The following is a 56,484-nucleotide window of genomic DNA, read 5'->3' on the forward strand; positions in this document are numbered from 1 at the left end:
CGGCCCGGTGCCGTCCGGCCATCTTTCCCGACCTCGGCAGTATCGACGTTCCCTTGGCCGCCCACCGCCACGTCCCTGGTGACACCCCCGCCCCCGCCCCGCCCCCGCGCCCCGCCCCCGCCCCCGCCCCGCGCCCCCGCGCCCCGCCCCGCGCCCCGCGATCTTGCAGTTTCTGTGGCGACATAACCGGTGTAAAGGCGCGAATCGCCGACCGAAAGTGCAAGATCGCGGGGGTGAAGCCGGGGGTCAGGGCGGGGGTCAGGGCGGGGGTGAAGCCGGGGGTGAAGCCGGGGGTCAGGGCGCGGGTCAGGGCGCGGGTCAGGGCGCGGGTCAGGGCGCGGGTCAGGGCGCGGGTCAGGGCGCGGGTCAGGGCGCGGGTCAGGGCGCGGGGCAGGGCCAGGGGAGGGTCAGCTCGCCCTGGCGCCAGCGCTTCGGCGTGGACAGGACGGGCCAGCCGTCAGCCTTGAGCTGGGTCACCGCCCGTACCCAGCGTTGGCGGGGACCGAACGTGGCGTAGGGGGCGGCGGTCCGCCAGGCGTCCTCCAACGCCTGGATCAGGTCGTACACCGCCTCGCCGGGGACGTTGCGGTGGATCAGCGCCTTCGGCAGCCGCTCGGCCAGCTCGGCGGGGCTCTCCAGCGTGGTCAGCTTCGCGGCCAGGGTCAACGTGCGAGGGCCGTCCGCGTCGACGAGCAGCCAGCTCGCCAGGCGGCCCAGCTCGTCACAGGTGCCCTCGACGAGCGCCCCACCCGGGGCGAGCGCGGCGGTCATGGTGCGCCAGGCGTCGGTCACCTGGCTCTCGTCGTACTGTCGCAGGACGTTGAACGCGCGGACCAGCACCGGCCGGAGCCCGGCCAACTCGAAGCCACCTCGGGCGAAGGTCAGGCCGGGCGGGTCGGCGGCCGGCGTCGCGGCGGCCACCCGCGCCGGGTCGATCTCCAGCCCGACGAGGCGTACGTCTGGACGGACCCCCGCCGCCAGCCGGGCCCGCAACTCGACGGCGGTGACCGGCGTGGCGCCGTAGCCGAGGTCCACCACCAGCGGGTCGTCAGCACCCCGCAGCCGGTCGGCGCAGGTTTCCACGATCCAGTTGTCCACCCGGCGGAGTCGGTTCGGGTTGGTCGTGCCCCGGGTGACCACGCCGAGCGGTCGGCGTCGTGGAGCCCCGCTCATGGGTCCTGTGCCCGGCTCAGGAGACCCGGTGGACCTTGTGTTGCGCCGCCTGCGCCCGTGGCCGGACCACCAACCTGTCGATGTTGACGTGCTCGGGCCGGGTGGCGCACCAGGCGATGCAGTCCGCCACGTCCTCGGCGACCAGCGGGTCGGGCACGCCGGCGTAGACGGCGGCAGCCCGTTCGGCGTCCCCCTCGAAGCGGACCAGCCCGAACTCCTCGGTCTTCACCATCCCGGGGTCGATCTCGATCACCCGCAGCGGTCGGCCGCACAGCTCCAGCCGGAGCGTGCCGGCGATGGCCGTCTGGGCGTGCTTCGCCGCCGTGTAGCCGCCGCCGCCCTCGTAGACGGTCAGCCCGGCCGTGGAGGAGACCACCACTATTGTCCCGGAGCCGGACGCCTCCAGCGCCGGCAGCAGCGCCTGGGTGACCCGCAGCGTGCCGAGCACGTTCACGTCGTACATCCACTGCCAGTCGTCGAGCGAGCCGGACTCGACCGGGTCCAGACCGCGCGCGCCGCCGGCGTTGTTGACCAGCAGGGTGACCGGCCCGGGTGCCCGCGCGGCGGCCTCGGCGAGCCCGGCCACCGACTCGTCCGAGGTGACGTCGCAGGTCACCGCAGTGGCCTGCCCGCCCGCGGCGGCGATCTCGGCGACGAGACCGGCGAGGCGGTCGGCGCGACGGGCGGCGGCGAGCACGTGGAAGCCCTCGGCGGCGAGCCGGCGGGCGGTGGCCGCGCCGATCCCGCTGGACGCTCCGGTGACGATGGCGACAGAGGTCATCGGGTCATTGTCACCCGGGCCGTACCGCCGATCCCGACCGGGCGTGTGGCCCGCATCGGTGGGCGTCGGTGATGAGGTCCGTCACGCCGGGCGGCCGCGCCGGCGCATTTCCGTAGCCCGATGGGGAAGATGACATCCGGCGTACAGGTTGACCGAGAAGCGCCGGTCGTGCGTGACGGCATTAACCGTGGCAGAAGGAGCGGACGTGGCGGAACTGCACACCGGCGTTGGTCGTCAGCGAGGTGCCCGTCCGTGGCCTCGTCCCCGTCGCATCGCCACCCTCTCCGTACACACATCCCCCCTGCACCAGCCCGGAACGGGCGACGCCGGGGGGATGAACGTATACATCCTGGAGGTCGCCCGGCGGCTCGCCGAGGCCGACGTCGAGGTGGAGATCTTCACCCGGGCCACCTCGGGCGACCTTCCCCCGGTGGTCGAGATGGCCCCCGGCGTGCAGGTCCGCCACATCACGTCTGGCCCGCTCGAAGGGCTGACCAAGGAGGAGCTGCCCGGTCAGCTCTGCGCCTTCACGGCGGGAGTGCTGCGGGCCGAGGCGTCCCGGCCGCCCGGCCACTACGACCTGATCCACTCCCACTACTGGCTCTCGGGCCAGGTCGGCTGGCTGGCCAAGGAGCGGTGGGGAGTGCCGCTCGTGCACACCGCGCACACCCTCGCGAAGGTCAAGAACGCTCAGCTCGCCGCCGACGACCGACCGGAACCGAAGGCCCGGGTGATCGGCGAGGAGCAGGTGGTCGCCGAGGCGGACCAGATGGTCGCCAACACCCGCGTGGAGGCCCGCGACCTCGTCGAGCGGTACGACGCCGACCCCGCCAACGTCACCGTCGTGCAGCCGGGTGTCGACCTGGCCCGGTTCCGGCCCGCGCCGGGCGACCGCTTCCTGGCGGCCCGCGCTGCCCGCCGTCGGCTGGGGCTGCCTGTCGACGGGTACGTGGTGGCCTTCGTCGGCCGGATCCAGCCGCTCAAGGCACCGGACGTGCTGATCCGCGCCGTCGCCGCGTTGCGCGAGCGTGACCCGGCCCTGGCCGACGAGGTGACCGTGGTGATCTGCGGCGGGCCCAGCGGTAGCGGCCTGGACCGGCCGACCGCCCTGATCGAGCTGGCCGCGACGCTCGGTGTCACCGACCGGGTCGTCTTCCTGCCGCCGCGTACCGGGGACGACCTGCCGGCCCTGTACCGGGCCGCCGACCTGGTCGCGGTGCCGTCGCACAACGAATCCTTCGGGCTCGTGGCCCTCGAGGCTCAGGCCTGCGGTACGCCGGTGCTGGCCGCCGCCGTCGGCGGCCTGGTCACCGCCGTACGGGACCAGGTCAGCGGGGTGCTGATCGACGGGCACGACCCGGTGGACTGGGCCCGCGCGCTGAGTCGCCTGCTGCCGGACGCCGCCCTGCGGGCCACGCTGTCCAGGGGCGCCGCGCAGCACGCTCGGCACTTCTCCTGGGACCGTACGGTGTCGGGTCTGCTCGACGTCTACGGCGAGGCGATCGCCGCGCGTCGGGCCCGGCTCGCCGCCGACCTGGCCTGCGACCCGGCGCTCTCCTGCTCCTGGTGACGCCTGGGGCTCGCCGGCGCTGTGGGTGCACCGGGTCGGTCGTAGAGTGGGTCCGGTGAGCCCGAAGAGCGATCTTGCGACCCTCATCGAGTCGGTCTGTGCCGAACGTGACCTGGCCTGGGAGTCGACCGGTCCCGGCTCGTACGCGGTCACCCTGCCGGGCACCCACAAGCTCAAGACGATCTGCAACCTGATCGTCGGCGAGCACGCGCTGCGGATCGAGGCGTTCGTCATGCGCCAGCCTGACGAGCGGCGCGAGGAGCTGTGGACCTGGCTGCTGCAGCGCAACGCGCGGATGTACGGCGTCTCCTTCTCCATCGACGCCGTCGGCGACGTCTACCTCACGGGGCGGGTCAACCCGGCCGGCGTGGACGCCGACGAACTGGACCGGCTGCTCGGTTCGGTGCTCACCTACTCCGACGAGTCCTTCGACACGATGCTGGAGATCGGCTTCGGCAGCTCGATCCGGCGCGAGTACGAGTGGCGCGTCAAGCGCGGCGAGTCGACCGCGAACCTCGCCGCCTTCTCCCACCTCTTCGAGCCCTCCGGCCCAGGCCCCACCCGCGACCCCGCCTGACACACCGCGCTCCCGATGAGGGCTTGACCAGACGGGCTTCCGGGCCCGAGGTGGTGGGGCCGCGCGCCGCTGTCCGGCCGCGACCTCAGCCGCCTGTCTCCTTTGCTCTGCTTCAACCCAGGCAACAGTCGAGGGCTCCGAGCGTCGCCTGGGTTGAAGCAGAGCAAAGGGCGATTGGGGTACGGGCGCCCCCGCTCCGACCCCTGGCGGTCACGGCGGGCCGCGACGCGCGGGGGTTCGGACTGCTCCTGACGGGTATGCCGCGGCGCGCGGTGCGGCACAGGGACCCCCGCGCGCCGAGGACGGAGTGTCGAGGAGCGGAGCGTCCCATGGCTCAGCGGAACAGCTCAGGTCGCGGCGGGACTGCGACCAGGACCAGACGACAAGCCGGCAACCAGAGCCCGGCCACTCCCGGGGTCTCCGAGTCGGAGATTTCGCGGATGCGAGTGGAGGACATCCGGGGGCAGCTGCGTAAGCGCGGGGTCTCCGGGATCTCCGCGTTGCGCAAGCCCGACCTGGTGAAACAGTTGGTGCGCTCGTTGCGTTCCGACGCCGGTGGCGCGGGTCGGCGCAGCACCGGACCGGCCGGCCGGGCCACCGGCAGCAGGGCGTCGGCCGGTCGGGCCGCCGCGACGAAGAAGTCGGCGGCGAGGGCCGTGCCGAGCCGCGCCAAGGCCGCGCCAGCGAACAAGAGCGCCCCCGCGAAGAAGACGGCCGCCGCGAAGAAGACGGCCGCCGCGAAGAAGACGACTGCCGCGAAGAAGACGGCTGCGGCCAAGAGGACGACGGCCGCGAAGAGGACGGCGGCCGCGAAGTCGACGGCGGCACGCAGGACCTCCGCGACGGCCCGTACCGCGCCCGCGCGGAAGGCGCCCGCGAAGAAGGCGTCGTCCCGGCCGGCCGCCAAGCGGACCGCGTCGGCGACGCAGGCCACGACGAAGCGCGCGGCTCCCGCGAAGCGGACGGCCAGGAGCACCGCCGCCCGGGCCACGGCCAAGAGGGCTCCCGCCAAGCGGACCCCGGCGACGAGCACGGCGTCGGCGGGCGCTGGGATGGCGGCCGGTGGGATCCGGACCGGGCGGGGCAGCGGTCGGTCGGTCCGCAGCTCGCAGGTGATCGCGTCGATCGCCGACCGGCCCGAGCGGCCGGGGCGGAGCCTGATCACCGCCAACCACGAGGTCATCCAGCGGTGGGCGCGAGAGCGTGGCGCGAAGCCGGCGACCATCGCGGGTACCGAGCGGGACGGTCGGGCGGGAGTGTTGACCTTCAACATCCCCGGATACCGGGAAAGCAGCCGGATTCGTGAGATCACCTGGGATGAGTGGTTCCACACCTTTGATCTGCGCCGGCTCAATCTGATCTATCAGGAGCAGATGCGGGACGGCCGGCCGAGCAACTTCTTCCGGACGGAGTCACCCGATCGTGAGGACGGCTGAGGTGTTTGCGGGAATGCCCGACGGGTACCCGGCTGTTGCCAGAGACCGGGGTCAGAGCTGGGCATACTCGCCAGTTGTGACGGGCGAGACAGCCCATCTGGGTTGAATCCAGAATCTGGCCGAACTAGCTTTATTGCACCGCGCCACGTTTGGAAACGTTCGGGGGAGCGGCGGATCGATCAGATCCGCGCACCAGGCGAGGCGCGAGGGGACGGGTGGACCAACCGTTGGGGGACGGTGCCCACCTGTTTGGACCGGCGGCGTGAGCGGGCGATGCTTACGGGGGTGAGTGTTGCCCGCCGCCGCCGGCCCCACCGGCGAGCGCCCACCAGTGACCTTCGGGACATGGTGGGCGCTTTGCCGTCGGACGGTCAGCTTGTCGGGATACGTTCTGCCGGCTCCCGCTCGGCGGCCCGGCGCAGCGCGTCGACGTGCCGCTCGCGGGACGGACCGGCCAGCAGGTGACCGACGGCGGCCAGCAGGCCCAGCCCGCCCACGATCAGCCAGTGCCGGTCGCCGAGGTACTGCAGACTGACCCCGCCGAGCATCGGTGCGACGAAGGCCGCGGCCGGGAACGTCAGGTAGAAGACCGACTGGTACCGCGCGCGTAGGTCCGGCGGCGCGAGATCAGCGTTGATCTGCGCGTTCGGCGGGGCGGCGAGCATCGAGCCGACCGTCCAGACCACCGCCGCGCCCAGGTAGACCGCCAGGTGGTCGGCGACCGCGAGCACTCCGAACCCGACCGCCAGCAGGGCGGTGGAGGCGGCCAGTACGACGGCCTTGCGGCGTCCGTCGATCAGGCGGGGCACGAACAGTTGCCCTACCACGATCAGCGCGCCACCGAGGGCCACGACCATGCCGTACGCCGACGGTCCCAGTCCGTCCGCGCGCATCGCCAGGGGCATGATCGTCGAGGTCTGCAGGGTGAGTACGGCCAGCACGAAGGTGAGCCCGACGAAGACCAGGAAGATCCGGTCGGTGAGGACCGTGAGCAGCCCGGGCCGGCGGGGCCGGACTGCCGTCGGATGCCCGGCCGGCGAGACAGGGGTGGCCGGTCGCAGGGTCTCCGGAACCTTCCAGCCGATGACGACGGCAGCCGTGAACGTGGCGCCCGCGTCGACCAGGAAGAGTGCGGTGAAGCTCGCCTCGGCTACCAGCCCGGCGAGCAGCGAGGCGACCGCCATCCCGAGGTTCAACGCCCAGAACTCCAGGTTGAACGCGCGTGAGCGTCGGTCCTCGGGTACCGCGTCGACGATCGCCGCCACGAAGGCCGGGCCGGGCATGGAGTGTGCGACGCCGACCAGCGCGGCGAGCGCCGCGATCAGCAGGAGGGGCCGGCTGAAGGCCAGCGCGACCATCAGGGTGGCGGTGGCCAGGTGGGCGGCGAGCAGGGTCGACCGGCGACCCCACCGGTCGGCCAGTACGCCGCCGCACAGCACGCCGGCCGCCCCGCCGGCCCCGTACGCCCCGACGACGACGCCGGCCACCGCCGCGCTGGCACCTCGGGCGTCGGTGAGGTAGAGCGAGAGGAAGAGCATGGCGAACGCGCCCGCGCGGTTGATCAGCAGGCCGGCCCAGAGGTACCAGAAGGTGGCGGGGAGTCCACCGGCGGTGTCGTGCCACCAGCGCCGCAGGCCGTGCATGCGATCTCCCGACAGTTCAGTTTGTTAACCGTTTCCTCGAACGGTAGTCGGGCCGCGAACCGGGGGTCGTACCGGACTCAGGCCGCCGCCTCGGCGGGCTGCGGCGCGCGAGCACCGACCGGCGTCGCGACCTCGGCGGCGTGCCGCAGCGCGACGGCACGTCGCTCCCGGGCGGGGCCTGAGGCCAGGTGGGCGACCGCGGTCAGCACACCGATCGCGGCGCAGCCGAGCCACAGCGCGGCGTTTCCGACATGCTCACGCACCAGACCGCCCAGGATCGGCGCGCTCGCGCCGGCGATCTGCCAGGAGAGCCCGAACACGCCCTGGTAGCGCCCGCGCAGCTCGGCCGGGGAGAGTTCGGCGATCAGCGTGGAGTTCGACGGCGAGTTCAGCATCTCGCCGACCGTCCAGATCAGCACCGTCAGCCCGTAGAACCAGGCGGTGCCGGCGAACGCGGTAAGCCCGAACCCGACACCCATCACCACGGCGGCGAGGGCGAGCACCTGCGAGCGGTTGCGCCCCCGGATCAGCCGGGGCACGAAGAGTTGGCCGACGACGATGAGCAAGCCGTTGAGCGCGATGACCGAGCCGTAGGTGGCCGGGCTGAGGCCCGAGTCGCCCATGGCGATCGGCAGCATCGAGATGTGCTGGAGGAAGACCATCGCGGCGAACAGGTTCAGCGCCACGAAGCCGAGGTAGATCCGGTCGCTGAGGATCGTGCGCAGGGCGCCACGCGGAGCCGTGGTCGCCGCGACCGTGAATCCGCCGTGGCGCGTCTCCGGCACCCGGGCGAAGATGATCAGCGCGGTGATCAGCATCGTGCCCGCGTCGACCACGAACAGCAGCAGGTAGTCAGCCTGCGCGGCGAGGCCGGCGAGGACGGCGGCGCAGGCGAAGCCCAGGTTGATGGCCCAGTAGTTGAGCGAGAAGGCGCGCAGTCGATCCTTCGCCGGCACCACGTCGATCATCATGGCCCCGAACGCCGGTCGGGCCGCCTCGGCGAACATGCCGAGCAGCAGCGCGCCCAGCGCGACCGCCCAGAGGTCCCGGGCAAGCCCGAGAGCCAGCATCATGGTCGCCGCGCCGACATGGGCGGTGAGCAGCGTCGGCCGGCGGCCCCACCGGTCCGCGAGGGCACCGCCGGCGGTGGTGCCGACCGCGCCGCCGACGCCCCAGAGGCCGAGCACCAGTCCGGCCTGGGAGGGCGAGAAGCCGCGTTCCTGGGTCAGGTAGATGGCGAGGAACACGAGCACGAACGAGCCGAGCCGGTTGATCAGCGTGCCCGACCACAGGTACCAGAAGGTCCTCGGTAGGCCGCCGGTGGTGTCCCGGAACCAGCTCCGCATCGTCCGCACGTGGTGCCCCCGCTTACAAGTAATGACCGATGTGACTACAGCGCCTTACAACCCTAGTGGCGGCCGGATACGCAGGTCATTCGCTTTATCACGTGGTGGTCGTCACGACGGGTGCCCGCGTGTCCGGCGCGGGGTTGAGGCAGGATGATCCGCATGACTGCGAGCGAGGGGCCCACCGTCGGGACGCTGGTCCTGCTGCGGCACGGTGAGAGTGACTGGAACGCCAAGAACCTCTTCACCGGCTGGGTGGACGTCGACCTGACCGAGAAGGGCGAGGGCGAGGCCCGGCGCGGCGGCGAGCTGCTGCGGGAGCACGGCCTGCTGCCGGACGTCGTCCACACCAGCGTGATGCGCCGGGCGATCCGCACCGCCGAGCTGGCGCTCAGCGCCGCCGACCGGCACTGGATCGCCGTGCGCCGGTCGTGGCGGCTCAACGAGCGGCACTACGGCGCCCTACAGGGCAAGGACAAGAAGCAGACCCTTGACGAGTACGGCGAGGAGCAGTTCATGCTCTGGCGCCGGTCGTACGACACCCCGCCGCCGCCGATCGCGGACGACGACGAGTGGTCGCAGGTGGGCGACCCGCGGTACGCGCTGCTGCCGACCGAGCTGATGCCGCGTACCGAGTGCCTCAAGGACGTCGTCCAGCGGATGCTCCCCTACTGGTACGACTCGATCGTGCCCGACATCCTGGCCGGCCGGACGGTGCTGGTGGCCGCGCACGGCAACTCGCTGCGCGCCCTGGTGAAGCACCTCGACCAGATCTCCGACGAGGCGATCGCCAAGCTCAACATTCCGACCGGCATCCCGCTGCGCTACGACCTCGACCCGCAGCTTCGCCCGCAAACCCTGGGCGGCACCTACCTCGACCCGACGGCAGCGAAGGAAGCCGCCGCCGCGGTCGCCAACCAGGGCCGCTGAGCAGACGCAGAAGGGGCCCCCGCAGCGCGCGGGGGCCCCTTTCGCGTGCCTCAGGTGGTGGCCGGGCTGCTCTCCCCGGTGATCAGGTAGATCACGTGCTCGCCGGCGTTCACCGCGTGGTCGGCGAAACGCTCGTAGAAGCGGCCCAGCAGGGTGGCGTCGATCGCGGTCTCCACCCCGTACGGCCAGTCGTCGCCGAGCAGCACCGCGAACAGGCTCTTGTGCAGCTCGTCCATGGCGTCGTCGTCGCGGTCCAGTTCGGCGGCGAGGTCCACGTCGGGCTTCGCCAGCACGGAACCGATCTTCGCGGCCATCCGGTCGGCGATGTCGGACATCTCGGTGAAGACCGTCCGCAGCTCGGCCGGGACGGCGGGGGAGGGGTGCCGGCGCAGCGCGGTCTTCGCCACGTGCTCGGCGAGATCGCCCATCCGCTCCAGATCAGCGGCCACGTGCAGCGCGGTGATCATTGCCCGGAGGTCGGAGGCGACCGGCGCCTGTCGGGCGAGCAGGTCACACACCCGCTCCTCGACGTGTCGGTAGAGGTCGTCGATCTCGGCGTCCCGCTCGATGACCGTCTCGGCGGCCTGCCGGTCGGCGGTGAGCAGGGCCCGGGTGGCCTGGCGCATGGCGGCGCGGATGCCCTCTGCCATGTCCACCAGCAGTTGGCTGACGATCTGGAGGTCGGCCCGGAACTCGTCGCGCATCATCACGTCCTGTGGTCGGTCGCCGCCGACGGCTGCCGGCGCAGGGGTTGAGCAGGTGCGACGCCAACGGTAGGGCGCGTTCACGGACCTTGGATGAACCACGGTGAACGACGTCAGACGTGGGGGTGAACACTTCCGAAAGTGAGGGTGGTTCGTCCCGTTCTGTGTGGTAGCCAGGTTAACAATGACCCTACGATCGCCGGGTGGAGTGGGCGGTGGCGGTCGTGGTGGCCGTGGCGTTGGCGACCGGACTGGTCGCCGGTCTCCTGCTGCCCCGGTTCCTGCCGGCACGTGGCCGCTCCACGTCGACGGGCAGCGCGAGCTCCCGCTGGAGCACAGGGAGGCCCGCGATAGCCGACGAGCAGCAGGCCGGTCTCGGCCGTCGGACGATCGACTCGCTCCGGGCCGGTGTCGTGGTGTTGGGCGACGACGACGTCCCGGTCCTGATCAACCCGGCCGCCCGCGCGATGGGGCTCCTGCGCACCGGGAGCACTCCGGGTTCGATCGCCGCGCACCCGTTGATCCGTACCCTCGCGGGCCAGGTGCGACGCACCGGTGTGCGGCGCGAGATCGAGCTCGACCTGCCACGTGGTCGCGACAGCGCGGGGGAGAACCCGCTGGGCGTGCACCTGCGGGCCATGGCTCTCGGGAACGGCTTCATCGCGGTCGAGGCGGTCGACGTGACCGAGTCGCACCGGCTGACCCGGGTCCGGCGCGACTTCGTGGCGAACGTCAGCCATGAGTTGAAGACCCCGATCGGGGCGCTCCAACTGCTCGCCGAGGCACTGCTGGACGCCACCGAGCCGGCCGACGCCGCCGCACCCGACCTCTCCGAGGACCTGGTCGCCGCCCGTCGGTTCGCCGAACGGATCCAGCATGAGTCAACCCGGCTGGGCCGGCTGGTGCAGGAGTTGCTGGAGCTGACCCGGCTCCAGGGCGCCGAGCCGCAGCCGCCACCGGAACCGGTCGCGCTCGACTGGGTGATCGCCGAGGTGGTGGACCGTACCCGTACCACGGCTTCCGCCCGGGGCGTCGAGCTGACGGTCGACGGCGAGCGGGGCCTCACCGCCTACGGCAGCGACAGCCAGCTCGCCACGGCCGTGGCGAACCTGGTGGAGAACGCCATCAACTACTCGGGGGAGGACACCGCGGTGCGGGTCACCCTCCGGGGAGACGACGAGCACGTCGAGATCGCGGTCTCCGACCAGGGCATCGGCATCGCTCCGACGGACGTGGACCGGATCTTCGAGCGGTTCTACCGGGCCGACCAGGCCCGTTCACGCGCCACCGGTGGCACCGGGCTCGGCCTGGCCATCGTGAAACACATCGCGAGCAACCATGGCGGTCGGGTGGAGGTGTCGAGCACTCTTGGTGGTGGGTCGACGTTCACCCTCCGGTTGCCCGCCAGCCCACCGGACGACCTTCTGGCGACACTGCCGCCGGCTGGGATCGAGACCGGTCCGGCCGAGCTTCGGCAGGTCTGACAGCAATGGAAAGGAAATCCCCGTTGAGCCGCGTTCTGGTGGTCGAGGACGAGGAGTCGTTCTCCGACGCCCTGTCGTACATGCTCCGTAAGGAGGGTTTCGAGGTCTCGGTCGCGGCGACCGGCACCGACGCCCTCACCGAGTTCGACCGGACCGGCGCCGACATCGTGCTGCTCGACCTGATGTTGCCCGAGATGTCGGGGACCGAGGTGTGCCGGCAGCTCCGGCAGCGCTCGGCCGTACCGATCATCATGGTCACCGCACGGGACAGCGAGATCGACAAGGTGGTCGGCCTGGAGATCGGCGCCGACGACTACGTCACCAAGCCGTATTCCCCTCGGGAACTGGTCGCCCGGATTCGGGCGGTGCTGCGGCGGCAGAGCCCGGAGGTCGCCGAGGCGGGCGCACCGACGCTGGCCGCCGGACCGGTCCGGATGGACATCGAGCGGCACGTGGTGACGGTCGAGGGTGGGGCCGTGCAGCTGCCGCTCAAGGAGTTCGAGCTGCTGGAGCTGCTGCTGCGCAACGCGGGCCGGGTGCTGACCCGTGGCCAGCTCATCGACCGGGTCTGGGGCGCCGACTACGTCGGTGACACCAAGACGCTCGACGTGCACGTCAAGCGGCTGCGCTCCAAGATCGAGCCGGAGCCGTCGGCGCCCCGTTTCATCGTCACCGTTCGGGGTCTGGGCTACAAGTTCGAGCCGTGATCGACCGACCCGAAGGGGCCCACGCGCGGCGTGGGCCCCTTCGGCTGTCGGCGTCCGCTCAGTGGACGACCTTGATGTTGAAGAGGGCGGTGTCGAGCCGGCCGTAGAGCCGTAGCCAGAGCGGCATCAGCATCTCGGTGCCCCGGGCGGTCGAGAGGTCACCGAGGTCGATCACGTCGGTGTGCCCGAAGCTCACGAGCAGCCCGGTGACGATCCGCTTCGCCTCCGCGTCGTCGCCCGAGACGAAGACGCTGTGGTCTCCGTCGGCGAGCTGCCGCGGGCGGACCATCAGCTCGGCGGTGAGCGTGTTGAGTGACTTGACGACCTTGGCCTGCGGGAACTCCCGCTGGATGCGCTCGGCCAGGGAGTCGGTGTCCGGCACGGTCAGGGTGGGCGGGAAACCGACGCTGAAGTCGAGTGGGTTGGCGATGTCGAGCAGGACCTTGCCAGCCAGGTTCGCCGCGCCGGCCGCGGTGAGCGCCGGCAGGGACCCGGTGCCGCTGGTGGCGTTGACCACCAGTTCGGCATCGACGGCGGCCTCGGCCAGGGTGGCCAGCCCGACCCCGGGGTGCTCGGCGGCCCAGGCGGCGTACGCGCCCGCCCGGGTGGCCGCGACGTCCCGGGTGCCGATAGTGACCTGGTGGCCCAACTCCGAGGCGCGGGCCGCGATGGCCTGACCCACCGAGCCGGTGCCGAGAACTGCGATGCGCATGTCGATCGATCCTCCACTCGGGCGCGGTGGCCTCGCGCCGATTGCCCGTAGGCTAACAGACAGGTCTGTCTATCGCGGTCCCTCTTGGACGGTGGCGGCAGCATCTCCCTGCGGCGGGAACGACGTGCGGCAGCAGACGGAGCTGTCTGTAGACGGAGCTGTCTGTAAGCTCGTGCCCGTCACCAGCAACGACGAGGGAGTGTCGATGTCCACGAACCGTACGGCGGTCGGCTCGGCCCGGGACCGGATCCTGGACACCGCGTTCCGGCTGTTCTACGCGCACGGACCGCGCGGTGTGGGGGTGGACACGGTCATCGCCGAGTCGGGCGTGGCCAAGGCGACGCTCTACAAGCACTTCCCGCGCAAGGACGACCTCGTGCTGGCGTACCTCGACCGGGCCGACCAGGCCTGGTTCGGCGCGCTACGGGCGTCGGCCAGGGATGCCGGCGACGAGCCGCGCGACCAACTGGTCGGCATGTTCGACGCCCTGACCGGAGCCTGTCGCCGGGACGGCTACCACGGCTGCGCGTTCATCAACACGGCTGCCGAGTCGCCGGCCGGCGGTCCGGTGCACGCTCGGACTGTCGAGCACAAGACCGTCGTCCGGGCCTGGGTGACCGAGCTGGCACGCAGGGCCGGCGCGGCTGATCCGGAACTGCTCGCGCGGCAGCTCACCCTGCTGCTCGACGGCGGGCTCGCCAGCGGGGTCCTGGACGGCGACCCGGCGATCGCCGAGGCGGCCCGGCAGAGCGCCCGCCTGCTCGTCGACGCCGCCCTCGGCTGATCGCGGGCGCTCGACGATGACTGCCGCCCAGGTCGGCTAGAGATCGTCGGCGGGGTGGGGGGCGACCAGGCCCTGCCGCACCCGGGCGGCGCACAGTTCGGCCAGTCGCTCGTACGCGGCGGCGCCGATCAGCGCGGTCAGCTCCGGCCCGTACGACAGGTACATCGGCTCGGTGCCGACGTGCGCGTCGGTCGACGAGGTGCACCACCAGTCCAGGTCGTGTCCGCCGGCGCCCCAGCCGCGCCGGTCGAACTCGGACAGCGTGGAGACCAGCACCTTGGTGTTGTCCGGTCGCGTGACCCAGTCCTGGTCCCGCCGGATGGGGAGCTGCCAGCAGACGTCCGGCTTGTATTCCAGCGGGTGGACCCCGTCGCGCAGCGCCTGGGCGTGCAGCGCGCAACCACCGCCGCCGGCGAAGTCGGCGTCGTTGAGGAAGACGCACGGCCCGTCGGCACCCTGGGTGGCGGTGCGGCGGGCCGGGTTCTTGCCGTCGATGGTGTCCTGGTCGGTCCAGTTCTTGAAACCGCGCCGGAAGTGCTGCCAGGTCTCCGGGGTGAGCCGCTTGACGGCGTTGCGGACCCGCTTCTCGTCGTCCGAGTCGGTGAAGAACGCCCCGTGCGAGCAGCAGCCGTCGGCCGCCCGGCCGGCGATGATGCCGTGGCAGCCCTGGCCGAAGATGCACGTCCAGCGGGAGAGCAACCAGGTCAGGTCGGCCCGGATCAGGTGGGTCTCGTCGGCCGGGTCGGCGAACTCGATCCACTCCCGGGGAAAGTCCAGCGGCACCTCGCGGCTGCGTGGGTCGCCCGGGTCGTCCACCAGCACGCGGAGCTCCATCGTCACCCGGACCAGCGTACGCGTGGTGCCGTCCCTGGGCCGACGAGCCGCACGAACGTGTTGCACCTAGGGTCTTCACCATGCGACTGGGTGTTCTCGACGTCGGATCCAACACGGTGCACCTCCTGGTGGTCGACGCGCACCATGGCGCGCACCCCTGGCCGGCGCACTCGGAGAAGGTCGTCCTCCGTCTCGCCGAACAGATCGGCCCGGACGGGGCGTTGACCGAGGCGGGTGCGGACAGCCTGGTCAAGGCGGTCGGCATGGCCAGGGCGGCGGCTACCGGGCTGGAGGCCGACGACCTGATCGCGTTCGCCACCTCCGCCGTCCGCGACGCCACAAACGCGGCCGACGTGCTGGCCCGGGTCCGCGACGAGACCGGCGTACGCCTGGAGGTGCTCTCCGGCGCGGACGAGGCACGGATGACGTTCCTGGCGGTGCGACGCTGGTTCGGCTGGTCGGCGGGGCGTCTGCTGGTGCTCGACATCGGTGGCGGCTCCCTGGAGATCGCCGCCGGCATCGACGAGGACCCCGATGTGGCGATCTCGCTGCCGCTCGGCGCCGGGCGTCTCACCAGGGAGCGGCTCCTGCTCGACCCGGCCAGCGCGACGCCGCCGTCGGCGGAGGCCGTCGACAAGCTGAGGGAGTACGTGGACGGCCGGCTGGACAAGGTGGTCGACCAGGTCACGAAGGTGGGCTGGGGCCGGGCCGTGGCCACCTCGAAGACCTTCCGCACCCTGGCGCGACTGGCCGGCGCGGCGCCGTCCGGGGCCGGCCTCTGGGTGCACCGCAGGCTGACCCGTGCCGGTCTGCGGCAGATCATCGGTTTCATCCGGCACATGACACCCGCCCAGATGATGGAGCTGGAGGGGGTCGGCGCGGGCCGGGCCCACCAACTGCTGGCCGGCGCGGTGGTCGCCGAGGCGGTCATGCGCAGGCTCGACCTGGATGCGCTGGACATCTGCCCCTGGGCTCTGCGCGAGGGCGTCATCCTCCGCCGGCTCGATCAACTGGAGCCGATCTGAGCAGGTCCCGGGACCGCCGGTGATTTGCCGGTGCTCGTCCTGAGAACGCCGTGACAGCCGGGCTACGCTGGCGGATGTGACTTCCCGCGTCCCGGTGCTCCTGTCCAGCTCGTCGGTCTTCCCCGAGCCGACCGCGGCGGCGTTCCAACTGGCCGCGGCGCTCGGCTACGACGGCGTCGAGGTGATGGTCTGGACCGACGTGGTGAGCCAGGACGCGGGCGCGCTGCGCGGCCTGTCGGCGCACTACGGCGTGCCGGTGCTCTCGGTGCACGCGCCCTGTCTGCTGGTCACCCAGCGGGTGTGGAGCCCGGACCCGTGGCAGCGCCTGCGCAAGGCCGCCGAGTTGGCCGATTCGCTGGAGGCGCCGACGGTGGTGGTGCATCCACCGTTCAGCTGGCAGCGGGACTACGCGCGCGGATTCGCCGAAGGGCTGGCCACGGTCGAGGACCGGTTCCCCGGGCTCCGCTTCGGAGTGGAGAACATGTACCCGGTGCGGATGGCGGGCCGGCAGTTCGTCCCGTACGTCCCCGGCTGGGATCCCACCGACACCGGCTACCCGTCGTACACCCTGGATCTGTCACACTGCGCGGCCTCGCACAGCGACCCCCTCGCGATGGCCGACCGGATGGGCGCGGGGCTGGCCCACGTGCACCTGGGCGACGGCACCGGCGAGGGCCGCGACGAGCACCTGGTGCCCGGGCGCGGCACCCAGCCGTGCGGGGAGCTGCTCTCCTCGCTGGCCGGGCGGGGTTTCACCGGTGCGGTGGCCGTCGAGGTGGCGACCCGGGGCGCGAAGAGCCGCGCGGTGCGCGAGGCGGACCTACGAGCCGCGCTCGAGTTCGCCCGCCAGCACCTGACCGCGCCGTCGCCGGTCGACGTCTGACCTCGACGTCCGACCCGTCGGCGGCGAGCGTCAGCTGACCGGAGTCAGCGACTCGGTGGTCGAGGTCGGCTGCGGGGCGACCGTCGCCTGCTCGCCGATCGCGGCCCGCTTACGGGCCCGGTGTGCCGCCACGTGCGAGCGGGTGGCGCAGCGCTCCGAGCAGAACCGCCGGCAGCAGTTGGACGACGTGTCCAGGTAGACGTTGCCGCACCGCTCGTCGGCGCAGACCCCGAAGCGGGCGCTGCCGTACTCGCAGAGCCAGACCGAGAGCCCCCAGACCGCGCCGGCCAGGTATTCGGCACTGACCGACGCGCCGCGGCTGGTCACGTGCATGTGCCAGTCGCTGGAGTCGTGCCCGGAGATGCGGGGCTGGACCGGAAACGCCTCGAGCAGCGCGTTCAGCTCGGTCACCGCCTGAGCGTCGCGCCCCGAGGTGCCGTACTCGAAGACGTCGCGCAACCGCTTCTGTGCCCGTCGGAAGATGGCGACGTCCCGGTCGGCGACCTCGTCGCGCATCCAGGAGTTGTCGTCGGGAAAGAGGGCCCGCAGGTCGTCGAGGTCGTCCAGGCGGGCGTTGACCAGGTCAACGCCGGTCCGGGCGTACGCGTCGAAGTTCACACCCCAACGGTAGACGACTCACGGGGCGCGCGGCGCGTCGATGTAGTGCGGCAGGAACCGCGCGTAGCCGTCGGTGATCAGACTCGCGCTCTCCCGGACCCCCACCCCGGCCGACTCGCCGTCGACGATCCAGCTGCCGAGCACCGTCCGGTTGCCGGCGAACTGCGGCAGCGCCCGGAACTCCTGGTAGCACCAGCCCTCGTCGCCGTAGATCCCCGGGTTGGTGATCTCCTCGGCGGCGGTGACGATGCGTACCGAGCCGCCCTCCCGGCCGAGCAGGGGCTTGGCCACGTACTCCGGCATGCCACGCGGTGAGTCGAGGTACGCCGGGAGCAGGTACTCGTGGCCGGGGTACAGCTCCCAGAGGATCGCGAGCAGCGCCTTGTTGGACAGCAGCAGCTTCCAGGCCGGTTCGATCCAGGTGGTCGGGGTGCCCGGTGCCAGCGCGGGCGGCCCGTACGGCTCGGCGAGCATCCACTCCCAGGGGTAGAGCTTGAAACAGGTGGTCACCGGGCGATCGGCCGCGTCGACGAAGCGGCGACCGTCCCAGCCGATGTGCTGGATGGGTTGCAGCTCGACGTCCAGGCCGGCCTGCCGGGCGGTCTCGGCGAGGTAGCCGGCGGTCATGTGGTCCTCGCCGGACTCCTCCTCGTTCGACCAGAGCACGTGCACCCGAGGGTCGTGCAATCCGGCGCCGATCTTGGCCCAGGCGCCGACCAGCCGCTCGTGCAGGCTGTTCCACTGGTCCAGGTCGGGGCGGGTCTGCTCCAGCCAGTACCACTGGATGATGCTCGCCTCGACCAGCGCGGTCGGGGTGTCCGCGTTGTACTCCAGCATCTTCGGGGGCCAGGTGCCGTCGTACGCCAGGTCGAAGCGCCCGTAGAGGGTGGGCGGCGCCTCGCGCAGCGAGCGGGCCACCGCGTCGGCGGCCCATTGCGGGATGCCGAACTCGGCGTACCGGCGGTGCTGCACCACGTGCTCGGCAGCGGCGACCGACATCCGGTGCAGCTCTTCGGTGGCCTCCTCCAGCCGCAGCACCTCGTCGAGGTCGAAGGCGTACGCGGCGCTCTCGTCCCAGTACGACATGATCCCGCCGTCGGGCAGCTCGGTGTCGACGTAGACCAGTCCCTGTGCCCGGATCGTGGCGTCCCAGTCGGCTCGGGGCGTCATGGACTCGCGGCGCACCTCAGCCGCCGCAGGAGGCGAGGTGGGTGCCGAACCCGCCGCGCTCGGGCAGGGCGGCGGTCGCCGGCTCCCCCGCGCTACGCCCAGCGGTGCCAGGGTCGGACACCCGCATCGCCAGCGCGACAGTGTCACCGCCACCGATCGGCCCGAGAGCGCAGTCGTCATCGTCGTCGTCGGAGGTCATGTTGCAGCCGGAGAGAGCGAGCGCGAGAGCGGTGAGAGCGCCAAGCTGCACGGAGGCCGACCGGAGCCGGCGGCGGGGGCTTTGGTTCACGGCATCGTTGTAGCCGATCGACGCCAGCAGCGCAGCCCCAGCCGCCGCCGGGCGGGGGTCCTGGCAGGGGCGATACGCTCGGCTCATGCTCCGTTCCGTCATCCTCGCCGCCTCCCGGTCATCCCAGGTCGAGCGGCTCGTCGCGACCGCCCCGTACACCCGGGACGTCGTCCGCCGGTTCGTCGCCGGCGCCGCCACCGACGACGCGCTGCGCGCCACCCGCGGGCTCGTCGACGACGGTCTGGCCGTCACCCTCGACCATCTGGGCGAGGACACCGTCACCCCCGAACAGGCCACGGCCACCCGGGACGAGTACCTGAATCTGCTGTCGGTTCTCTCGGGGGCCGGCCTCACCCCGGCTGCCGAGGTGAGCGTGAAGCTCTCCGCGCTGGGCCAGATGTTCGACGAGCAGTTGGCGTACGACAACGTGCGGGCGATCTGCGCGGCCGCCGACAAGGCGGGCACCACTGTCACGCTGGACATGGAGGACCACACCACCACCGACTCGACGTTGGAGGTGCTGGCGAAGCTGCGCAAGGACTTCCCGTCGACCGGCGCGGTGCTCCAGGCGTACCTGCGGCGGACCGAGTCGGACTGCCGGGAGCTGTCCTCGGCCGGGTCGCGGGTTCGCCTGTGCAAGGGCGCGTACAAGGAGCCGGAGTCGGTGGCCTACCAGTCGGCCCGCGAGGTGGACAAGTCCTACGTCCGCTGCATGAACATCCTGATGTCCGGCGACGGTTACCCGATGCTGGCGACGCACGACCCGCGGATGATCTCGATCGGCGAGGACCGGGCCCGCTGGTTCGACCGGGGGCCGGAGCGCTTCGAGTTCCAGATGCTCTACGGCATCCGTCCCGAGGAGCAGGCCCGGCTGGCCGGCGAGGGCTACACGGTGCGCACCTACGTCCCGTACGGCGACCAGTGGTACGGCTACCTGATGCGTCGGCTCGCCGAGCGCCCGGCGAACCTGGTCTTCTTCGGCCGCGCGCTGGTCTCGAAGAAGTGACTGTCGCTTGACGCGCCTGGCTAGCGGAGTTAGCTTTTCGGCTATGACAGCTAGCCGGGTGTGTGCCGGTGCCTAGGGCCGGGCTCAACCAGCAGACCGTGGTACGCGAAGCCGCCCGGCTCGCCGACGAGGTCGGCTACCAGCAGCTCACCCTCGCCGCGCTCGCCAGCCGGCTCGGTGTCGCGCTGCCCAGCCTCTACAAGCACATCCGGGGGGCGGACGCGCTGAGCCAGAAGCTCTCCGCGCTCGCCACCGCCGAGCTGGCCACCGAGCTGACCACGGCCGCCGCCGGACGGGCCGGCGGCGACGCCCTGCGGGCGATGGCGGACGCCTACCGGTCGTACGCCCGCCGGCACCCCGGGCGCTACCCGACCACCCAGCGGGTGCCCGACCCGTCCGACCCCGAACACGTCGAGGCGGGTGAACGCGCGGTCGGCGCCATCTTCGCCGTGCTGCGCGGCTACGGGCTCACCGGCGACGACGCGGTGGACGCGACCCGGGCGGTGCGCAGCGCCCTGCACGGCTTCGTCGCCCTGGAGGCCGCCGGTGGCTTCGGGTTGCCCCGCGAGGTCGACCGCTCGTACCACCAGATGGTCGCCGGCCTGGACGTGGCATTCCGCTCCTGGCCGGCCCGCGGAGCCTGAACCGACCCGATCGGCCCGGGTCGGCCTCGCCCGATCCGGTGTTTGGTCGTACCCTTCGGCGGGTGACTGACGGGGTGCAGCAGCCAGCACCGCGGCGGCTCTGGCCGCTGTGGACCGTACTCGTCGTTGTCGTCGTGGTTCTGGGCTGTGGCCTTCCGGCGCTGCTGGTGGTCGGTGCCGTCCGCGAGGCCGGCGGCCGGGCCACGCTCAGCCGGGCCGGTGTCACCGCCGCCGACGACCCGGCCACCGCCGTCGCCCGGGGGCTGTCCGACCGGATGGCCGCGCAGCTCCGGCAGCAGTCTGCGGCGTTGCTCGGCGGCGACCGCTCCGCCTTCCTCGCCATCGCCGACCCGGCCGCGCACGCCGACCTGCGGCGTCGATTCGCCGCGTTGCGGGCCCTCAAGGTGACCGTCTGGCGGGCCGAGCCGAGCGGCCTGCCCGTGCCGGTCGTCGGCAGGCCGGGGGAGTGGCGGCTGCTGGTGCGCTTCCAGTACTGCTTCGTGGCGGCCGACTGCCGGCCGAGCCCGGTGCTGATCGGCACCCGCTGGCGGGAGAACGGTGACGCGCCCCGACTGGTCGCCGTCGAGGAGTCCAAGTCCGCCGAGACCGGCACCCGACCGTGGGAGATCAGCGACCTGGTCGTGAAGGTGGGCGCGCGGACCATCGTCGCCACCACACCGGCGCTGCGCGGCAAGCTGCCCGCCCTGTCGGCCCAGGCCGAGACCGCGGCCAAGGTCGCCGACACGTACGTCGTGACAGGCTCGCCCCCGGACCGCTACCGGATCTTCTACGCCGGCCGTACCGAGTGGCAACGCTGGTACGGCGGTGGGCGCCCACAGTGGACGGGCGGCTACGCGGTGACCGTGGGCGGTGGCCACCACGAGGTCGTGCTCAACGCCGACGGGCTGGCCAGCAGCGGCACCGACGACCTGCTCCGGCACGAGCTGACCCACGCCGCCTCACTGCCCGAGCGCGGATACCCGGGCAAGACGACCTGGTGGCTGGTCGAGGGGCTGGCCGAGTTCGCCGGCTCGGGCGGTCAGCCGGTCGACAGGTACGAGGGGCTCGCGGAGGTACGCAAACTGGTCGGGAGCAGCTGGGACGGCCGGTTGGAGGGCGTCACCCCCGCCGACGACGCACCCGCCGAGCGGGTCGGCGGCAGCTACGGCGTCGGCTACCTCGCCGTCCGCCACCTCGTCGACCGGTTCGGGCCGGAGCGGCTGCTGACCTTCTTCAAGGCCGTGGTGCACGACCGCACGACGCTCGCCGCCGCCGCCGACGAGGCGTTCGGTGAGGAGTGGTCGACGCTGCACGACGAGTGCGTGGCGTACATCCGCGCGACCGCCGCCTGAGGGCCGCAGACCGCGTCGGGTGGGTGCCTGCCGGGGACGGCGGGTGCGGCACGGCCGACGTGACGGTGCGCCGTACCATCGATGGGTGCGCCGCCCCGACCTGCTCAGGCCCGCAAGCGCCACGCGGCCCCGCCTGCTCATCGCCCTGACCGCCGTCGCCGTCCTCACCGCCACCACCGCCGCGTCCTGCGGTGACGACCAACCGCCGGTGGCGCTCGCCTCGGCCGCCCGTAACCCGGTCAGCGAGGTGATCGACGCTCCGGCGACGGTGACGGCCCGCGCCGCCGCCAGCCTCACCGCACCCGCCGACGGCACCCTCGCCAGCCTGCGTGTCCAGCCTGGACAACGGGTGAAGCGCGGTCAGGTGCTCGCCGTGGTCGCGTCCCCGTCGGCCCAGGCCCGCCTGCGGCAGGCGAAGGAGGCGCTGGACGCGGCCAAGCGCGCCGGCCGGGGCGTCTCCACCGGCAACCTGTCCAGCAGTCGGCGGGGCACCGACAAGGCTGCCGACGAGGCGTTCGACGCCGCCCGCAAGGCCGCCGAGAAGATCGCCGACCAGCAGCTACGGGACGCGCTGCTGGCCCAGGTGACGTCCGCCCAGCGGCAGTACGCCGCCGCCGCGCGCAGCGCCGATGCGGCAGTCCGGGCTGTGCAGCGGGGGATCAGCGGGCTGAACTCCGCCGTCAGCTCGTTGTCCGCGGCCCAACGGCTCCAGGCCCAGCAGGCGTACGACCTGGCCAAGGCGACAGTCGACGCGCTGACCCTGCGCGCCCCGATCGGCGGAGTGGTGCAGCCGGGTGGCACCCGGGCCGGCGGCGGCGCCAGCGGCGGTCTGGCCGGGCTGTTGGAGCAGGCCGGTGGCGCCGGGATCGACCCGTCCGCGCTGGCTCCCGCACCGGCCGGCCCGCCGGCCGGGGTCGACGACGCCGTCGTGGTCGGCGCTCAGGTCACCGCCGGCACGCCGGTGCTGACCGTCGTGGACACCGGGCAGCTCGGCCTGCTCGCCGACGTGGACGAGACCGATGTGCTGCTGGTCAAGCCCGGCGTGACCGCCACCGTCGAGCTGGACGCCGTCACCGGTGCCAGCTACGACGCCACGGTGCGTTCGGTCGACGTGCTCCCCACCAGCTCCGCGCAGGGTGGCGTCACCTACCGGGTACGCCTCGCGCTGGGCGCGGGGAAGCTGGCCGAGGACGAGCCGGCCCCGACGCCCCGCCCCGGCATGAACGCGATCGTGCACCTGCGCGTACGCGAGGCCGCCGACGCGGTGACCGTCCCGGCCTCGGCGGTCTTCTCGGCCGACGGCCGGGACGCCGTCTGGGTGGTCCGCGACGGAAAGGCCGACCGGGCGGCCGTGACCGTGGGTGTCCAGGGGGCCGACCTGGTGCAGATCCTCAACGGGGTGCAGGCCGGCGACCGGATCGTGGTACGCGGCACCGACCAGGTACGCGACGGCCAGGAAGTCCGGTGAGCGACACGCCGCCGGCCATCGAGGCTGTCGACGTGTCCCGCACCTACCAGCTCGACGGGGTGTCGGTCGAGGCGCTGCGCGGGGTGTCGTTGACCGTGCGGCCGGGCGACTACGTGGCGCTGGTCGGCCCGTCCGGCTCCGGCAAGTCCACGCTCATGCACCTGCTGGGCGGCCTGGACCGGCCGACCGGCGGCCGGTTGGTGCTCGGCGGGCGGGACGTCAATGCCCTCTCCCCGCCGGAGATGGCCGCCCTGCGCAACGAGACGATCGGCTTCGTCTTCCAGGCCTTCCACCTGCTGCCGCGTACCTCGGCGGTGGAGAACGTGGCGTTGCCGCTGGTCTACCGGGGGATGTCGGCCCGGCAGCGCCGGGAGCGGGCTGCGGCCATGCTGGGCCGCGTCGGTCTCGGGCACCGGCTGGACCACCGGCCCAACCAGATGTCCGGTGGCGAGCAGCAGCGGGTCGCCATCGCCCGCGCGCTGGTCACCGAGCCGACCGTGCTGCTGGCCGACGAGCCGACCGGCAATCTGGACAGTGTGACCGGCGCGGCGGTCCTGGAACTGTTGGAGCGGTTGAACGCGGAGTCCGGTGTGGCGTTGGTGATGGTCACCCACGACCAGGAGGTGGCGGCGCGGGCCGCGCGTCGCATCACCATGCGCGACGGTGTGGTGGTGGCGGACAGCGCCGCCGAACGTCATGATCGACCGCCGTCCGTCGACCACGGTCGACCTGAGACACTGGTCCCCGCTCCCAGCGCGGAGCCCCGGTCCGTGTCCGGAAACGGCCCGGGGCACCCGTCCGGTGGCTCCGGTGGCGCCGCCGGAGCCACCGGACGCCTTCCGCACGAGCCCGACCCGCACCGCGCGGAGGTCGACATGCGTGAGCCCGACCCGCGCCGTGCAAAGGCCGACATGCGTGAGCCCGGCCCGCGCGGCGCGGAGGTCGACACGCGTGAGCCCGGGGACGGTGTGGCGTGAGGGTCGCCGAGGCGTGGCGGGTCGCGCTGGACGCCCTGCGCGCCAACCGGCTGCGCAGCTCGCTCACCATGCTCGGTGTGATCATCGGGGTGGCGTCGGTGGTGCTGCTGGTCGCCATCGGCACCGGCACCAAGCAGAAGGTCGAGCAACAGGTCGAAGGGCTCGGCTCCAACCTGCTGCTGGTCGTTCCCGGCAAGATCGAGGTGGGCACCGCGCCGGTGGTCTCCCCGTTGACGCTCAAGGACGCCGAGGCGGTGTCCCGCGTCGTCGGCGATCCCCAGCGGGTCGCGGTCACCGTCGCCTCGGGGGCGACCGCACGGGCCGGCGCGCGCTCCGACTTCACCACCGTCCAGGGCGTGCTGGAGACCACGCCGACGGTGTTCACCCGGACGCTGGCCCGGGGGCGCTACCTCACCGGCACGGACGTGGACACCAGCCGGCGCGTCGCGGTGCTCGGCGACTCGGTGGCACGCGCGCTGTTCCCCGACCGCGATCCCCTCGGTCAGCAGGTGACCCTCGCCGGCGTTCGATTCCGGGTCATCGGCGTGTTCGCGCCCCTCGGGCAGAGTCTCGGCGTCGACCGGGACGACGAGGTGCACGTACCGGTGACCGCCGCGCAGCGCCTCTGGGGCACCCAGCGGGTGGACGGCATCGCGGTCAAGGCGCCCGACCGCGAGCGGATCGACGAGTTGGGCGAGCGCATCGTCGCCGAACTCAACCGCCGACACCCGGACACCGAGTTCAGTGCGGTCACGCAGCAGCAGATCCTCGGCGTGCTCGGCGACATCCTCGGCGTGCTCACCGGCGTGCTCGCCGCAATCGCCGGCATCTCCCTGCTCGTCGGCGGCGTCGGCGTCTCCAACATCATGCTGGTCAGCGTCCGCGAGCGGACCCGCGAGATCGGGCTGCGCAAGGCGGTCGGCGCTCGACCCCGCGACATCGGCGTGCAGTTCCTGCTGGAGGCGGTGCTGCTCACCACCATCGGTGGGTTGACCGGGATGGCGTTGGGTGTGGGGACCGCCCTGCTGGTGGACGCGCTGTCACCGATCCCCGCGGCGATCACCTGGTGGTCGTTGGCGCTTGCCTTCGGTGTGTCGGCGGCGGTGGGCATCGTCTTCGGTGTGGTCCCCGCGCAGCGTGCGGGCCGACTCGATCCGGTGGTGGCGCTGCGCGCCGAGTGAGCAATCGGACGGCGGACGCAGCCGGGGAGATAACGGCAGGCCGGATCGGGTGAACGAGCCACCGAAACATGATCAGTTGTACGAAGGGATCGCGCCGGTCACAGCCGTCCCGCTACCGTACTGGTAACACGCGCGTCGCCGCCCGGCCCGGAGCATCCGTCGGGTTGGCACGCGCCGGGCATGGGATGGGTCGGTGAGCCATGGCCGGGTCGCAGTCCGACGGACGGCTGTCGGAGGTCAAGTTCCTGACCGTCGCGGAGGTGGCGACGGTCATGCGGGTGTCGAAGATGACCGTCTATCGCCTCGTGCACAGCGGTGAGCTCACCGCGGTCCGGGTGGGCCGGTCGTTCCGGGTGCCCGAGCACGCGGTGCACGAATATCTGCGGGGCGCTTTTCAGGAAACCGCCTGAGCCACCGATCGGCCGATCGGACACCCGCTAGGCGGCATGGGCGGGGGCGCGTTGGTCCTGCTGACGCTCTCCGGCTACCCTGGAGCGCGATCGAGACCCCACCGGTGCGCCCCGCCGCCCAGACCGGTCCGGTCCGTTGTCCGCATGCGGTCGCCGTCGCCACCTGCGTGGTGTCATCCGGCCCGCCCCGCACGTTGTATCGAAAGGCTGTCGTATGGGCTCGGTGGTCAAGAAGCGCCGTAAGCGCATGGCTAAGAAGAAGCACCGCAAGCTGCTGCGCAAGACCCGCGTCCAGCGTCGCCGTCTCGGCAAGTGACCGTCGCCGGGCGTTCGCCCGGCAACTCGGCGTCACTTGCCTAACTGTCGATCTCCGGAGGCTCAGGTGATCAGGCCGTGGTCGTCCCGGCTCGATCCGGCCTGTCGGCGTAGGTGCGTCAGATGACCCCCGGTAGCACCACAGGTGCGCCGGGGGTCGTCGTCGTCACCGGAGTCGGTCGTTACCTGGGCGCCCACGTTGCGGCCCGGTTGGCGGCCGACCCGCGCATCGAACGGGTCATCGGCGTGGACGCGCCGGAGCCGGCCGCCGAGCTCACCGATCTGCTGGATCGGGTCGAGCGCATCCGCGTCGACCCGGGTTCGCTCGGTGGGCTCCTCGCCGACCTGGACGTCGACGCGGTGGTCCACCTCGCGTTGATGAGTTCCCCCGACCCGCAGCACGGTGGCCGGTCGGCCATGAAGGATCAGAACGTCATCGGCACCATGCAGTTGCTCGCCGCCTGCCAGCGGGCGCCCCGGCTGCGCAAGCTCGTGGTCCGGTCGTCGACCGCCGCGTACGGGGTGTCGTTCCGCGACCCGGCGGTGTTCACCGAGGAGACCGAGCCGCGCGAAGTGCCGCGCGGCGGTTTCGGCCGCGACATCCTCGATGTCGAGGGGTACGTCCGTGGCTTCCGCCGCCGGCGACCCGACGTGACCGCGACGGTGCTGCGCTTCGCCCCGTTCATTGGCTCCACCGCCGACACGACCCTGACGCGCTACTTCGCGCAGCCGTTCGTGCCGACCGTCTTCGGCCGCGACCCCCGCCTGCAGTTCCTGCACTTCGACGACGCGTTGGAGGTGCTGCACCGGTCGATCGTCCAGGACCATCCGGGCACCTACAACGTCGCCGGTCCGGGAGTGCTGTCGCTGTCCCAGGCGATCCGGCGGGCCGGCCGGGTGGCCGTGCCGGTGCTCGAACCGGGTCTCTCCAGCGCCGCGGCGCTGGCCCGCACCATGGGGTTCGGCCGCTACGGCCTGGACCAGGTCGATCTCTTCGTGCACGGTCGGGTCGTCGACACCACGCGTCTCGAGCAGGAGTACGGCTTCACTCCCCGCTCCACGGCCGAGGCGTTCGAGGACTTCATCCGCGCCCACCACGGTGGGGCGGTGCTCAGCCGAGGTCAGTTGGCGGTGGCCGAGCAGTTGGTCCTGGACGGCATTCGACAGGTCCGTGCCGCGGTGCGGGAGCGGACGTCGTGACCGGACAGGGCCACGATCCGCAGGGGATCGGGCGTTTCGACGTACCGCCGGTTCCGCCCGCGCCGGACGCGGAGCCGGCGCGGCGCAACGGCCACCGCCCGGCGGCCCGCCTCGCGCCCGCCGCGACGGCCGGCGACGAGGTCGACACGCCGACCGACGGTCCGGCGGATACGGCCGCCGGCGGGGTCCACAGCACCGCGACCGACGAGCCGAACGGCGCAAGCACGCCGGCTTCCGGTGGTGGCACCGGTCCGGCGGTGGCGGATCGGCCCGGAGACCAGTGGGACCGCCGGGTGGCGAACGGGTTGGCGTTCCTGCGCCGACGGTTGGCCGGGGACTACGAGGTCGACGAGTTCGGCTTCGACCCGGAGCTGACCGACGCGGTCTTCCATCCGCTGCTGCGGCTGCTCTACCGGGACTGGTTCCGGACCGAGGTCAGCGGGGTGGAGAACGTACCCGTCAAGGGGCCCGCCCTGGTCGTCGGTAACCACTCGGGCACCGTGGCGCTGGACGCGTTGATCCTGTCGGCGGCCCTGCACGACAAGCACCCGGCGCACCGCTACCTGCGCCTGCTCGGCGCCGACCTCGTGTTCCGGATGCCGGTGGTGTCGGAGATCGCGCGCAAGACCGGCGGCACGGTGGCCTGCAACCCGGACGCCGAGCGGCTGCTCGGCGGTGGCGACCTGGTCGGTGTGTTCCCCGAGGGGTTCAAGGGCATCGGCAAGCTCTACGCCGACCGGTACAAGCTGCAACGGTTCGGCCGGGGTGGTTTCGTGTCGGCGGCGCTGCGGACGGGCACCCCGATCGTTCCGGTCGCCATCGTCGGCGGCGAGGAGATCTACCCGATGCTCGCCGACATCAAGCCCCTCGCGCGACTGCTCAAGCTGCCGTACTTCCCGGTCACGCCGACCTTCCCCTGGCTCGGGCCGCTGGGCATGGTGCCGCTGCCCAGCAAGTGGCTGATCGAGTTCTGCCCGCCGATCCCCACCGCCCACCTGACCGACTCGGCGGACGACCCGCTGGTCGTCTTCAACCTCGCCGACCAGGTGCGGGAGACCATCCAGCAGACCCTGCACACGCTGCTCGAACGGCGACCTGACCCGTTCGGCCCCTGAGTCAGCCGGCGCGGCGACGACGCTGGAGGGCCAGGCCGGCGGTGACCGCGCCGGCGACGAGACCGGCCGCCGCCGTCGACGGTACGGCGATCTTGACGGCCCGTCGGCCGGTGCGGAAGTCCCGGACCTCCCAGCCCTGCTGGCGGGCCTGCCGCAGCAGGTTGCCGTCCGGGTTCACCGCCACCGCCCGACCCACCGTGGAGAGCAGCGGCAGGTCGTTGGACGAGTCGCTGTACGCCGCGCAGCGCCGCAGATCCAGCCCCTCCACGGCGGCGAGCTGGGTGACGGCCTCGGCCTTCGCGGGCCCGTGCATGAGGTCACCCACCAACCGCCCGGTGTACGCCCCCGCCCGCACCTCCGCGACCGTGCCGATCGCGCCCGTCAGGCCGAGTCGGGCGGCGATCACCCGACCGATCTCCACCGGGGCGGCGCTGACCAGCCACACGCGTTGGCCGGCGTCCAGGTGGCGTTGGGCGAGCTGGCGGGTGCCGACCCAGATCCGGGGTGCCATCAGCTCGTCGAAGATCTCTTCCGAGAGTCGTTCCACGTCGTCCACCCGCCACCCCTCGACGAAGGCCAGCGCGGCGTCCTTCGCCTGGGACATGTCACCCGCGTGCTCGCGGGCGAGCAGCCGGAAACGGAGCTGCTGCCAGGCGAAACGGGCCAGGTCGGCCGTCGTGAAGTAGTTCCGGGCGGCAAGTCCCCGGGCGAACCAGTAGATCGACGCGCCCTGCATCATCGTGTTGTCGACGTCGAAGAAAGCGGCGGCGGTCGGGTCCGGTGCGGGCGGGGTCACCGACGCCAGTTCGGTCTCCGCCCAACCGGCGGTGTGCCCCCGTGCGTCGGTGCTGACCGTCACCTTGCGGCTGCGCGCCACGCGACGTTCCCTCCCTCCGCAGCTACGACGATGCCTCCAGCGAGGGTAACCGGAGCACACGCTCGACCGGCCGGGCACAGGAAACTGCGCCGCGGCCGGTCGGTGGTGCGGTCCCGCGTGGCGGTCAGCGCGCGCCGGGGCAGGTGGTCGGGGTGGGCCCGAGCGTGTCGCTGCCGGTCGGTGCCGGCAGGCCGCACGCGATGGCGGCGCGTACCGAGTCCGAGCGTTCCCGGATGCTGTCCAGCAGGGCCAGCGACCGCCGGGTCCGTTCCCGGTCGGCCCGGTCGGCGCCGTCGAGCAGGTTGCTCACCGCCCGGCGCTGACTGCTGACGAACGTGTTGACGGTGTCCAGGCTGGCCGGCTCGCCCCGCTGCACGGCGGCGGCGGTGAGCAGGCGAATGCCCTGGCGGGTGTCGGCGTCCATGTCGTCGAGGACGGCGCTGTAACCGATGCGGTCACCCCGCAGCTCGGCGGCCTCGCCGAGTCGGGTCCGGGCGAAGTCCAGGAAGAGCTGGCCGCGGCTGATGTCCGAGCTGGCCAGGGCGAGCTGGGCCCGCTCGGTGGACCGCTTCATGCCGTACAGCGCATCGCCGGGGACGGCGTTCTCGCTGGCGGCGGAGATGCCGGAGACGGCGATGGCCCCGGCGGCGATGCCGACCAGGATCGCTCCCCGGGCGCGGGCCCGTCGGGCGGTGACCGCCGGCAGCAGCGAACCACGGCTCGTGACCGCGGGACGCGAGGCGGCCGGCTCGGCCGTCGCCGGGGCGGTGCCGATTCCCTCGCGTTCGGCCGTGGCGAGCAGCATCGCCCGCAGGCCGGTGCGGAAGTCGGGACTCACCTCGACCCTGGGGGGATCGACGCAGAGTCGCTGGCCCACCGCGACGAGCGGCGTCAGTTGACTGTCCACCCGGGACCGCACATGGTGTCGCCGGCCGCCGTTGGCCTCGTCGAGAAGTTGCGCGAAGCGCTCGGCGCGCCGACGGGAGAAGAGGTTGTTATCCACCGCAGGCACCTCCTCTCGCTGGTCACGGCCGGTCGGCCGCCGAAGTCTCCAGCGACCGGGCGGCGTTGTGACACCACGGAGGTGAGGCGCCGTCCGGCGTGCCGGGCGGACCTCGGTGCCCCGGGCCTGCCGGGACATCCACCGGTCGCACCCGGAGAAACGCGGCGGACCGTGCACGGGTTACGGGCCGGGCGGGGCGAAAATCACAGAAAGTGATCGGCGTCACCAAGTGAGAGCCGCCCTGAGCTGCGCAGACAGTGATCACCCACGCCGGCCCGTCAGCGGATCAGGGCTGGAAGCCATCGGGCAGCAGCCGTGCCAGCGCACGGACCGCCCGATATTGCAGAGCCTTGATGGCACCCTCGTTCTTGCCCATGGCCCGCGCCGTCTCGGCCACCGAGAAGCCCTGCAGGAACCGGAGCACGATGCACTCCTGCTGCTCCGGGTTGAGCTGCTTGACGGCGGTGAGCAGGGCGACGTTGGTGATGTGTTCGACCACCGCGGCTTCCGGGCTGCCCTCGGGCCCCCGATCCTCACGGTCGGCGTCGAGCACGTCCCCGGTGGTGACCTCCAGCCGGTACCGGCCGGACTTGAAGTGGTCGGCGACCAGGTTGCGGGCGATGGTCACCAGCCAGGCGCCGAGATCGCGGCCCTGCCAGGTGAAGCTGCCGATCCGCTTGAGGGCGCGCAGGAACGTGTCCGACGTCAGGTCCTCGGCCAGTTGGCGGTTGCCGACCCGGAAGTAGACGAACCGGAAGACGGTGTCCACGTACCTGTCGTAGATGAGACCGAACGCCTCGGACTCGCCGGCCTGCGCCCGCTCGACGAGCGTCCAGACCTCGGTGGCCGGGTCGGACGGGTCCGGTCGGCTCGGATAGCCCGTCGGGGTGGTCGGGGTGGTCGGGGTGGCGGCCGGGACCGCCGGGATCACCGCCGTCTCGCCCGCCGCCGGGTCGGTGGTCGCCGCCGGTGCGTCGCCGGCCCGACGCCCCTGCGAGGGCATCGTCGGTCGGGTCGGTGCGGCGACACGTCCACCGGCCGGCATCGCGTTGCCACCGGGCACCGCCGGTCTCGGTGGAGGCTCGTTGGTGTGCGGGCGGTTGCGGGTCCGCTGGGCAGGGCCCTCGCTGCGCATCGCGGCGTGCGGGTCACCCAGTGGCGCGCGTGTCGCCGGGCGTTCGTTGACCTGCGAGCGGGGCGTCTGGCCGGTCAGGCCGACGGGGCGTTCCGCGTATCCGAAGGTGGTCACCGCGCAGCCCCCGTCCCGGTGGTCGCCGGACGCGCCGGTTTGCGGGTCGTCGGTGCGGACCGACCGGGCAACCGGTCGGGCAGGACTGTTCCGGGGTGTGCCGACGGGCGGCAGTTCCCCTTGAGGTGCTGGTCCAATGCGCTGACAGGCACGGGGGCCTCCTCGGGCTGAGGGGTGTCGACTCACGGCAAATGGGGTGAGCCGACCCGAGTGATAATAGGGCCAACGTCACCCGCGCGTGGCAAGTCCGTTACACAGGGCGGAAGTATTTCCCGCCGTGTCGCACCGGTGGCGGACCGGTTGTCCGTCGTGTGCGTTTGACTTTCGACCGAACCGGTGTTCCAGGATGGATGCCCAGGTCGGAGGGCAATTCGACCGAGCGGTCGAGGGGTGCGCGCCGCCCGCTGGGCCGAGCCGTCCCAACCGCCCGTCGAGCGCTCCGGTCGTCCCATCAGCCGGACTGGACCGGATCATCGACGGCACGGAAAGTGTCCCGTTGACGGGACGCCGGACGGGCCGTCGCACACCACCGTCGGACGTGGCCAGTCGACCGCCGCTGTGCCAGACTCGACCACCGTGCAGGACTCCCCGGCAGACTCGCCGCCGAACCTCGCCGACCGTGTCCGCCGGGCGGCTCTCGACCACGGCGACCGGCCCGCGCTGCACTGGCGGGACCGGTGCGTCAGCTGGTCCGAACTGGACACCGCCGTGACCGCCGCCGCGTACGGCCTGGCCGCCGCCGTGCCACCCACCGAACCGGACGCCACGCCGCCGCGAGTCGCGATCGCGCTGCCGAACACCCTCGACTTCGTGATCGGCTGGCTCGGCGCGCTGCGGGCCGGGCTGGTCGCGGTGCCGGTCAATCCCGGCTTCACCGCCCCGGAGCTGCGCCACGTCCTGGCCGACTCCGGGGCATCGCTGCTGATCGGCACCGAGCGGGTCCGCGGCCTCGTCGCCGAGGTGGCCGTCGACCTGCCGGCGCTCACCGCCGTGCACGCCACCCCGCCGAGCGCCGCGCAGCCCGAGCCGAGCCTCCGCCCACACCGGGGTGGCGACGACCTCGCCGTACTGCTCTACACGTCCGGCACCGAGGGCCGCCCGAAGGGCGCGATGCTCTCCCACCACGCGCTGCTGGCCAACCACGAACAGGTGGACGCGGTCGAGCCGCCGGTGGTCGGCCCGGACGACAGGGTGCTGCTGGCCCTGCCGCTGTTCCACGCGTACGGGCTCAACTCCGGGCTCGGCGCGGTCGTCCAGCACGGCGCCGAGGGCGTCCTGCTCGACGACCCGGACCCGACGGCGGGGCTCGCCGAGATCGCCCGGCACCAGGTCAGCGTGCTGGTCGGCGTACCGTCGATGTTCCTCGCCTGGGCCGACGCCGACGCGGTCCGCGCGGCGACCGCGTCCGTGCGGGTGGCCGTGTGCGGCGCGGCACCGCTGGAACCCGCTGTCGCGGCGCGCTTCACCGCGGCGACCGGCCACCCGGTGCACGTCGGGTACGGCCTGACCGAGACCGCGCCGGTGCTCACCTCCACGCTGGTCGGTCCGACGGCCAAGGCCGGCTCGATCGGTCGACCGCTGCCCGGCGTCGAGCTGCGCCTGGTCGGGCCGGACTCCGAGGTCCTGTGGCGCGACGGGCAGGCGGTCCCCGACGACGACGCGGACGAGATGGACATCTCCGACGTCGCACCGGGCACCGACCCGGGGCAGATCGTCGTACGCGGCCCCAACCTCTTCGACGGCTACTGGCCGGACGGCCGCGACGGCCCGGACGCCGACGGCTGGTGGGGTACCGGCGACATCGCGTACGCCGACGCCGACGGTGACCTCTTCCTCGTCGACCGGCTCGGCGAGCTGATCCTGGTGAACGGCTTCAACGTCTATCCGCACGAGGTCGAGCTGGTGCTCGCCGGGCACCCCGGGGTGGCCGAGTCGGCGGTACTGGGTGTGCCGCACCCGCGAACCGGCGAGACTGTGCGGGCGTACGTGGTGCCGGCGCCGGGGCGGCCGGTCACCGGCGAGGAACTGCTCGCACACTGCGCACGGAACCTGGCCCGGTTCAAGTGCCCGACCGCCGTCGAGTTCGTCGACGCACTGCCCCACTCGGCGATCGGCAAGGTACGAAAGACCCAGCTCCGGCCGGCGACCCCGGCCGGCCCGCCCGCACCCGCCGACGACGCCCGCACGGAGGTACCCGATGGCCACTGACGCCCGGCTCGCCCTGATCACCCGACCCGGCTGCCACCTGTGCGACGACGCCAAGGCAGCGCTCGACCGGGTGGTGGCGGTCACCGGCGACAAGTGGGTCGAGTGGGACGTCACCGGCGACGAGGGGCTGGAACGCGAGTACGGGGACCGACTGCCGGTGGTGATGCTCGACGGCAAGGAGCACGGCTACTGGCGGGTGGAGGAGGACCGGCTGCTGCGGGACCTGACCACGCCCCAGCTCTGAGGGCCTAGGGTGCTCGGATGACCATTGCGCACCCCCACCTGGTCTGGGACTGGAACGGCACCCTGCTCAACGACCTCAGCCTGGTGGTGGCCGCCACCAACGCGGCGTTCGCCAGCGTGGGCGGGCCGACAGTCACCGCCGAGGAGCACCGGACGCGGTTCCGCCGGCCGATCGCCGACTACTACGCCGAGGTGCTCGGGCAGGCCGTGGACGACGACGCCTTCGGCCGGCTGGACCAGATCTTCCACCAGGCGTACCGCAGCGGATTGACCACCTGCGAACTGGCCGCCGACGCGCGGACCGCGATGGCCGCCTGGAAGGGCAGCCAGAGCCTGCTCTCCATGTGGTTCCACGAGGAGCTGGTGCCCACCGTGCACACGTACGGGTTGACCGGGCACTTCACCCGGGTCGACGGGCTGCGGGCCACGGTCGGCGGCGACCGCAAGGCCGAGTCGCTGCGGCGGCACCTCGCCGAGCTGGGCGTGGACGGGAGCACTGTCGTGCTGATCGGCGACTCGATCGACGACGCGGACGCGGCCCTCGCCGTCGGCGGCCGGGCGGTGCTCTACACCGGGGGGTTCACCGACCCGGCCCGGCTGCGTGCCTCCGGTCACCCGGTGGCGGACACGCTCACCGACGCGGTGGCCCTGGCCGCCCGGGAGGTCAGTTCCGCAGGTAGGTGAGGACCGCCAGCACCCGCCGGTGCTGCTCGGTGTCCGGCGGGAGGGTGAGCTTGGTGAAGATGTTGCGCACGTGCTTCTCCACCGCACCGTCGCTGACCACCAGCGCTCGGGCGATGGCCGTGTTCGACCGACCCTCGGCCATCAGCGCGAGCACCTCCCGCTCACGCGGCGTCAACTCGCGCAGCGGGTCGTCGCGGCGGCGTCGGGCGAAGAGCTGGCCGACCACCTCCGGGTCGAGCACCGTGCCGCCGGCCGCCACCCGGCGCAGCGCGTCCAGGAACTCGTCGATCGCCGCCACCCGGTCCTTGAGCAGGTAGCCGATCCCGCCGCCGCCGGCGCCGCCGGTGGTGGCGAGCAGATCATCGGCGTACGACACCTCGACGTACTGGGAGAGCACCAGGATCGGCGTACGCGGCACCAGTTGGCGCGCCTGCACCGCCGCCCGCAGCCCCTCGTCGGTGTGGGTCGGCGGCATCCGCACGTCGACGATCGACACGTCGGGCCGGTGCTCGACCACCGCCTGGACGAGTGCGTCACCGTCCCCGACGGCGGCCACCACCTGGTGCCCGCTCTCGGTCAGCAGCCGTACCAGCCCCTCCCGGAGCAGGACGGCGTCGTCAGCGATCACGATGCGCATGGCTGTGGTGTCTACCACGTCGGGGCGGCCTTCCGGTGTGTTCACAGCGGCAGGTCGGCGCGGATCTCGGTGGGGCCGCCGTTCGGGCTGACCACGGTCAGCTCACCGCCGGCCGCCCGGATGCGGTCGGCGATGCCGGCCAGCCCGTGGCCCTTGGCCAGGTGCGCGCCACCCTGCCCGTCGTCGCCCACCCGCACCTGGAGGTGGGTGCCCTGACGGGCCACGACGACCATGGCCTCGGTGGCCCGACTGTGCTTGGCGATGTTGGTCAGTGCCTCGGCCACCACGAAGTACGCGGTGTTCTCCACCGCCGGGTCGAGTCGACCGTCCCGCGTACCGAGCTGCTGGTCGACCTGAAGCTCGATGGGGATGAGCCCGCGACCGGCGAGCGCGGCCAGTGCGCTGGGCAGACCTCGGTCCACCAGGATCGGTGGGGCGATGCCCCGGGACAGCGCCCGCAGTTCGGCAAGCGTCTCCCGGGTCTGGGTCACCGCCTCGTCGATGGTCCGTCCGGCCTCCTCCGGGTCGGAGGCGAGCTGCATCCGGGCTCGGCTGAGGTCCATCGCCAGGCGGACCAGGCGCTGCTGCGGCCCGTCGTGGATGTCGCGCTCCAGCCGGCGCAGCGCGGACGCCTCGGCGGAGACCGCAGCCCGCTTCTGCTCCTCCAGCACGGTGATCCGGTCCCGCATCTCGGCCACACCGGTCAGCAGGGCCTTGGCGAAGCTGGCCTGGAGCAGCGCACAGCCCCGGACCACGATCGGCAGCGTGATGAGGAAGAACACCCCGATCGCGGTGTTCAGCCCGATCCGGGCGGTGGTCGAGTCGCCCAGGCCGAGGAGTTGCGTCAGATCCTGGTTGCCTTCGGACGGGCGGGGCAGAGCCCAGTCGTACGTCCAGTAGAGCGATTCCACGATCGTGGCGGCCCACCAGGCCATGGTCACCCCGAAGGTGACCAGTGCCACGATCAACCGCAGGAGTCCATGCGCCAGGTCGAGCCAGGACTGTGCGTCACGCATCGGCAGGAAGATCCGCCGCCAGGCGTTCGCGCCCGGCTCCGGCAGCCGGTAGCGCGGTCGCACCCGGGGCTGCCGGAGCACGGCGGGCAGTCGCAGGCGCTCGATGTCGGCCATCCCGCGTGCGGCGTACAGGGTGCCGCTGAGGATCGGCAGGCCGATCACGGTGACCATCAGGCCGATGCCGAGCGAGAGGCCGACCAGGAGCACGACGAAGCTGGCCACCGCCAGAGGGAGGCCGAGCAGCACGTACCCGGAGTCGACGAAGAGTTGGCGGGGAATACTCCGTGCCAGCGGGTGTCGGTCGCTGGTGGCGGCAACGGCGGTCATGGCAGAAAGGCTAGGCAGTCGCCGCCCCGCCCCCCATCCCGAAGCCCGGTCTCTCCCCGGTAGTGCTGCCCCCACCCCCGCGCTCCCCGCCTCTTCTCCGCGCCGATCTTGCAATTGCTGTTGACGATCTGCCCTGACGTGCGCCTTATGCGGCGACAGAAAGTGCAAGATCGCGGGGCGGGGGCAGGCGTGGGCTCGGTCGGGCGCGGGATTGGTCAGAGAAGTCGGGATTGAGCAATAATCGCGCGGGCGGTGAGTGCTCAATCGATCTTGTGGAATGGAGTGGCAGGTGGGGTCGTGTCCCGGAGCGGCAAGATCGCGATTTGTGCACGTCTTCACAAGCGCCTACTCTCTAGTTCCGACGCGCCCTGCTAGCACAGCCGGCAACCTCGGTCGCCAGCGGGAGTCCATAAGCGGCCGACCAGCGGAGTTGGCCGAGGATCGCACCGCACGGAGTCTCATGAGTCAGCACCGTCAGTCAGGTGCGCCCGGCCGCGCCGGTGGCGTACCGGCGCTCCCGGATCTTCCCGAGGCGACCGTCGCTCGGCTCCCGGAATACCTGCGCGCGTTGCACAATCTCGCCGACGCAGGGCACGAAACGATCTCCAGTGAAGGTCTCTCGGCGGCCGCGGGGGTCAATTCCGCCAAGCTCCGCAAAGACCTCTCCCACCTCGGTTCGTACGGCACACGGGGCGTCGGCTACGACGTCGCGCTGCTGATCGAGCAGATCGAGTACGTGCTCGGGCTCACTCAGCGTCGCGCGGTGGCCCTGGTCGGCGTGGGTAATCTCGGTCACGCTCTGGCCGGCTACGACGGGTTCGCCAGCCGGGGCTTCCGGATCGCCGCACTGCTCGACGCCGATCCCTCCCGGGTCGGTGAAGAGATCAACGGCCTGGTTGTCCGGCATGTCGACGAGCTGCCCGCGGTCGCCGCGGAGGAGTCCATCGCGATCGGCGTGATCGCCACCCCGGCCCCCGCCGCCCAGCGGGTCGCCGATCAGCTGGTCGCGGTCGGCGTGACGAGCATCCTCAACTTCGCGCCCTGCGTACTCTCTGTCCCGGAGGGGGTCGACGTGCGCAAGGTCGACCTCGCCATCGAGCTGCAGATCCTGTCCTTCCACGAGCACCGTAAGGCGTCGCTGACCGCGCTGCCCGCCACCGGCGGGTCCGCTCTCACCGCCCTGCCCGGCGGGCTCGCGGCCACCGACACCCAGGAGGCGATCGGCACGTGAAACTGCTCGTCGTCGGCGCGTCCTACCGGACCGCCCCGGTCGCCACGCTGGAGCAGCTGGCCGTGCCCCCCGCCGACCTCACCCGCACCCTGGACCGCCTGGTCGCACAGCCGTACCTGAGCGAGGCGGCGATCGTCTCCACCTGCAACCGCGTGGAGATCTACGCCGCCGTGTCCGGTTTCCACGGTGGGCTCGGCGACATCTGCGCCGTACTGGCCGAGCAGGCCGACAGCACTCCGGCGGCGCTCGCCAGCCACCTGTACGTCCACTACGACACCGCCGCCGTGGACCACGTCTTCCGCGTCGCCACCGGGCTGGACTCGATGGTCGTGGGCGAGGCGCAGATCCTCGGCCAACTGCGTGACGCGTACCACTGGGCCACCGGCGCCGACTCCGCCGGCCGCCTGCTGCACGAGCTGATGCAGCAGGCGCTGCGCGTCGGCAAGCGGGCCCACGCCGAGACCGGCATCGACCGGGCCGGCCAGAGTGTGGTGACCGCCGCGCTGGAGCTGGCGGCCGGGCACCTCGACGGCGACCTCGTCGGCCACCCGGCCCTGGTGATCGGGGCCGGCGCGATGGGTTCGCTCGGGGTGGCCACGCTGTCCCGGCTGGGTGCGGGGCCGCTCACGGTCACCAACCGGGGCGCCGACCGGGCCGTCCGGCTCGCCGAGTCGTACGGGGCGAGTGCCGCGCCGATGACCGAGCTGGCCGCCACGCTCTCCACAGTGGACATCGTAGTGGCCGCCACCGCGTCCACCGAGCCGGTCCTCACCCGGGCGGTGGTCACCGCCGCGCTCGCCGAGCGTGACCCGGCCCGGGGTCCGCTGGTCCTGCTCGACCTGGCCGTTCCGCGCGACGTCGAGGAGGGCGTCGCCGACCTGCCCGGCGTCGAGGTGATCGACATCGACCGGATGGCGGCACTGCTCGCCGACGGCCCGGCCGCAGCGGATGCCGCCGCCGTCGAACGGATCGTGCTCGGCGAGGTGGAGGGCTTCCTCACCTGGCTGCGCGGCGCCGACGTGGCGCCCACCGTGGCGGCGCTGCGGGGTCGCGCCGACGACGTCGTCGCCGCCGAGCTGCGCCGCCTGGCCCAGCGCCGCCCCGACCTCGGCGACGACCTGCGCGCCGAGGTGGCCCGTACGGTGCACCGGGTGGTGCAACGGCTGCTGCACCAACCCACCGTCAAGGTCCGCCAGCTCGCCGCCGAGCCCGGTGGTGACCAGTACGCGGCGCTGCTGCGTGAGCTGTTCGACCTCGAGGTGCCGCAGACCTCGCCGGTCGACACCGTCCCGGACGTGCTGACTCCCGACCTCGGCATGACGCTCCCGGACACCGCCCCGGTGTCCGGCACCGACGCCACCGAACCGACCCCACCCACCGGAGGTGCGCGTTGACCGCCCCCCTGCGCCTCGGCACCCGGGGCAGCACCCTGGCCATGGCCCAGTCCGGCCACGTCGCCGAGGCGGTGACCGCCGCCACCGGCCGCCCGGTCGAGCTGGTCGAGGTGGTCACCGCGGGCGACCGCTCCAGCGCGCCGGTGCACCGGCTCGGCGTCGGAGTGTTCGTCTCCGCGCTGCGCGACGCGCTGACCGCCGGGACGATCGACTTCGCAGTGCACTCGTACAAGGACCTGCCCACCGCCGCCGCGGGCGGGCTGCACATCGCGGCGGTCCCGGCGCGGCAGGATCCTCGGGACGCGCTGGTCGCCCGCGACCGCCGGACGCTCGCCGAGCTGCCGTCCGGCGCCACGGTGGGCACCGGCGCGCTGCGTCGTATCGCCCAGTTGCAGGCGCTCGGCCTGCAACTGGAGGTCACCCCGATCCGCGGCAACATCGACACCCGCCTGGCACGGGTGATCGGCCCCGACGCCGACCTCGACGCCGTCGTCCTGGCCCGGGCCGGGCTGGCCCGGATCGGTCGGGTCGACGTGATCACCGAGACGCTGGACCCGATGCTGATGCTGCCCGCGCCCGCCCAGGGCGCGCTGGCCGTGGAGTGCCGGGTCGACGACCAGGACCTGGTCGAGCTGCTCGGAATGCTCGACCACGCACCGTCACGCTCCGCGGTCACTGCGGAACGTGCGTTTCTGGCAACCCTGGAGGCCGGGTGCAGCGCACCCGTCGCCGCCTACGCCGAGCTTGCCGAAGGCGAGACCGGTGATGAGATCTACCTGCGCGGGGCGGTGATCAGTCCGGACGGCACTCGTGACCTCCGGCTGTCCCGCACCGGAACGCCCGCCGACGCAGCGGAGATCGGTAAGGCACTCGCCGCCGAACTCCTCGAACTCGGCGCCGACTCGATCCTCGGCCACGAAGGACACACCGGCCCGGGGACCCAGCAATTTGGGAGCACAGAATGACCCGCACCCGTAAGCCCGTCGGCCGTATCGCGTTTGTCGGGGCGGGCCCCGGCGACCCAGGTCTGCTGACCCGCAGGGCGCACGACGCCCTGGTCGACGCCGACCAGGTGATCTACGACCGGGGAGTCCCGGAGTCGCTGCTCGCCGCCGTCCGGGCCGAGGCCAGGGACGACGCCGAGTTCACCCCGGCCGAAGGTGCGCCGGGAGACGTGGCGAAGGTGTTGATCTCCGCGGCCCGGTCCGGGCTGAACGCGGTGCACCTGGTCGCCGGCGACCCGTTCGGCCACGACTCGGTGGTCAAGGAGGTGCAGGCCGTGGCCCGTACCGCCGCCCACTTCGAGGTGGTGCCCGGCGTCGGCCAGGCCGAGGGCGTGGCCACCTACGCGGGGGTTCCGCTGCCGGGCGTACGTACCGCCGCCGACGTCGAGGACGTCAGCGTGCTGGACTTCGAGGCGCTGGCCGCCGCCGTCGGCCGGGGTTCGCTCGCGCTCGCCGTGGACGCCGGTGACCTCGCCGCCGTCCGGGACGGGCTGCTGGCCGCCGGCGTCGACGGCACCACCGGCGTCGGGGTGACCGGCGACGGCACCGGCGAGACCCAGTACACGACCACGTCGACCGTGGACAGCTTCGTGGCCGCCGCGCTCGGCTTCACCGGCCGGGTGGTGCTCACCGTCGGGGTCGGGGTCGGGCAGCGCGACAAGCTGAGCTGGTGGGAGAACCGCCCGCTGTACGGCTGGAAGGTGCTGGTACCCCGTACCAAGGAGCAGGCCGGTGCGATGAGTGCCCGGCTGCGGGCGTACGGAGCGATCCCGTGCGAGGTGCCGACCATCGCGGTCGAGCCGCCGCGCACCCCGGCCCAGATGGAGCGGGCGGTCAAGGGCCTTGTCGACGGCCGGTACGCCTGGGTGATCTTCACCTCGGTCAACGCCGTACGCGCGGTCTGGGAGAAGTTCGCCGAGCACGGCCTGGACGCCCGGCACTTCGGCGGGGTCAAGATCGCCTGTATCGGCGAGGCGACCGCGGACGCGGTCCGCGCGTTCGGCATCCAGCCGGAGCTGCTCCCCGCCGGGGAACAGTCCTCCGAAGGGCTGCTGGCCGAGTTCTCGCCGCACGACGAGATCCTCGACCCGGTCGGCCGGGTGCTGCTGCCGCGCGCCGACATCGCCACCGAGACGCTCGCCGCCGGGCTTACCGAGCGCGGCTGGGAGGTCGACGACGTGACCGCGTACCGGACGGTGCGGGCTGCGCCGCCGCCGGCCGAGATCCGGGACGCGATCAAGTCGGGCGGGTTCGACGCGGTGCTCTTCACGTCTTCGTCGACCGTGCGGAACCTCGTCGGTATCGCCGGGAAGCCGCACGCGCGCACGGTTGTTGCCGTGATTGGGCCCAAGACGGCGGAGACCGCGACGGAGTTCGGCCTTCGGGTCGACGTCCAGCCGCCGCACGCCTCGGTGCCCGACCTGGTGGAGGCGCTCGCCGCCTACGCCGTCGAGCTGCGCGAGAAGCTGGCCGCCATGCCGGCCAAGCAGCGTCGTGGCTCGAAGGTGCAGGGGCCGACCGCCCTGCGCTTCCGGTAGTCGTCGTTCAGGAGGACCCTTCCATGTCGTACCCCGAGATCCGGCCTCGCCGCCTGCGCCGCACCCCGGCGATCCGCCGGCTGGTGTCCGAGACCCGGGTCGACCCGGCCGAGCTGATCGTGCCGATGTTCGTCAAGGAAGGGTTGTCCGAGCCGCGGGCCATCGCGTCGCTCCCGGGGGTGCTTCAGCACTCCCGGGACTCGCTGCGCAAGGCGGCCGCCGAGGCGGTCCAGGCCGGCGTCGGCGGGATCATGCTCTTCGGGGTGCCCGAACGGCGTGACCCGACCGGGTCCGGCGGCATCGACCCGGACGGCATCCTGAACGTCGCCATCCGCGACGTGGTCTCCGAGGTGGGCGGCAGCACCGTCGTCATGAGTGACCTGTGCCTGGACGAGTTCACCTCGCACGGGCACTGCGGGGTGCTCGCCGCCGACGGCGATGTCGACAACGACGCCACCCTGGCCGCGTACGCCGAGATGGCGGTGGCGCAGGCCGCCGCCGGGGTCGACGTGGTCGGGCCGTCCGGGATGATGGACGGTCAGGTCGGCGTGGTACGCCGGGCGCTCGACGCCGCCGGGCACCAGAACGTGGCGGTGCTGGCGTACGCGGTGAAGTACGCCTCGGCGTTCTTCGGCCCGTTCCGGGACGCGGTGGAGTCGGCGCTGGAGGGCGACCGGCGCAGTTACCAGCAGGACCCGGCGAACCTGCGCGAGTCGCTGCGCGAGGTGGCGCTCGACGTCGCCGAGGGCGCCGACATGGTGATGGTCAAGCCGGCGCTGCCCTACCTGGACGTGGTGTCGGCGGTCCGGGCCGCGGTGGACGTCCCGGTCGCCGCATACCAGGTCTCCGGCGAGTACGCGACTGTCGAGGCCGCCGCCGCGAACGGCTGGATCGACCGGGAGCGGGTGATGATGGAGACGCTCACCTCGATCAAGCGGGCCGGCGCGCAGATCATCCTCACCTACTGGGCGGTCGAGGCCGCCGGTCTGCTCCGCCAGCGCTACTGAGCGAACGCTCCTCCGGCTGCCTCTGCCGACTGCCGTTGCGCGGCCCTGCCCTTTCTGGTTACTTCCTGCCCCCTTGGGCGCCTCTGCCCTTTTGGGTGTCCATGCCCTTTTGCGTGTCCCTGCCCTTTTGGGTGTCCGGGCCCCAGGCGTGCCCCTGACATCCTTTGCTCTGCTTCAGCGGAGGCAACAGTCAGAGCCTGAAACTGTTGCGCCCGTTGAAGCAGAGCAAAGGACGCGCGCGAGGTGCGGCACACCCCCGGATGAGCCGGTTCTCCACAGGTTTATCCACAGGGGTTGAGTGAGCGATTCCGGCCGAGAATCGTGGTCGGATGGCTTCCGCACTCGATCCTCCTACGCCACCGGGCCCGACCCTCGGGCGGTTCCCGATCACCGGCCTCGTCCGTCGGGCCCGCCGGATGAAGGGGCTGGGTCAACGCCAGATGGCCCGGTTCGCCAAGGTCGCACCATCGACCGTGGGCAAGGTCGAGGCCGGCAGTCTGACGCCGAGTCTGGCCGTGCTGGAGCGCCTGCTCGGTGCGGCCGGGCTCTACCTGGTGGTGGTGGACCAGGACGGCCGGATCGTCCAACCGATGGCCGACCGGGAGGACGTCCACGACGGCGCCGGCCGCCGCTACCCCGCCCACCTCGACACGATTCTCGATCCGAAGCCGGGGGAGTGGTGGGGAGACATCTACGGGCTGGCGCGACCACCGGAGACCTACCACCGCAGCTCGGCGGACCGCGAGGCGCGACGTCGGCGCAGCCAGTGGGAGGTGCGGGTCGCGCGGCATCGGCACCTGCCACCGCCGCCGATCATCCAGGAGTACTACTGACAACGCGAACGGCCCACCCTCCGTGGAAATCTGGAGGGTGGGCCGTCAGCGCCAACGATCAGTCGTCGTTGCTGATCGTTCCGGTCGCCAGCGGGTCGGCCAACCGCAGGCCGGGCACACCGGCCACCAGCAGGGTCAGCTTCTCGTCCGACTCGCGCCTGCGGTCGCCGCGCACGGTCACCGGGAAGGCCACCGACGTCTCACCGGCGGGTAACACCTTGCAACCGGCGTACGCGTCGAAGTCCGAGCCCACCTGCGCTGTGAGACCAACGGCCGCGGCGCAGAGCAGCACCGGCTGCGACAGCGGCCGGGACACGGTGGCGGTGAAGACCATCTGCCGGGTGCCCTGGTCGCCCTCGACGACCGTGGTGTCGGCGACGCTCAGCGACGCCCGGGAGCGGAACCGGGCCACCTGCGGGTCGTGATCGCTGGAACCCCGCGACCCGTCACCGGTGAACTCGGCCGGCCAGTCGGCGTTGACGTGCGCCGCCCGCACCTGCACCAGATCGCCGTAGAGCGCGTCGTTGACGAACAGGTGGTCGAGCGTCTGGGCCTGCCCCTCGAAGCTGTACGAGTAGGCCGAAGCCGGCACGTCCGCGACCAGGGTGTCCCACAGGTTGTGCAGGCCAGCCTCGTACAACGGGGCGAGCTGGTCCGACGGCGTCGGCTGTGCGCCCGTGGCGATGGGATCGTCCGGCCGGGGGAAGACGTTCAGGTCACCGCCGTAGACGACGCGGGCCGACTGATCGGCCGCCTCGATGGCGGTGACGATCGCCGCCCCGTAGCGCGCCTGCTCCCGCCGCTGCCCGATCCGGCCGTCCGGACCGGACGAGTAGTGATTGCTGAGCGCGTACAGGGTGAACCGCTCGGATGAGCCCGGTGCCGCGGCAACGCTGAACTTGCCCAACTGGGGTGCTCGCGTGAAGACGTTGTTCCCGTCCTTGCCGGTCGACGTGTCCACGTCGGACGGCAGCACCGCGTTGAGCGCCTTGGGGTTCTGCACGTCGGCATTGCCCGGCAGACCTGCGGCGCGGTACTGCACGGTCGGCGTCGAGCCCAGCAGAGGGTCGCTCGCCGTCGCAGCCGCCAACGACAGCCGGTCCGTGCGGTACAGGAACGCGGCGGTGATACCGCGGGCGTCCGCGCCGGTCCGGTCGTAGGCGGCGGCGTACGCCGGCCCACCGGCCGCCGCCACCGCGAGTGCCAACTCCTGGACGCTGTCCGGAGCGCCGTCGGCGTTGTTGGTGTCGCCGCAGGCCAGCGTCGCCCCGGAGACCGTGCAGATGTCCTGGTCCTCGGCCTCCTGGACGAGGATCAGATCCGGTGCGTGCAGATCCTTCGCGATCTGGTCGGCGAGCGACGTCAGGTGCTGGCGGTAGTCGGCCTCGCTGCTCGGCACGTAGTCGAACGGCGGGGTGACACCGGTGCAGCCGGCGTTGCCGGTGAAGTCGCAGCCGTCGAACGGGTCGTCGCGGTAGTCGTACAGGTTCTCGACGTTGTACGTGGCGACCGCGACCTCCTGTGCCCGGTCGGCCGGCTTCGGCGGGTTGTTCTTCGACGGATCGGCGCCGGCGTCGAACTCGGCCCGCTCGACCTGCACGCCGTACTTCTCGAACGAGTAGTAGACGCCGCCCACCGCGTCCGCGCGCAGCGTGTCGAAGGTGTGCGCCGGCGGGAGCAGCGCGGTGCTGTCACCGGCGGTGGCCTTCACGCCCATGCTTCCGAGCAGCACCCGCTGCCCGTTGCCGTCGTCGAAGCGCCGGGTCGGGTCGTTGTCCAGCGGGTGCGAGTCCCGGAAGACCCGCCGGGCGTACGGGTCGGCACGGTCCAGCAGCGGATCGTCGCGGTCGACGACCCACAGCTCCGAGTCCGCCGTGGACGAGAAGACGTCCCGGCCGCTCACCGCGCCGCTGCCCGCGCGTACGCGCAGTCGGGCACCCTCGTGCCGCTCCCACCAGCGCTGCGCATCGGTCAGCTCGACCGGAGGCGCCGCGTTGGTCACCGTGACCGTCGTGTCCACGTCCAGGCCGGTGGCGATCCGGCGGACCAACGACGCGCCGGACAGCTGGGTGAAGTTGTAGTACTCCGACACCCGGGCCCGGAGCACCACCTCGTCGCCGACCGTCGGGACGTAGCCGCCGACCAGGGAGGTGAACGCGCCCATGAAGACGAAGATGCCGTCGGAGCTGGTCGGGTCGCCGTCGGTGTCGCCGCTGCGGCTCTGCAGGAAGAATCCGTTCTGCTCCGCCCCGGCCGACGTCCGGGCCAGCGTCCGCTGGGTGATCACGCCCCGGACGTCGTACATCGTGCTGCTCGTGCCGTTGCCGCTCGCCGGTGCGAGCGGTGAGCGGTCGGCGGGGCCGGCCTCGGCGTCGGTGGTCGGGCCCTGCACCTCGCCGACGGTCAGTTCCCGGGTCACCTGCACGGCCAGCGCGCAGGTGGCGGTGTCACCGCCCGCGTCGGTCGCGGTCACGGTCACGGTGTACGCCCCGGCGGTGAGGTCGGCGCTCACGCTGACCGTGGCGCGGGCCGTGCCACCCGCCTCGCCGGCCGGGGTGAACGCGGTACGGGTGATCGAGCCGCTGGCCGGGGCCGGGCTGACCTCGGCCACCGCCAGGTCGACGATCGTGTCGTCCGGGTCAGTGGCGGTGATCTCCCGACTCGTCGCCGTCCCCGACGCGGTGACCAGTGGTCCGCCGCAGGTCACCGTCGCCGGGACGTCGACCGGTCCACCGCCGTCCACGGTGTGCGAGCCGAGCCCGTCGAAGGTGTCGACCGGCAGCCCGGCCCACTGCGCGGCGGGGTCGAACGCGTCCGACGGGTCAGTGTCGCCCGCCGTCACCGAGGGCAGCCGGCGCAGCGTGTTGTCCGCCGTGCTGGCCGTGCCCGTGCCCCACTCGGTGCCCGGGTCAACGCCCACCTGACCGATCGAGTCGAGCACGGTGGTGCCGCGGCGGAGCACGATCGCGTCGTCGCCGTTGAACAGACTCGCACCGGTGGTCTGGTCGGCCTGGGCGAGGATGGCCGCTGCGGCCGAGGCGCTGGCGAACACGAAAGCGTCCCCGGCGGCGACGGTCCCGGTCAGCGCGATCGTGGTCGCCGTGGTGGAACCGTTGAAGTAGAGCTGGAGCTGGTAGCCGCCCGCGGTGAGGTCGACGGGAGCGCCGGTGCCGTTGAACAGCTCGATCGCCTTGTTGTTCGACGAGCCTTCGACGTACTCGGAGATGAAGAGGTCGGTGGGCGCAGCGCTGGCCGCGGTGGGCGTGACGCCGAGGGCCGTGACGGTCACTGCGGCGGTGGCGATCGCGAGCGCGGCTGTCGTGCGGCGCGGGCGCATAGGGCCTCCACGATGGGTGGACGGGGTCAACGCACGTTAAGGGGCGCTGCTGTCCACCGTCCATCCCCTAGTGGACACTTTCGTGAATTTCCTCAGCGTGGCGGATCGAGGCGGTGCACCAGCTCAGCGACGTCGACGCTGTATTCGCACCAGTCCCGGTCGGGCCGGTAGCCCAGCTCCGCGTTGACCTTGAGCAGCGCCTCGTTGGCCTGCGCGTTCCAGGTCTGTACCTCGATCAGCTCCGGCTCGGCGGAGCGCAGCTCCAGCAGCATCCGAGCCTTGAGCGCCCGGTCGATGCCGTAACCCCGGTGCTCCTGCGCGACGATCGTGTCGTACTGGTCGGCGCGGGTCGGGTGCTGCGCTGGCACCACCACCTCGGTCAGCCCGGCCACCTCACCGCTCTGCTCGTGCCGGGCCAGCACGATGTACGGCTTCATGCCGCGCCGGTGCAGGGTGTCGAGGCTGTCCCGCAGGCGCTCCGGGTCGTAGGAGCTGGGACGTAGCTCGCCGTCGTCGACGTCACGAACCTCGGCCTTGGCCCGCGCGTACGACTCGATCAGGTCGTCCGGTGGGCCGCCCGGGTAGAACCCCAGCTGGTAGCCGGCGCCGATCCCGGTGGCCATCTCGGTCAACTCGGCCCAGTCGACCGAGGTCAGGTCGAGTACGCTGCGCGTCTCCACGTACTCCCGGGTGAAGCCGAGCGACTCGTAGAACGCCACCGCCGGCGTGTCGCCGACCACCTCGACCCCGATCGACCGGAAGCCCTCCTGGTAGACCCGGCGGGCCGCGCGCAGGACCAGGTCGCGGCCGAGGCCGCTGCGTCGCGCCGAGGGGTGCACCAGCACCTCGAGCACCCCGATGTCACCGAGCAGGAGCACGTGGACCTGCCCGAGGACGGCACCGACCTCGGCCGCGGCGCTCGGCTCGGCCTGGGCGAGCCAGGAGATCCGCCGCTCACCGGGCATCACCTCGGCCAGATACTCCCGCAGAGAGGTCTCCCGCCACGGCGGGTCCTGCGGCAGGTCGGCCGCCAGCACCGCGTTCAGCGTGGTCAACAGCGACGCGATCTCGGCGGAGGACGCGGTCCTGGGGTCCCACTCGCGCACCATCACCTGTCTAGCTTGCCGCTAACGGCTGCCCGGCGGAAGTGCCCGGTCCTCCAATGTACGCGGACGATCACATTACGGGCGGCTGGCCCGTCCGTACCGGTCAGCGGTGTCGTAGACGGCCTTGGCGTACCGCCGCACGTCGTTGTACGACAGGATCGCGTTCCACCAGTCGCCGGGGATGCTGAGGTTGCGGCCACCCTTGCAGAGGTAGTTGCCGGCCGCCAGCGCGGCGTCGTCCAGGTCGTGCGGGTCCTTGACCCCGTCCTGGTCGGCGTCGGCGCCGATCTCCTGCCAGGTCGTCGGGATGAACTGCATCGGCCCGATCGCCCGGTCGTAGGTGCTGTCGTTGTCGAGCGCCCCGCGGTCGGTGTCGATGATCCGCATCCGGCCGCCGTTACCGTCCAGCGGCAGCCCGATGATCTGGGGCAGGGCCTTGCCGTCGGACCCCAACCGCGCGCCGTTGGCCGAACCGTGCCCGGACTCGACCTGACCGATCGCGGCCAACGTCGTCCAGCTCAAGGCGCAGCTCCGGTTGGTCTGGGCGAGCATCAGCTCCGCGTACCCGTACGCCTGCATGGCGGCCGGCGGGATGCCCACCCTGGCACCGACCTGCTGCGCCCAACTGGCCAGGGCGTCCGACGGACGACCGCCGAGGGTGGGCGCGACGGCCGGCCCGGTCGGCATGCCACCGGTCGGGAACGCCCCGGTGGGTAGCGCGCCGGTCGGCACCGCGCCCGTCGGCACAGCCCCGCTGGGCAGCGGACCGGTCGGCCGTGGGTCGAGCGGCAGCGCAGGTGGCACGGCCACGGTCGGCGCAGCCGTGGCGTCGACGGCCACCGGCTTGGACCCGCGGATGGTCGCCGGGACGAGCAGCGCTCCCGCGGCGGCGGTCGCCGCGACCAGGGCCAGCAGGAAGACCCCGGGGACGGTGAGCCGACCGCTGGGTCGGCGGGACCACTCCCGGGTCGCCCGGGCGGCGGTCACCGCGGCCTGGCGTGGCGGTGGCAGACGCACGGCGTGCGCGAACGGCACGCGCCGCCGGCGACCAGGCGTGATCACCGGTACGACGGCGACGCCGTCCACCTTGGTCGCCGTCAGGTCGGTGGGGCTGGCGCCCGCCGCGACTGTCCCGTCGCCGGTGTCCGTGCCGCTGGTGCCCGCAGTGGCGGTGTCCGTGTCGCCGGTGTCGGCAGTGGGGACGTCCGCGGTGACGGCGTCGGCCGTCGGGGCGGTCGGCGGTGTGGTGGTGTCCGGGGCGGGCTCCGCTGCGGCGCTGTCGCCGGTGGCGGCATCGTCCGGCTGGTCGCCGGTGGCGGCATCGTCCGGCTGGTCAGCGACCGGGGCGTCGCCGTTCGCGGGGTCGGCGGTCGTGGTGGCGTCGGCTGGCGTCGGTGTCGCCGTCTTCGATTCGGTCGTGCCGCCGCGCAGCCAGGGCCGGCGCGGGCGAGGGATTGCCGCGGACACCGGATCGGGCGCGGCGCCCGACTCTGCCAGCGGCCCGTCCAGCGGCGCGGCCGGTCGAAGCGGTTGCACACGCGTCTTGTCCTCGCCGTCCACCACCCGTCGAGTATCACTCATGTCCCGACAGGCGTCAGGTCCACGTACCCTGGTGGCATGCCCCGGTACGAGTTCCGCTGCCGCGCCTGCGGCGACACTTTCGAGGTCAACCGCCCGATGGCGCAGGCCGGAGCGCCGGCCACCTGCCCGCAGGGTCACGCCGACACGGTCAAGCTGCTCTCGGCGGTGTCGGTCACCGGTCGCGGCGCCGGTGGCACGCCGACGCCGGCCGGCGGCGGTTGCTGTGGTGGTGCCTGCGGCTGCTGATCCGGCGGTTTCGGCGGCAGACTCGTGGATCGGCCTTGCCGGGACTGGGTTCGAGTGGCACCTTGAGGCGGCACCTGCCCGGCCGTTCTCACGATGCGTGACCGCTCGGACTCAGGCAGCATGAACCCGACGTCACGGGCGGAGGTTCCTCGCATGTCGCCACGGATCCAGCTCCCGAGCGGTTGGGTGACCTTCGTGTTCACCGACATCGAGGGCTCGACCCGGCTGGCTCAGTTGCTCGGCGCGGACTACCGCCCGGTGCTCGCCGAGCATCGGCGGTTGCTGCGTCGCACCCTGGCCGCCACCGGTGGTGCCGAACTGTTGACCGAAGGCGACTCGTTCTTCCTGGCCTTCGACGACGCGGCGGCGGCACTGACGGCCTGCCTGACCGCCCAGCGGGCGCTGGCGAACCACGACTGGCCGACCGAGGAGGCCGCACCCCGGGTGCGGATGGGCCTGCACACCGGCTACGCCGAGCCCCGCGACGGGGAGTACGCCAGTCCCGAGGTGCACCGGGCCGCGCGGGTGGCGGCGGCCGCACACGGCGGCCAGGTGCTGTGTTCGGCGTCGACGGCCCGCCGGGCCGACCCGCTGCCACCGGGCGCCACCCTGCTGGACCTGGGCCTGCACCGGTTGCGTGGCTTCGACGACCGGGAGCGGCTGTTCCAACTTGTCGCCCCCGGCCTGGAGCGGCAGTTCCCCCGCCCGCGTACCGCCGACGCGGTGGCGCACAACCTGCCCACCCAGGTGACCTCGTTCGTCGGGCGTCAGGTCGAGCGCGCCGAGCTGAGTCAACTGGTCGAGCGGTACCGGCTGGTGACGGTGCTGGGCGCGGGCGGCGCGGGCAAGACCCGACTCGCCGTGGAGTTGGCCGCTGGAGTTGTCGAGACGTACCCCGACGGGGTCTGGTTCGTCGACATCGCCTCGGTGACCGACCCGGGGTTGGTGGCTTTCGCGATCGCCGCGGTCCTGGGGCTGCGGCCCGAGCCGGGTCGCCCGATGCTGGACACGCTCGTCGAGTACGCGGCGGCTCGGCGGATGCTGGTCGTGCTGGACACCTGTGACACGCAACCGGCGGCCTGCGGCGAGGTCATCTCGCGGCTGCTCTCCGGCGGGGGCGACGTGCGGGTGCTGGCGACCAGTCGCGAGTCGTTCAGCCTGCCCGGCGAGGTGGTGTGGCGCATCCCGCCGCTCTCGGTCGACAGGCGCGCCGACGGCGCGGAGAGCGACGCGGTGGCGCTGCTGCTGGATCGTACGGCGGCGGCGCGTGGCGGCCGGCAGCCGGAGCCCGCCGAGTCGGCCGATCTGCGGCGGGTGGTGCGGCGGTTGGACGGGCTGCCGCTCGCCATCGAGTTGGCGGCCGCCCGGCTGCGGGTGCTCTCCGTGGGTCAGCTCGCCGAGCGGCTGGACGACGTCCTCGGCACGCTGGACGCCGGTCGGGAGGACCCGGAGCCACCGCCGGTGGAGCGGGGCTGGTCCGGCAACCAACAGGACACCGTGGACCTGGTCGCGGCGGCGATCGGTACACCGCCGCCCACCGCGGCGAGCAGGGCCGTGCAGCGGTCGGCCACCGAACGCCACCTGACCATGCAGGCCACCGTGACCTGGTCGTACCGGACGTTGGGGCCGCGGGCCGCGCGGCTGCTGCGCTGGATGGCGGTCTTCGCCGGGCCGGTGGACCTGCCCACCGTCGAGTGGCTGCAGGGCGACGACCCGCTGGATCCACTGTCGGTGCTGGTGGACAAGTCGATGGTGTTGGCCGAGCCGCGTGCCGCCGGCAGCTCGTACCGGATGCTCGACCCGATCCGGGCGTACGCGGCGCGGCGGCTGGCCGAGGCGGGGGAGGAGCAGGCCGCCCGGGACCGGCATGCGGCGTGGTCCGCGCACGCGCTGGAGCGGGCCCACCTGGGGCCGGACGGGCGGCCGGTGACGCTGTCGCTCTACACCCTCGATCCGCTGGCCGACGAGCTGCGGGCCGCCCTGCGATGGTGTGCCACCGGCGGCAGCGCCCGCGCCGGTCTCCGTCTGGCGGGCGGGCTGGACCAGTGGTGGCGCGAGCGCGGGCTGGCGCGGGAGGGCCGGCTCTGGCTGTTCCGGCTGTACGGGCGGATCGCCGAGACCGGCGAGCGGATTCCGGACGCGGAGCTGGCGGCGGCGTACCACATGCACTCGCTGCACGCCGGCGCCGACGGCGAGTTCGCGGAGGAACTGCGCTACTCGCAGCGGGCGGAGGCCGCCGCCCGGCAGGCCGGTGACGCTGGTCTGCTGGCCCGGGTGCTCGCCGGCCGGGCCGCGCCCCTGGTGGACATGGGTCAGTTCTTCGAGGCCGAGCGGGTCTGTCGGGAGGTCATCGACTGGGCGCACGGGCAGGAGGTGGTCGGCGAGGCGCTGTTCGCGGTCTTCAGCCTTGCCGAGCTGCTGTGGCGGCGGGGCGCGCTGGGGGAGGCGGCGGACCTGCTGGGAGCGGCCCGTCCGGTGGAGGCCGCCCGTCCGATCGAGCGGGGTCGGCGTTCGGTGGACATGCTGCTCGGGATGGTCGCCCTGGCCCGGGGTGACGTGATCGCCGCGCACGAGCACCTGCTGGTGGCACTGCGCTCACGGATGGGGCACGGCTACCACGGCCGGGCCTGCGACACCCTGAACGCCATCGCCGTGCGGTGTGCCCTCGGCGGGGACCGGGTGACGGCCGCGCGGCTGTTCGGCGCGGCGCAGGCCACCCGGGCGAGCATGCGGGCGACCCCGGGCATCTACGGCGGCTACTGGGTTGACCAGCAGGCCGAGCTGCGTTCGCTGATGGGCGACGTGGCGTTCGACGACGCGTACGCCGAGGGTGCCGAGCTGAGCCTGGACGAGGCGGTGGCGCTCGCACTCGACGTGGAACATCCGGATCTGGCAGCGGACTCGACCCGCTTCAGCACCGAACTGTCCCAACCCACCCAGTCCCAACACCCAGCAACAAAAACCGAACACGCCTAACCCCGCCCCTCTGGTGGGTCGATCATGAAGTTATTGCCACGACACGCCGCGCGGACGGGCAATAACTTCATGATCAACGGGTCGAGTCGGGTGGGGTTAGGTGCGGGCTTGGGCTTCGGCTTGGGCCTTCAGGCGGGCGGCTCGGTCTATGTCGGCCTGCTGGACTGCGGCTACCGAGCCGAAGATGTGGACCGCCTGGTAGTACGTCCAGGCCAGGCTGTAGCAGGCCGGGCGGACGACGGTGTTGTACGTGGCGCAGACCCGCTTCAGGTCCGCGTAGAGGGCGCTGTCCAGGCGGGCCTTGTTGGCGGAGAACTGGCCGACGGCCTTGTAGTTGCGGTAGCCGAAGTCGTGCCGGTAGCAGCCCAGGTTGAAGGTGAAGCCGAGCGGGTTGTCCGGGCTGGACGAGCAGTAGTCGGTGGACCAGACGAAGTTGTACTCGGCCCAGGGCGCCCGGTTGACGCGAGCGCTGTTCCAGGAGTTGTAGCTGGACGCGCTGGTCTGGGTCCAGCTCGACAGCACGGACAGCTTCTGTGCGGGGGTGACGGCGGCGGCGGGGGAGGCGATGGCGAGGGTGGCGAGCAGCGCGAGCGCGCCCGAGGTGAACAGGGTGGCGAGACGTCGGGGCACGGGTTACCTCCGCGGGGTCTGCGGTGGGACGGAAGTTACCGGCGGGTCACCGGATGTCGACAAGTTTCGATCAACTGATCAGCTTGCCGGTATGTGCCGCGCGAACTATCGGTGACATACGCCGAAACAGACGAATGCCCCGGGCGCGCGGGCACCCGGGGCATTCGGCGGAGCTGGTCAGCGCAGGAGGAAGGCGGGCGGGCCGGCCGGGCTCTCGTTGGCCGTCCGGTCCAGCGCGGTCAGTCGGTACGTGTAGCGCCGACCGGGCTCGACCGACGTGTCCACCCAGGACCTGGTGTCGCCGGGGGTGGCCCGGACGGTGTCGACCAGGTGGGTAGCGTCGGAGGTGGCGCACTTTCCGGGCAGGGTGGTGCCGTCGAACCGGTAGATCGCGTACGACGTGGCCGTGCCGAGTGGACCCCTGCCGTCGGCGGGCTGACGCCAGGTCAGCCGCACTCCGTCGGCCTCCCGGGTGACCCTGGTGACGACCGGCGGGAGCAGCGGCTTCGCCGGCAGGTGCGGCATGGTCGGCACGAGGGCCGGACGCGAGTAGTGCTCGGCCGCGTAGATGTCGGTGGCGCCGAGCCGGTTGGCCCGCACCTGGACGGCCGAGAAGTGCACGTTGCCCTGCACCTCGGGGTACGACCGGTTGAGCGTCAGGTGGTCGGACAGCTCACGCGGGTTCTGCCAGTACGGCCCGTACGCCGGATCGCCGCTCTTGTAGTCGGCTTGGCCGATGTAGAGCTGCACCCGGGTGCCGCGTACCGTCTCGGCCCACCACGGCACGAGTCGCGCGTAGTCGGCCGCCGGGTACTGGCCGATGTACCAGTAGAGCTGCGGCACGACGTAGTCGATCCACTCTTCTTTGATCCACTTGCGGGTGTCGGCCGAGATGATGTCGTACGACTGGCTGCCGGTGGTGTCCGAGCCGAGCGGGTCCGCGGTCCTGTTACGCCAGATGCCGAAGGGGCTGACACCGAACTTCACCCACGGCTTCGCCGCCTTGATCCTGCCGTTCATCTCCTGGATGAGCAGGCTGATGTTGTCCCGCCGCCAGTCGGCCCGGTCGGTGAAGCCCCGGTTGTACGCCGCGAACGTGGCGTCGTCGGGCACCTGGTAAGTGCCGCTGGGGTAGGGGTAGAAGTAGTCGTCGAAGTGGACGCCGTCGATGTCGTACTTCGTGACCGCGTCCATCATCGCGGTCTGGACGAACTCGCGGACCTCGGGAATTCCGGGGTTGTAGTAGAGCCGGCTGCCGGCCACGCCGGCCGGCGGGTAGGCGAAGGTCCAGTCGGGGTGCTGCCGGGCAGGGTGCCCGGGGGCGAGCTGGCTGAGGTCGGCGCCGGCGCCACCGGGGGCCGGCATGGAGACACGGTACGGGTTGAACCAGGCGTGGAATTCGAGGTTGCGCCTGTGCGACTCGTCGACCAGGAAGGCCAGCGGGTCCCAGCCGGGGTCCTGGCCGCGCACGCCGGTCAGGTACTCCGACCACGGCTCGTACGGCGAGGGCCAGAGCGCGTCGGCGGTGGGCCGGACCTGTACGACCACGGCGTTGTGGTTGAGTCGTTCGGCCAGGTCGAGCAGTTTCCGGTACTCGGCCTGCTGGGCGGCGATCCGGTCCGGGCTGGTCTGGGACGCCTTGCTGGGCCAGTCGATGTTGACCACCGACGAGATCCACATCGCCCGGAACTGCCGCTTGGGGGTGGCCGGGTCCGTGGCGCAGGTGGTGGCGCTGGGGGTGGCGTTCGCGGGGGTGACGGCGACGAACGTGCCGAGGAGGGCTGTGACCAGCCCGGCGACTCCGAGTCGGGTGGCTTTCATGCGGTGTGTCCCTTCGGTGGGGCTCCCGGATGTTTGCACGGTGCGCGGCAAGATTCGCCGCTGATGTCCACGTTCCTGGTAGGAAATTTTCACACTCTGGGCATCGCCGCAAGAGTTCGTGGTTGACCAATCCCTCCGCTGGGTAGCAACGCCGGTCACCGACCGCCACCGTGGTGGTCGCACGGTGGGAGGGGTGAGCGCATGTCCGTGCTGCGAACCAAACCGATCAAGGACGTCATAGCCCAGGGCGACGCCGACGGCAGCGACGGCGGGTTAGGGCTGAAGAGAAGGCTCGGTGCCCTCGACCTCACCGGCTTCGGCATCGGCATCGTGATCGGCACCGGCATCTTCACGCTCACCGGCATCGAGGCGCGCGACAGCGCCGGACCGGGTGTGGTGATCTCCTTCGCCATCGCCGGCGTGGTGGCCCTGCTCGCCGCCCTCTGCTACGCCGAGCTGGCCTCCAGCGTGCCGACCGCCGGCAGCGCCTACACCTACGCGTACGCGACGATGGGCGAGATCGTCGCCTGGATCATCGGCTGGGACCTGCTCCTGGAGTTCGCGCTCGGCGCGGCCGTGGTGGCCCGCGGCTGGTCCGGCTACCTGGCCGAACTGCTCGACCTGCCGACCCGGTGGTTCGGCGAGGAGGGCAGCGTCGTCAACGTGGGCGCCATCGCCATCGTGCTGATCCTGGGCGTCGTCGCGATCGTCGGCATCCGGGAATCCGCCCGGATCACCAACCTGCTGGTGCTGGTCAAGGTGGCGATCTGTGTCTTCGTGGTGGTCGCCGGCCTGTTCTTCGTCAAGGCCGCCAACCTCACCCCGTTCATCCCGCCGGCCGAGCCCGCCGGCAGTGGCGACGACGGCATCAAGCAGCCGGTGACGCAGGCGCTCTTCGGGTTGGAGCCATCGGTCTTCGGCTTCGTCGGGGTGCTCAGCGCCGCAGCGGTGGTCTTCTTCGCGTACACCGGCTTCGAGGCCGTCGCCAACCTGGGCGAGGAGACGCGCAAGCCCAAGCGGGACCTCACCCTGGGCCTGCTCGGCACGCTGCTGATCTCCACCGTGCTCTACATCGGCGTCTCGTTGGTGGTCGTCGGCATGGTGCCGTACACCGAGATCGACAGGGGTGCCCCGATCGCCTCGGCGTTCGAGTCGGTCGGCGCCGGCTGGGCGGCGACGCTCGTCTCCATCGCCGCGGTCGC

Annotated in this window: 51 protein-coding genes and 1 pseudogene (1 of these 52 only partly in view); 31 read left to right on the top strand and 21 right to left on the bottom strand. The window is 72.2% G+C overall.

All coding sequences use genetic code 11. The features are described from left to right. Positions 1-378: 378 nt before the first annotated feature. Positions 379-1,173 (bottom strand): class I SAM-dependent methyltransferase, encoded by a 795-nt coding sequence (locus ABZU91_RS24840; protein WP_355244920.1) that lies wholly within the window; start codon positions 1,171-1,173, stop codon positions 379-381. Between the two features lie 16 nt (positions 1,174-1,189). Next, on the bottom strand, positions 1,190-1,954 hold the full coding sequence (locus ABZU91_RS24845) for an SDR family oxidoreductase (protein WP_355244923.1): 765 nt from the start codon (positions 1,952-1,954) through the stop codon (positions 1,190-1,192). A gap of 205 nt (positions 1,955-2,159) precedes the next feature. Here ABZU91_RS24845 and mshA point away from each other — a divergent pair, with 205 nt between their 5' ends. Together mshA and ABZU91_RS24855 are read left to right on the top strand one after the other, a co-directional pair. Further along, entirely contained in the window at positions 2,160-3,524 is a 1,365-nt protein-coding gene (gene mshA / locus ABZU91_RS24850; protein ID WP_355244925.1) for a D-inositol-3-phosphate glycosyltransferase, read from the top strand. A gap of 55 nt (positions 3,525-3,579) precedes the next feature. Then, complete coding sequence (locus tag ABZU91_RS24855; protein WP_355244928.1) at positions 3,580-4,101, top strand: YbjN domain-containing protein; 522 nt, start codon at positions 3,580-3,582, stop codon at positions 4,099-4,101. 334 nt (positions 4,102-4,435) lie between these two features. Here ABZU91_RS24855 and ABZU91_RS24860 read toward each other — a convergent pair whose 3' ends face one another. Next, positions 4,436-5,098, bottom strand: a complete 663-nt coding sequence (locus ABZU91_RS24860) for a hypothetical protein (RefSeq protein WP_355244930.1) — start codon at positions 5,096-5,098, stop codon at positions 4,436-4,438. A 55-nt stretch (positions 5,099-5,153) separates the two neighbouring features. Here ABZU91_RS24860 and ABZU91_RS24865 point away from each other — a divergent pair, with 55 nt between their 5' ends. Then, positions 5,154-5,537, top strand: a complete 384-nt coding sequence (locus tag ABZU91_RS24865; protein ID WP_355244933.1) for a hypothetical protein — start codon at positions 5,154-5,156, stop codon at positions 5,535-5,537. Between the two features lie 371 nt (positions 5,538-5,908). Here the strand turns inward: ABZU91_RS24865 and ABZU91_RS24870 are convergent, their stop codons facing one another. Together ABZU91_RS24870 and ABZU91_RS24875 are read right to left on the bottom strand one after the other, a co-directional pair. After that, positions 5,909-7,180, bottom strand: a complete 1,272-nt coding sequence (locus ABZU91_RS24870) for an MFS transporter (RefSeq protein WP_355244936.1) — start codon at positions 7,178-7,180, stop codon at positions 5,909-5,911. Positions 7,181-7,257: 77 nt separating this feature from the next. Continuing rightward, positions 7,258-8,535 (bottom strand): MFS transporter, encoded by a 1,278-nt coding sequence (locus ABZU91_RS24875; protein ID WP_355244939.1) that lies wholly within the window; start codon positions 8,533-8,535, stop codon positions 7,258-7,260. 153 nt (positions 8,536-8,688) lie between these two features. Here ABZU91_RS24875 and ABZU91_RS24880 point away from each other — a divergent pair, with 153 nt between their 5' ends. Continuing rightward, on the top strand, positions 8,689-9,456 hold the full coding sequence (locus ABZU91_RS24880; protein ID WP_355244942.1) for a phosphoglyceromutase: 768 nt from the start codon (positions 8,689-8,691) through the stop codon (positions 9,454-9,456). A gap of 50 nt (positions 9,457-9,506) precedes the next feature. Here ABZU91_RS24880 and phoU read toward each other — a convergent pair whose 3' ends face one another. Continuing rightward, a complete protein-coding gene (gene phoU / locus ABZU91_RS24885) occupies positions 9,507-10,160 on the bottom strand; it encodes a phosphate signaling complex protein PhoU (protein ID WP_355244945.1) in 654 nt (217 codons plus the stop codon). A 203-nt stretch (positions 10,161-10,363) separates the two neighbouring features. On the opposite strand from phoU, the gene ABZU91_RS24890 reads away from it, so the two are divergent. After that, positions 10,364-11,644, top strand: a complete 1,281-nt coding sequence (locus ABZU91_RS24890) for an ATP-binding protein (protein WP_355244947.1) — start codon at positions 10,364-10,366, stop codon at positions 11,642-11,644. A gap of 23 nt (positions 11,645-11,667) precedes the next feature. After that, positions 11,668-12,351 carry a response regulator transcription factor gene (locus ABZU91_RS24895; protein WP_039906992.1) on the top strand — a complete coding sequence of 228 codons (684 nt, stop codon included), beginning with the start codon at positions 11,668-11,670 and terminating at the stop codon, positions 12,349-12,351. A 58-nt stretch (positions 12,352-12,409) separates the two neighbouring features. Here ABZU91_RS24895 and ABZU91_RS24900 read toward each other — a convergent pair whose 3' ends face one another. After that, on the bottom strand, positions 12,410-13,063 hold the full coding sequence (locus ABZU91_RS24900) for an NAD(P)-binding domain-containing protein (protein WP_355244950.1): 654 nt from the start codon (positions 13,061-13,063) through the stop codon (positions 12,410-12,412). Positions 13,064-13,268: 205 nt separating this feature from the next. Here ABZU91_RS24900 and ABZU91_RS24905 point away from each other — a divergent pair, with 205 nt between their 5' ends. After that, entirely contained in the window at positions 13,269-13,847 is a 579-nt protein-coding gene (locus tag ABZU91_RS24905) for a TetR/AcrR family transcriptional regulator (RefSeq protein WP_355244953.1), read from the top strand. Between the two features lie 36 nt (positions 13,848-13,883). Here ABZU91_RS24905 and ABZU91_RS24910 read toward each other — a convergent pair whose 3' ends face one another. Further along, positions 13,884-14,681 (bottom strand): hypothetical protein, encoded by a 798-nt coding sequence (locus ABZU91_RS24910; protein ID WP_355245139.1) that lies wholly within the window; start codon positions 14,679-14,681, stop codon positions 13,884-13,886. Between the two features lie 80 nt (positions 14,682-14,761). Between ABZU91_RS24910 and ABZU91_RS24915 the strand changes: the two genes are divergently transcribed. Both ABZU91_RS24915 and ABZU91_RS24920 read left to right on the top strand, forming a co-directional pair. Beyond that, positions 14,762-15,706: a Ppx/GppA phosphatase family protein gene (locus tag ABZU91_RS24915; RefSeq protein WP_355244956.1), complete on the top strand. Its 945-nt coding sequence runs from the start codon at positions 14,762-14,764 to the stop codon at positions 15,704-15,706. Between the two features lie 76 nt (positions 15,707-15,782). Beyond that, a complete protein-coding gene (locus ABZU91_RS24920; RefSeq protein WP_355244958.1) occupies positions 15,783-16,589 on the top strand; it encodes a sugar phosphate isomerase/epimerase in 807 nt (268 codons plus the stop codon). A gap of 30 nt (positions 16,590-16,619) precedes the next feature. On the opposite strand, the gene ABZU91_RS24925 is transcribed toward ABZU91_RS24920, so the two are convergent. Genes ABZU91_RS24925 through ABZU91_RS24935 form a run of 3 tightly spaced genes read right to left on the bottom strand, consistent with a single transcriptional unit; the run spans position 16,620 to position 18,753 of the window. Then, entirely contained in the window at positions 16,620-17,207 is a 588-nt protein-coding gene (locus ABZU91_RS24925) for a CGNR zinc finger domain-containing protein (protein WP_355244960.1), read from the bottom strand. Positions 17,208-17,225: 18 nt separating this feature from the next. After that, positions 17,226-18,392 (bottom strand): glutathionylspermidine synthase family protein, encoded by a 1,167-nt coding sequence (locus tag ABZU91_RS24930; protein ID WP_355244962.1) that lies wholly within the window; start codon positions 18,390-18,392, stop codon positions 17,226-17,228. 1 nt (position 18,393) lies between these two features. Next, positions 18,394-18,753, bottom strand: a complete 360-nt coding sequence (locus ABZU91_RS24935) for a hypothetical protein (protein WP_355244965.1) — start codon at positions 18,751-18,753, stop codon at positions 18,394-18,396. Here ABZU91_RS24935 and ABZU91_RS24940 point away from each other — a divergent pair. The 10 genes and pseudogenes from ABZU91_RS24940 (at position 18,752) to ABZU91_RS24985 (ending at position 28,334) form a co-directional block, all read left to right on the top strand. After that, entirely contained in the window at positions 18,752-19,672 is a 921-nt protein-coding gene (locus tag ABZU91_RS24940; protein ID WP_355244968.1) for a proline dehydrogenase family protein, read from the top strand. The genes ABZU91_RS24935 and ABZU91_RS24940 overlap by 2 nt on opposite strands. Before the next feature lie 68 nt (positions 19,673-19,740). Further along, a complete protein-coding gene (locus ABZU91_RS24945) occupies positions 19,741-20,316 on the top strand; it encodes a WHG domain-containing protein (protein WP_355244971.1) in 576 nt (191 codons plus the stop codon). A gap of 62 nt (positions 20,317-20,378) precedes the next feature. After that, positions 20,379-21,668, top strand: coding sequence for a hypothetical protein (locus ABZU91_RS24950; RefSeq protein ID WP_355244974.1), 1,290 nt, complete (start codon positions 20,379-20,381; stop codon positions 21,666-21,668). 85 nt (positions 21,669-21,753) lie between these two features. Further along, the gene (locus ABZU91_RS24955) at positions 21,754-23,136 is read left to right on the top strand and encodes an efflux RND transporter periplasmic adaptor subunit (protein ID WP_355244977.1); all 1,383 of its coding nucleotides are present in this window, start codon (positions 21,754-21,756) and stop codon (positions 23,134-23,136) included. Beyond that, positions 23,133-23,972 (top strand): annotated as a pseudogene (locus tag ABZU91_RS24960) (ABC transporter ATP-binding protein); the annotation flags it as partial. The gene ABZU91_RS24955 and the pseudogene ABZU91_RS24960, both read left to right, overlap by 4 nt. A 137-nt stretch (positions 23,973-24,109) precedes the next feature. Next, entirely contained in the window at positions 24,110-25,294 is a 1,185-nt protein-coding gene (locus ABZU91_RS24965; protein WP_355244980.1) for an ABC transporter permease, read from the top strand. A 200-nt stretch (positions 25,295-25,494) separates the two neighbouring features. Continuing rightward, entirely contained in the window at positions 25,495-25,704 is a 210-nt protein-coding gene (locus ABZU91_RS24970) for a helix-turn-helix domain-containing protein (RefSeq protein ID WP_007465625.1), read from the top strand. A gap of 214 nt (positions 25,705-25,918) precedes the next feature. After that, a complete protein-coding gene (locus ABZU91_RS24975; protein WP_007465623.1) occupies positions 25,919-26,020 on the top strand; it encodes an AURKAIP1/COX24 domain-containing protein in 102 nt (33 codons plus the stop codon). A gap of 122 nt (positions 26,021-26,142) precedes the next feature. After that, entirely contained in the window at positions 26,143-27,219 is a 1,077-nt protein-coding gene (locus tag ABZU91_RS24980; RefSeq protein ID WP_355244984.1) for an NAD-dependent epimerase/dehydratase family protein, read from the top strand. Between the two features lie 257 nt (positions 27,220-27,476). After that, positions 27,477-28,334: a lysophospholipid acyltransferase family protein gene (locus ABZU91_RS24985; protein WP_355245142.1), complete on the top strand. Its 858-nt coding sequence runs from the start codon at positions 27,477-27,479 to the stop codon at positions 28,332-28,334. 1 nt (position 28,335) lies between these two features. Here ABZU91_RS24985 and ABZU91_RS24990 read toward each other — a convergent pair whose 3' ends face one another. From ABZU91_RS24990 to ABZU91_RS25000, 3 genes are all read right to left on the bottom strand, one after another. Beyond that, positions 28,336-29,211, bottom strand: a complete 876-nt coding sequence (locus tag ABZU91_RS24990) for an HAD-IB family hydrolase (RefSeq protein WP_355244987.1) — start codon at positions 29,209-29,211, stop codon at positions 28,336-28,338. 124 nt (positions 29,212-29,335) lie between these two features. Beyond that, positions 29,336-30,214 (bottom strand): DUF5667 domain-containing protein, encoded by an 879-nt coding sequence (locus ABZU91_RS24995; protein WP_355244989.1) that lies wholly within the window; start codon positions 30,212-30,214, stop codon positions 29,336-29,338. A 286-nt stretch (positions 30,215-30,500) separates the two neighbouring features. Further along, positions 30,501-31,463 carry an ECF subfamily RNA polymerase sigma factor, BldN family gene (locus tag ABZU91_RS25000; RefSeq protein ID WP_355244992.1) on the bottom strand — a complete coding sequence of 321 codons (963 nt, stop codon included), beginning with the start codon at positions 31,461-31,463 and terminating at the stop codon, positions 30,501-30,503. A 576-nt stretch (positions 31,464-32,039) separates the two neighbouring features. Between ABZU91_RS25000 and ABZU91_RS25005 the strand changes: the two genes are divergently transcribed. From ABZU91_RS25005 to ABZU91_RS25015, 3 genes are read left to right on the top strand one after another with little or no spacing between them, the layout of a single operon-like run. Next, positions 32,040-33,671: an AMP-binding protein gene (locus tag ABZU91_RS25005; protein ID WP_355244995.1), complete on the top strand. Its 1,632-nt coding sequence runs from the start codon at positions 32,040-32,042 to the stop codon at positions 33,669-33,671. Beyond that, a complete protein-coding gene (locus tag ABZU91_RS25010) occupies positions 33,661-33,915 on the top strand; it encodes a glutaredoxin family protein (protein WP_030329740.1) in 255 nt (84 codons plus the stop codon). The genes ABZU91_RS25005 and ABZU91_RS25010 overlap by 11 nt, the downstream gene beginning before the upstream one ends. A 17-nt stretch (positions 33,916-33,932) precedes the next feature. Next, positions 33,933-34,598, top strand: coding sequence for an HAD hydrolase-like protein (locus tag ABZU91_RS25015; protein WP_355244998.1), 666 nt, complete (start codon positions 33,933-33,935; stop codon positions 34,596-34,598). On the opposite strand, the gene ABZU91_RS25020 is transcribed toward ABZU91_RS25015, so the two are convergent. Next, complete coding sequence (locus tag ABZU91_RS25020; protein ID WP_355245001.1) at positions 34,579-35,235, bottom strand: response regulator transcription factor; 657 nt, start codon at positions 35,233-35,235, stop codon at positions 34,579-34,581. The genes ABZU91_RS25015 and ABZU91_RS25020 overlap by 20 nt on opposite strands. A gap of 41 nt (positions 35,236-35,276) precedes the next feature. Beyond that, entirely contained in the window at positions 35,277-36,578 is a 1,302-nt protein-coding gene (locus tag ABZU91_RS25025; RefSeq protein ID WP_355245004.1) for a sensor histidine kinase, read from the bottom strand. A gap of 460 nt (positions 36,579-37,038) precedes the next feature. Here ABZU91_RS25025 and ABZU91_RS25030 point away from each other — a divergent pair, with 460 nt between their 5' ends. From ABZU91_RS25030 to ABZU91_RS25055, 6 genes are all read left to right on the top strand, one after another. Continuing rightward, positions 37,039-37,809: a redox-sensing transcriptional repressor Rex gene (locus tag ABZU91_RS25030; protein WP_355245007.1), complete on the top strand. Its 771-nt coding sequence runs from the start codon at positions 37,039-37,041 to the stop codon at positions 37,807-37,809. After that, the gene (locus tag ABZU91_RS25035; protein ID WP_355245010.1) at positions 37,806-39,203 is read left to right on the top strand and encodes a glutamyl-tRNA reductase; all 1,398 of its coding nucleotides are present in this window, start codon (positions 37,806-37,808) and stop codon (positions 39,201-39,203) included. The genes ABZU91_RS25030 and ABZU91_RS25035 overlap by 4 nt, the downstream gene beginning before the upstream one ends. Continuing rightward, complete coding sequence (gene hemC, locus ABZU91_RS25040; RefSeq protein ID WP_355245013.1) at positions 39,200-40,168, top strand: hydroxymethylbilane synthase; 969 nt, start codon at positions 39,200-39,202, stop codon at positions 40,166-40,168. The genes ABZU91_RS25035 and hemC overlap by 4 nt, the downstream gene beginning before the upstream one ends. Then, entirely contained in the window at positions 40,165-41,745 is a 1,581-nt protein-coding gene (locus ABZU91_RS25045) for a uroporphyrinogen-III synthase (protein ID WP_355245016.1), read from the top strand. The genes hemC and ABZU91_RS25045 overlap by 4 nt, the downstream gene beginning before the upstream one ends. A 23-nt stretch (positions 41,746-41,768) precedes the next feature. Then, positions 41,769-42,752, top strand: coding sequence for a porphobilinogen synthase (hemB, locus tag ABZU91_RS25050; protein WP_355245019.1), 984 nt, complete (start codon positions 41,769-41,771; stop codon positions 42,750-42,752). A gap of 329 nt (positions 42,753-43,081) precedes the next feature. Then, positions 43,082-43,585: a helix-turn-helix transcriptional regulator gene (locus tag ABZU91_RS25055; RefSeq protein ID WP_355245022.1), complete on the top strand. Its 504-nt coding sequence runs from the start codon at positions 43,082-43,084 to the stop codon at positions 43,583-43,585. A 58-nt stretch (positions 43,586-43,643) separates the two neighbouring features. Here the strand turns inward: ABZU91_RS25055 and ABZU91_RS25060 are convergent, their stop codons facing one another. The 3 genes from ABZU91_RS25060 to ABZU91_RS25070 form a co-directional block, all read right to left on the bottom strand. Further along, positions 43,644-46,922, bottom strand: a complete 3,279-nt coding sequence (locus ABZU91_RS25060; protein WP_355245025.1) for a lamin tail domain-containing protein — start codon at positions 46,920-46,922, stop codon at positions 43,644-43,646. Positions 46,923-47,014: 92 nt separating this feature from the next. Then, positions 47,015-48,031, bottom strand: a complete 1,017-nt coding sequence (locus ABZU91_RS25065) for a GNAT family N-acetyltransferase (RefSeq protein ID WP_355245145.1) — start codon at positions 48,029-48,031, stop codon at positions 47,015-47,017. A 72-nt stretch (positions 48,032-48,103) separates the two neighbouring features. After that, positions 48,104-49,591: a lytic murein transglycosylase gene (locus ABZU91_RS25070; protein ID WP_355245147.1), complete on the bottom strand. Its 1,488-nt coding sequence runs from the start codon at positions 49,589-49,591 to the stop codon at positions 48,104-48,106. A gap of 54 nt (positions 49,592-49,645) precedes the next feature. Here ABZU91_RS25070 and ABZU91_RS25075 point away from each other — a divergent pair, with 54 nt between their 5' ends. Both ABZU91_RS25075 and ABZU91_RS25080 read left to right on the top strand, forming a co-directional pair. Continuing rightward, positions 49,646-49,855 (top strand): zinc ribbon domain-containing protein, encoded by a 210-nt coding sequence (locus ABZU91_RS25075; protein WP_355245028.1) that lies wholly within the window; start codon positions 49,646-49,648, stop codon positions 49,853-49,855. A 153-nt stretch (positions 49,856-50,008) separates the two neighbouring features. Further along, complete coding sequence (locus tag ABZU91_RS25080; protein ID WP_355245031.1) at positions 50,009-52,831, top strand: adenylate/guanylate cyclase domain-containing protein; 2,823 nt, start codon at positions 50,009-50,011, stop codon at positions 52,829-52,831. Between the two features lie 96 nt (positions 52,832-52,927). Here ABZU91_RS25080 and ABZU91_RS25085 read toward each other — a convergent pair whose 3' ends face one another. Beyond that, complete coding sequence (locus ABZU91_RS25085; RefSeq protein WP_355245034.1) at positions 52,928-53,461, bottom strand: phospholipase; 534 nt, start codon at positions 53,459-53,461, stop codon at positions 52,928-52,930. A 177-nt stretch (positions 53,462-53,638) separates the two neighbouring features. Next, positions 53,639-55,282: a family 10 glycosylhydrolase gene (locus tag ABZU91_RS25090; protein WP_355245037.1), complete on the bottom strand. Its 1,644-nt coding sequence runs from the start codon at positions 55,280-55,282 to the stop codon at positions 53,639-53,641. A gap of 201 nt (positions 55,283-55,483) precedes the next feature. Here ABZU91_RS25090 and ABZU91_RS25095 point away from each other — a divergent pair, with 201 nt between their 5' ends. Further along, positions 55,484-56,484 carry the 5' portion of an amino acid permease gene (locus tag ABZU91_RS25095; protein WP_355245040.1) on the top strand. 496 nt of this gene lie beyond the right edge of the window, so only the first 1,001 of its 1,497 coding nucleotides appear in the window; its start codon is at positions 55,484-55,486; its stop codon lies off the right edge, out of view.

Origin of the sequence: Micromonospora sp. NPDC005174 (genome assembly GCF_040608495.1) — a bacterium.
GTDB lineage: Bacteria > Actinomycetota > Actinomycetes > Mycobacteriales > Micromonosporaceae > Micromonospora.

Bases quoted from the DNA above. Each gene is read 5' to 3' on its own strand.
- ABZU91_RS24840 (WP_355244920.1), bottom strand. From the start codon at position 1,173: ATGAGCGGGGCTCCACGACGCCGACCGCTCGGCGTGGTCACCCGGGGC.
- ABZU91_RS24845 (WP_355244923.1), bottom strand. From the start codon at position 1,954: ATGACCTCTGTCGCCATCGTCACCGGAGCGTCCAGCGGGATCGGCGCG.
- ABZU91_RS24865 (WP_355244933.1), top strand. From the start codon at position 5,154: ATGGCGGCCGGTGGGATCCGGACCGGGCGGGGCAGCGGTCGGTCGGTC.
- ABZU91_RS24870 (WP_355244936.1), bottom strand. From the start codon at position 7,180: ATGCACGGCCTGCGGCGCTGGTGGCACGACACCGCCGGTGGACTCCCC.
- ABZU91_RS24880 (WP_355244942.1), top strand. From the start codon at position 8,689: ATGACTGCGAGCGAGGGGCCCACCGTCGGGACGCTGGTCCTGCTGCGG.
- phoU (WP_355244945.1), bottom strand. From the start codon at position 10,160: ATGCGCGACGAGTTCCGGGCCGACCTCCAGATCGTCAGCCAACTGCTG.
- ABZU91_RS24900 (WP_355244950.1), bottom strand. From the start codon at position 13,063: ATGCGCATCGCAGTTCTCGGCACCGGCTCGGTGGGTCAGGCCATCGCG.
- ABZU91_RS24905 (WP_355244953.1), top strand. From the start codon at position 13,269: ATGTCCACGAACCGTACGGCGGTCGGCTCGGCCCGGGACCGGATCCTG.
- ABZU91_RS24910 (WP_355245139.1), bottom strand. From the start codon at position 14,681: ATGGAGCTCCGCGTGCTGGTGGACGACCCGGGCGACCCACGCAGCCGC.
- ABZU91_RS24915 (WP_355244956.1), top strand. From the start codon at position 14,762: ATGCGACTGGGTGTTCTCGACGTCGGATCCAACACGGTGCACCTCCTG.
- ABZU91_RS24940 (WP_355244968.1), top strand. From the start codon at position 18,752: ATGCTCCGTTCCGTCATCCTCGCCGCCTCCCGGTCATCCCAGGTCGAG.
- ABZU91_RS24935 (WP_355244965.1), bottom strand. From the start codon at position 18,753: ATGAGCCGAGCGTATCGCCCCTGCCAGGACCCCCGCCCGGCGGCGGCT.
- ABZU91_RS24970 (WP_007465625.1), top strand. From the start codon at position 25,495: ATGGCCGGGTCGCAGTCCGACGGACGGCTGTCGGAGGTCAAGTTCCTG.
- ABZU91_RS24975 (WP_007465623.1), top strand. From the start codon at position 25,919: ATGGGCTCGGTGGTCAAGAAGCGCCGTAAGCGCATGGCTAAGAAGAAG.
- ABZU91_RS24980 (WP_355244984.1), top strand. From the start codon at position 26,143: ATGACCCCCGGTAGCACCACAGGTGCGCCGGGGGTCGTCGTCGTCACC.
- ABZU91_RS25010 (WP_030329740.1), top strand. From the start codon at position 33,661: ATGGCCACTGACGCCCGGCTCGCCCTGATCACCCGACCCGGCTGCCAC.
- ABZU91_RS25015 (WP_355244998.1), top strand. From the start codon at position 33,933: ATGACCATTGCGCACCCCCACCTGGTCTGGGACTGGAACGGCACCCTG.
- ABZU91_RS25020 (WP_355245001.1), bottom strand. From the start codon at position 35,235: ATGCGCATCGTGATCGCTGACGACGCCGTCCTGCTCCGGGAGGGGCTG.
- ABZU91_RS25025 (WP_355245004.1), bottom strand. From the start codon at position 36,578: ATGACCGCCGTTGCCGCCACCAGCGACCGACACCCGCTGGCACGGAGT.
- ABZU91_RS25030 (WP_355245007.1), top strand. From the start codon at position 37,039: ATGAGTCAGCACCGTCAGTCAGGTGCGCCCGGCCGCGCCGGTGGCGTA.
- ABZU91_RS25045 (WP_355245016.1), top strand. From the start codon at position 40,165: ATGACCCGCACCCGTAAGCCCGTCGGCCGTATCGCGTTTGTCGGGGCG.
- hemB (WP_355245019.1), top strand. From the start codon at position 41,769: ATGTCGTACCCCGAGATCCGGCCTCGCCGCCTGCGCCGCACCCCGGCG.
- ABZU91_RS25055 (WP_355245022.1), top strand. From the start codon at position 43,082: ATGGCTTCCGCACTCGATCCTCCTACGCCACCGGGCCCGACCCTCGGG.
- ABZU91_RS25060 (WP_355245025.1), bottom strand. From the start codon at position 46,922: ATGCGCCCGCGCCGCACGACAGCCGCGCTCGCGATCGCCACCGCCGCA.
- ABZU91_RS25065 (WP_355245145.1), bottom strand. From the start codon at position 48,031: ATGGTGCGCGAGTGGGACCCCAGGACCGCGTCCTCCGCCGAGATCGCG.
- ABZU91_RS25075 (WP_355245028.1), top strand. From the start codon at position 49,646: ATGCCCCGGTACGAGTTCCGCTGCCGCGCCTGCGGCGACACTTTCGAG.
- ABZU91_RS25080 (WP_355245031.1), top strand. From the start codon at position 50,009: ATGTCGCCACGGATCCAGCTCCCGAGCGGTTGGGTGACCTTCGTGTTC.
- ABZU91_RS25090 (WP_355245037.1), bottom strand. From the start codon at position 55,282: ATGAAAGCCACCCGACTCGGAGTCGCCGGGCTGGTCACAGCCCTCCTC.